Source organism: Mesorhizobium sp. M1227, from assembly GCF_040318315.1.
Classification (GTDB): Bacteria; Pseudomonadota; Alphaproteobacteria; order Rhizobiales; family Rhizobiaceae; genus Mesorhizobium.
This window is the reverse complement of record NZ_JAMYLZ010000012.1, coordinates 56,699-113,835: the sequence shown is the minus strand read 5'-3', so window position 1 is coordinate 113,835 and position 57,137 is coordinate 56,699. Positions and strand designations below refer to the sequence as shown.

Below are 57,137 nucleotides of genomic sequence, written 5' to 3'. Positions count from 1 at the left end.
GGCCCGTAGCGCCCCAGCCCGGCCGAAATCATCTTGCCGGATTCCGGATGCTTGCCGACGTCGCGCGGCAGCGACAACAAGGCGAGCGCCTTTTCGTGATCGATCGAATCGACCGTCCAGCCCTTGGGCAGGCTGGAGCGCTTGGCATCCTTGCCGTCGCCGCGCTGGATATAGGGGCCGAACCGGCCATTGCGCAGCGTGATCTCCTCGGCGGTATAGGGGTCCTTGCCGAGCACTTTGGTGCCGTCTTCACCACCGCCGTTCTCGCCATTGGGATTGGCGGCGTCGCCGAGCTGGCGGGTGAAGGAGCATTCGGGATAGTTCGAACAGCCGACGAAGGCGCCGAACTTTCCGAGCTTCAGCGACAGGTTGCCGGTACCGCATTTCGGACAGATGCGCGGGTTCGAACCGTCTTCCCGCGCGGGAAAGACCAGCGGCGCCAGTTCCTCGTTCAATGCATCGAGGACGTCGGTGACGCGCAACTCCTTGATGTCGGCGACGGCGCCGGAAAAATCCTTCCAGAAATCGCGCAGCACGTCCTTCCATGCGAGCTTGCCGTCGGAAATCTCATCGAGCTTTTCCTCCAGCGAAGCGGTGAAGTCGTACTCGACATAACGCTCGAAGAAGCTTTCGAGGAAGGCCGACAATAGCCGGCCCTTGGCCTGCGGCACCAGCTTGCGCTTGTCGATGGTGACATAGTCACGATCCTCGAGCGTCTTCAGGATCGCCGTATAAGTCGACGGCCGGCCGATGCCCAACTCTTCCAGCTTCTTGATCAGCGAAGCTTCCGAATAACGCGGCGGCGGCTCGGTGGTGTGCTGGGTGGCGTTGATCGCCTCGCGTGTGAGCTGCTCGCCGGCACGGATCTCGGGCAGGCGGCGGCTTTCCTCGTCTTCCGAATCTTCTTCCTTCTGCTCGATGTAAGCGGCAAGGAAGCCGTCGAAGCGAACAACCGAGCCTACAGCGCGAAGCTCGGCGGTGCGCGGGCCGTTGACTGCCTCGATCTCGACCGTGGTGCGCTCTATCTCGGCCGGCTGCATCTGGCTGGCGATGGCGCGTTTCCAGATCATCTCGTAAAGCCGCGCCTGGTCAGCGTCGAGATACTGCCTGACGGAAGCCGGCGTGCGCATGAAATCGGTCGGACGGATCGCTTCGTGCGCCTCCTGGGCATTCTTGGCCTTGGCGGAATAGTAGCGCGGCTTTTCAGGCAGGTATTTAGGGCCGAATTCCTTGGCAATCGCATCGCGCGCGGCAGAGATCGCCTCCGGCGCCATCTGCACGCCGTCGGTTCGCATGTAGGTGATCAGGCCGGTGGTCTCACCGCCGATCTCCATGCCCTCATAGAGCCGCTGAGCCACCTGCATGGTGCGGTTGGCCGAAAAGCCGAGGCCCGATGAGGCTGCCTGCTGCAGCGTCGAGGTGGTGAAGGGCGGCCCGGGATTGCGCTTGGTCGGCTTGGCTTCGACCGACGCCGCCTTGAAGCTGGCGCCTTCGAGCATCGCTTTGATGTCGTCGGCCTGCGCCTTGTTGGAAATGTCGAGCTTTTGCAGCTTCTTGCGCTCGAAGGCGGTCAGCCGCGCCTCGAAATTATCCTTGCGCGGCGTACCGAGAATGGCGGCGACCTGCCAGTATTCCTCGCGGATGAAGCGCTCGATCTCGGATTCGCGGTCGCAGACCAGACGCAGCGCCACCGACTGGACGCGGCCGGCGGAGCGGGCGCCGGGCAGCTTGCGCCACAGCACGGGCGACAGCGTGAAGCCGACCAGATAGTCGAGCGCACGGCGAGCGAGATAGGCATCGACCAGCGGCGCATCGATCTGGCGCGGATTGGCCATCGCCTCCAGCACGGACGCCTTGGTGATGGCGTTGAAGACGACGCGGCTGACCGGCTTGTCCTTCAACGCGCGCTTTTGCTTCAGCACTTCCAGGACATGCCAGGAGATCGCTTCGCCCTCGCGGTCCGGATCGGTGGCGAGGATCAGCCCGTCGGCGTCCTTGACCGCCTTGGCGATATCGGCGAGACGCTTTCCAGACGCGGTGTCGACGGCCCAGGACATGGCAAAGTCCTCATCCGGACGCACCGAGCCATCCTTGGCCGGCAGATCGCGGACATGGCCGAACGAGGCCAGAACCTTGTAGTTCTTGCCGAGGTACTTGTTGATTGTCTTCGCCTTGGCCGGCGATTCGACGACGACGACGTCCATACGGTCTCATATCAGTTGTGATGCGGCAGAAGAATTCCGCTGCGCGCGACGAAATCTCGTTCAATGTGTCGCTCACATGGCCGCGCTTTTGCATCCGGTCAAGGCCAAGCAGTCAAAATGCGGCCCTGTACCGAATGCGCAACCCAACGGCGCGCCATGCGATTTCCGCAATCCTGGACAAGGGAAATGAGCAGCCTATCGCTGGACAAACCCGGCAATTGATCCTGGAGAACGGGACAAACTCTCCCGCGGATATAAGAGAAACATCGAGCACGCGCCAGCCCTGCTTGAACAGATGCTGTAAAGCGCGCAATCGCTTGCCCGGCATTTTGCTCGGAAAGTCGCAAGGAAGTACCGTGCTGAAAAGCTGGCCGCCGGGGCGGTTGGGTCGAGTTCCCAGCGACCAGCCGTGTTACCGCCCGTTACGGCCGATCAGAAGCTCAAGGCCTAGTCGGCCTTGGCGATATGCCAGACGCCGCCGACACCCTCGCCGGTCACGTCGCCGGCCTTCTTGTCCTTGATGAACGTGTAGAGCGGCTTACCTTCGTAGGCCCACATCCTGGTGCCGTCGGTGCGGTCGACGATCGTCCACTCGCTCTCGGCCTTGGCGTTGGCGTCAGCCTTCAGCGGCGGCCAATTGGCGGCGCATTTGCCGTAGCAGTTCGACTTGCCCGCCTCGTCCTTGTCGTAGGTGTAGAGCGTCATGCCGCTGGCGTCGGTGTAGATCTTGGTGCCGCCGACCTCCGCTTCCTTCCACGCCTCGGCAGCGAAGGATGCGGCAGTGCCGAGCAAAAGCGCGGCCATGCCAATTGCGATCGTTTTCATGGACTTCTCCCTGGATCATTCGAAAAGCGCGCGGAACAACGCAGTTTCGTTTGATCAACGCTGCCTGGCCGCCCTTTCTTCCCGGGCGGGCGTTGACTTGCTACCCAATGTGATGCGGCCACGCGATGGTGATTGGCGGACGGCTGTTGTCGCGGCTATATGGCTGCGCAGTCATCGGGAGACGGAAATGGCATTGGACGTCGGCTATGTCAGTGCGATCGGGGCGGGAGCAATTTCCTTCCTGTCCCCCTGCGTGCTGCCGCTGGTGCCGCCTTACCTGTGCTATATGGCCGGCGTGTCGGTCGACGATTTCCGCGGCGAGGCCGGCATTACGGCAAAGGCCGGTGCGCGAGGCGCGCTGGTTAATTCCTCCATCGCCTTCGTGCTCGGCTTCTCGACCGTCTTCGTCGCGCTCGGCGCCGGCGCCTCGACCATCGGCCATTTGCTGCGAGTCTGGCAGGAGCCGCTGGCAATGGCGGCAGGCGTGCTGATCATCCTGATGGGGCTGAATTTCCTCGGCGTACTGCGCATCCCTTTGCTTTCACGCGAGGCGCGCTTCCAGTCACAAGGCAAGCCGGCCAGCCTGATCGCCGCTTACGTCATGGGCCTGGCCTTCGCCTTTGGCTGGACGCCCTGTATCGGCCCGGTGCTGGGGCCGATCCTGACGCTTGCCGGCGGCCGCGAGACGGTGGGCGAGGGCGCGCTGCTGCTCGCCGCCTATTCGCTCGGCCTCGGTATTCCCTTCCTCGTTGCGGCGCTGTTTTCAGGCGCCTTCATGCGCTTTCTCGGGAAATTCCGCGTCCATCTCGGCCGCGTCGAAAAGGCCATCGGCGCGTTGCTGGTGGTCGCCGGCGTGTTTTTCCTGACCGGCGGCGTGCAGGCGGTATCCTATTGGTTGCTCGAGAATTTTCCGGTGCTGGGGCAATTGGGATAGGTTTGCCGCCCGACATGGGTCTGTTCAGCCTTCGAAATAGCCCGGCTGGTCGATATCAGCGATCAGCCCGGGTCCGCTCGGCTGCCACCCCAGCAGCGCCTGGGTCCGTTCGCTCGAGGTCGGGACATCCATCGCCGCGAACATAGCGAACCAGCCAAAATGATCGGCGGCTTCTTCCGCGGACTTGGCGACGACCGGCACGTTCAGGCGCCGGCCGATCACGCCGGCGACGTCCTTGAACGGAACGCCTTCTTCGGCGATCGCGTGATATCGCCCGCCACCGGCTCCATGCTCGAGCGCAAGCCGGTAGACGCGGGCGGCATCGAACCGATGCACGGCAGGCCAGCGATTGAGCCCTTCGCCGATATAGGCCGACACGCCCTTCTCGCGAGCGAGGTCGATGAGAATAGGAACGAAGGCATGGTCGCCTTGGCCATGGACCGACGGAGGAAGGCGCACAACCGACGCGCGCACGCCGCGTGCCGCCAGCGCGGCGGCTGTCGCTTCGGAGGCGCGGGGATACGAAGCGGAAGATGGGACAGGCGCATCTTCCTCGGTCGCGATACGGCCCCGCGCCTGGAGCGCGGTCCCGGAGGTAACGAGCAGGGGCCGCTCGGAGCCTTCGAGTGCACCGCCCAAGGCCTCGATGGCGCGCCGGTCCATCTCGCAGTTTTGCGCGAACTTCGAGAAGTCGTGGTTGAAGCCGGTATGGATCACTCCATCAGCTGCCGCTGCGCCCCTGCTGAGGCTTTCGAGGTCTTCGAGGTCACCTCGATGCACCTCGGCTCCGGTGGCTGCAAGCGACTTGGCCGACGCCGCCGAGCGGGCGAGGCCGAGCACCTGATGGCCGGCGCCGATGAGTTCTTGAACGACGGCAGAACCGACGAATCCGGTCGCTCCGGTAACGAAAACACGCATCACGACTTCTCCTGTCCGTTTCTGGCCACGACCATTTTCGCGGCTCAGTTGTGTCGTGATAGGCGCTTGAGAAAATACGATCTATGCGGTAAAGTCCGTATTATCTTCGCAATCGTCCGGAATGACCTGTGGATCCCCTTTCAGATGTGCTGTCGCTGCTGAAGCCGCGAAACTATATGTCGGCCGGTTTCGATGCTGGTGGTGAATGGTCGATCCAGTTCCCCGACCAGCAGCAAAGCATCAAGACCGGAGCGGTAGTCTCCGGCCGGTGCTGGCTGTCTGTGGAGGGCGTTGCTGACGCAGTGCGCCTTGAGACGGGAGACAGCTTCTTGCTGCCGAGTGGACGGCCTTTCCGCCTTGCAAGCGACATGAGCTTGACGCCTGTTGAAGCCGTCAAGATTTTTCCGCCTGCGCGAGCCGGCGGGGTCGTGACCCACAATGGCGGTGGTGATTTCTTTCTGGTCAGCAGCCGCTTCGCGCTTGGCGGCAATCATGCCGGCATGCTGTTGCGGATGCTGCCAGCCATTGTGCATATCCGCAAAGAGTCGGACCAGTCGGCGCTGCGCTGGTCTGTGGAGCGGATGATGCAGGAGCTGCGCGAGCCGCAGCCGGGCGGCTTTCTGATGATCCAGCACCTCGCCCACATGATGCTGGTTCAGGCGCTGCGGCTGCATCTTTCGGAAGGATTGAAAGGTGGCATCGGCTGGCTCTTTGCCCTCGCGGACAAACAGATCGGCGCGGCGATCAGCGCCATGCATGACGATCCGGCGCATGGCTGGACGCTACAGGAACTGGCGGAACGGGCCGGCATGTCGCGATCGACCTTTGCGCTCAGATTCAAGGAGACGGTTGGCGCGTCGCCGATGGACTATTTGACGCGCTGGCGAATGCTGCTGGCTGGCGACCGGCTGACGAATTCCAGCGATCCCGTCGCCGTCATAGCGCTTTCGCTCGGCTACGAATCCGAAAGCGCCTTCAGCACAGCCTTCAAGCGGGTCATGAACTGTTCGCCACGGCAATACGGCCGTGGCCGAGCCCCCAGCTTCGCATCACGCAACGAGGCGGAAGCCGCCTGAGCCGATCGGCTTGAGCGTGTCGCGGGTTGGAGGTTCCACCGTCTCACCGGAATTTAACCGCATTGGTGCAGCATGGCGCCGGTGCTACTAACGCTTCGATTCCAGACCCCTTTCAACGGTTGCTGTCCCCATGAGCCAGAGATCCTGCCTGTCCATCATCCTCGCCGCCGGTGAAGGCACGCGCATGAAGAGTGCAGTGCCGAAAGTGCTGCACACAATCGCGGGCCTGCCGATGGTTGCCCATGTCGTCAAGGCGGCCGAAGCCGCCGGCAGCGGCGAATTGGCGCTGGTGATCGGCCATGGCGCCGATGAGATGCGCAAGGCTGCACTCAAGTTTGCGCCGAGGGCCGAGGCTTTCGTTCAGGAAAAACGTCTCGGCACCGCGCACGCCGTGCTTGCCGCACGTGCAGCAATATCAAAAGGTTATGACGATATCTTGGTGATGTTTGGCGACACGCCGTTGATCGATCCGGAAGCGCTCGCGGCGGCGAGGCTGAAGCTGGCGGAAGGTGCGGCCGTCGTCGTGGTCGGCTTCCGTACGGAAAATCCTTCGGGCTACGGCCGGCTTATCGAAAAGGCCGGCAAGCTCGTGGCCATCCGCGAGGAGAAGGACTGCTCGGACGAGGAGAAAAAGATCACCTTCTGCAATGGCGGGCTGATGGCGGTCGCCGGCAGGCACGCGCTGAAGCTGCTCGATCAAGTCGGCAGCAAGAACGCCAAGGGCGAGTATTATCTCACCGACATCGTCGAGATCGCCGCTGCCCAGGGACTTGATGTCGTCGCCACCGAAGCCAGTTTCGAGAACGCGCTCGGCATCAACAACCGTGCCGAGCTTGCCCAGGCGGAAGGTATCTGGCAGCAGCGCCGGCGGCGCGAGGCGATGCTTTCTGGCGTTACGCTGATCGCGCCCGAAACTGTGTTCTTCTCGCACGACACCGAGATCGGCGCCGATACGGTCGTCGAACCCAATGTCTGGTTCGGGCCGGGCGTGAAAATCGCGACGGGGGCCAAGATCCATGCCTTCAGCCATATCGAAGGCGCCACCATCGCGTCGAATTGCGATGTCGGGCCGTTCGCGCGGCTGCGGCCCGGGGCCGATCTGAGAACCAAGGCCAAGGTCGGCAATTTCTGCGAGGTCAAGCAGGCGATCGTCGAGGAGGGCGCGAAGGTCAACCATCTGACCTATATCGGCGATGCCCGCATCGGTGCCGGCGCCAATATCGGCGCCGGCACCATCACCTGCAATTATGACGGCTATTCGAAATTCTTCACCGATATCGGCGAGGGCGCCTTCATAGGCTCGAACTCCTCGCTGGTGGCGCCGGTGTCCATCGGCAAGGGCGGCTACATCGCCTCGGGCAGCGTCATTACCGAAAGCGTACCCGACGATGCGCTGGCTTTCGGCCGCGCCCGCCAGCGGACTCTACCCGGCAAGGGCAAGGAGTTGCGAGAGCGTTTTTCTCAGGCCGCGGCGGCCCGCAAAAAAGGGTAGACTAGCGGAACTCGGCGACAAGCTGGATTTCGCCAACGATTGCATCGTTGAAGGCCGACAGGTCTTCGGCCGGAATCCAGTATTCCAGATGCGCCCGGCTGCCGGCATGCTGGACGCTGTAACGGTCCAGAAAGCTGCGACGCACCTCGAAACGCGTCACGAAACCTGATCCGCTCGCGGGCACGTTCCATCGGGCGATGTGGGTGGCATAGGCCTCGCTGGTAACCGGATAGAAGATCGGCTGATCGGCAAGTCGAGGAGGAAAGGCGCGCATCCCTGCCCTCTGGATCAACTCCAGTTCGCGGGGACCAACCGGACGCCAAAGCGTCACCGTGTCAATTCGTTCGTTCATAGCCGCATCATGTCTTTGACTGATTTCTGGAGCCGTTGAGCCGAGATAGGATACATAAGCGGAGAAACTGAGCAATTGCGGTAACCGGATTGCAAGTGCGCCCTGTCATGGTGCATCTGTGCAGGATAGTCCGGCTGATACCGGACGAAATGGAATGTGATTTTTCGCGACAGCCCGGCAGTCTCTAAATAGCGCCGGGTTTGAGGTCGGAATCGGGGGCAAGCGCCATGTGCGGTATCGTTGGAATTGTCGGTGACTCGCCGGTCGCGCCGCTTATCGTCGATGCGCTGAAAAGGCTCGAATATCGCGGCTATGACTCGGCCGGCGTCGCCACGATCGAGCACGGCAGGCTTGACCGCCGCCGCGCCGAGGGCAAGCTGGTCAATCTCGAGCGCCTGCTGAAGGACGAACCGCTCGACGGCATGATCGGCATCGGCCACACGCGCTGGGCCACGCATGGCGTTCCGAACGAGAGTAATGCGCATCCGCATTTTTCCGACGGCGTCGCCATCGTCCATAACGGCATCATCGAGAATTTCGCCGAATTGCGCGACGAGCTGATGCGCGACGGCTACAGCTTCACCTCGCAGACCGATACCGAAGTCGTCGCGCATCTGGTGGCGCGCGAACTGGCCAGGGGGCTGAAGCCGGTTGAGGCGGCGCACAAGGCGCTGAAGCGGCTGGAAGGCGCCTTTGCGCTCGCCATCATGTTCAAGGGCGACGAGGATCTGATCGTCGGCGCGCGCAATGGCCCGCCGCTCGCGGTCGGTCATGGCGACGGCCAGATGTTCCTTGGCTCCGACGCCATTGCGCTTGCCCCTTTCACCAATTCGATCACCTATCTGGAAGACGGCGACTGGGCGGTGGTGCGCCGCAACGAGGTCGATATCTTCGACATGGGCGGCAACAAGGTCGACCGCAAACGCCAACAGTCGCTCAGCACGAGCTTCATGGTCGACAAAGGCAACCGCCGCCATTTCATGGAAAAGGAAATCCATGAGCAGCCGGAAGTGATCTCGCACACGCTGGCGCATTATGTTGATTTCATCAGCGGCGTCTCGAAGCCGCTCGACCTGCCGTTCGATTTCGCCAAGATCGACCGGCTGGCGATCTCGGCCTGCGGCACCGCCTATCTCGCCGGGCTGATCAGCAAATACTGGTTCGAGCGCTATGCGCGGCTGCCGGTCGACATCGATGTCGCTTCGGAGTTCCGCTATCGCGAGATGCCGCTGTCGAAGAACGATGCCGCTTTCTTCATCTCGCAATCGGGTGAGACCGCCGACACGCTGGCGTCGCTGCGCTACTGCCGCAAGGCCGGCATGAAGATCGGCGCGGTCGTCAATGTGCGCGAATCGACCATGGCGCGCGAATCCGACGTCATCCTGCCGACATTGGCCGGCCCGGAGATCGGCGTCGCCTCGACCAAGGCGTTCACCTGCCAGCTTTCCGTGCTGGCCTCGCTGGCGGTGCGGGCCGGCGTGGCGCGCGGAACGATTTCGCAGGAGCAGGAGAAAACGCTGATACGCGAGCTGTCGGAAGCGCCGCGTTATGCCAACCAGGTGCTAAAGCTCGACGGGCAGATCGAAAAGATCGCGCGCGACCTCTCGCACTACAAGAACGTGCTTTATCTCGGCCGCGACACCAATTTTCCGCTGGCCCTGGAAGGCGCGCTGAAGCTCAAGGAAATTTCCTATATCCACGCCGAAGGCTATGCCGCCGGCGAGTTGAAACACGGCCCGATCGCGCTGATCGACGAGAACATGCCCGTCATCGTCATCGCCCCGCATGACCGTATCTTCGAAAAGACCGTCTCGAACATGCAGGAGGTGGCGGCGCGCGGCGGCAAGATCATCCTGATCACCGACAGCAAGGGCGCCGCGCACGCCACGGTGAAGACGATGGAGACGATCGTTTTGCCGGACGTGCCGGAAATCATCTCGCCGATCATCTACGCACTGCCGATCCAGATGCTCGCCTATTTCACCGCCGTGTTCATGGGCACGGATGTCGACCAGCCGCGCAATCTGGCGAAATCGGTAACGGTGGAATGATCGGTTTCCAAACGGCTGCCGATAGGGTCCAGCGACAATTTAGTATCAGTTATTGATACGTATTTCTTGCACCCTGTCTTGTATCAATGTATGATACAAGACAGGGCAGAAGTTGATCGTTTCGTTCAAAGGCAAAGCGGTGGAAGCGGTTGCCGAGGGGAAGACTCCGAAAGGTTTTCCACCGGATCTGGTTGCCCGTGGCGAACGTCGTCTTCGAGCGATCGAAAACGCCGCACAATTGGTCGACCTTCGATCGCCACCCGGAAATCGCCTTGAAGCCCTGAAAGGGAGCAGAGCTGGGCAGCATTCAATTCGTATCAACGACCAATGGCGTATCTGCTTCAAATGGACCAACGCTGGCGCCGAAGAGGTGAAGATCGTCGACTACCATTGAGCGGGCACTTGCCCTAAACCCTTGAGGTCTCTGAACCATGCTCAAGTTCGTACGTCCAATTCACCCCGGAGAGTTCCTGCGCGAGGAATATCTCGTCCCGCTCGGTATGAGTGCCGGTGCGCTGGCGAAGAAACTCAATCTTCCTCGTACCCGTATCGAACGCATTGCCAAGGAAGAGATCGGCCTGACTCCTGATACCGCGCTTCGCCTCGCCAGGTTCTTCAACACCACGCCGGAACTCTGGATGAATTTTCAGCAGGCTTATGAACTTGAAACCGAGGCGAAGAAACTCGCACCGGAGCTCGAGAAGATCGAACCGCTGGAAGCCGCGGCATAGTTGATCTTTTAAAAACTTCGCCATTCCAAAGCGCCTTGGGGTTCAGTAGTGTCGCGCTGCAAACACACGCTGCGGTGAACCATGTCGGATGCTCTCAAGACCTCAGGCATGACCCGGCTGAGAAACTATTTCCTGACCGGCTTCGTCGTTTGCGCGCCGCTGGCGATTACCGCCTACATTGCCTGGTCGCTGATCGGTTGGGTCGATTCCTGGGTGAAACCCTACATTCCGGTACGCTACAATCCGGACACCTACCTGCCGTTTCCAGTGCCGGGTTTTGGGCTGATCGTTGCCTTGATCCTCATCACCTTCATCGGCTTTATGACCGCCAATATCGTTGGCCGCGCCATCGTCAACTTCGGCGAGCGCCTGCTTGGCCGCATGCCGCTGGTGCGCGGCATCTACCGTTCGCTGAAGCAGATTTTCGAGACAGTGCTGTCGAACAAGGGCGACATGTTCCGGCAGGTCGGGTTGGTCGAATATCCGCGCAAAGGGGTCTGGTCGCTTGTCTTCGTCGCCAGCGAGAAGGAAACCGAGATCAACCAGAAGCTCGACCGGGAAGGCGATCCGCTGATTGCCGTGTTCATGCCGTGTACGCCCAACCCGACGACCGGCTTTCTGATGTATGTGCCGAAATCCGACATTGTGCTGCTCGACATGACAATCGAGGACGGAGCCAAGCTGATCGTGTCGGCCGGCCTGGTGGCGCCAGCTGTCAAAATGGTGACGGTGAACGGCGAGCATATCCACGGCGCGCTTGCCAATCCTCCGCTCGACACGATGCCTCAGCCGGCACGCAGGAGCCGCACGGCCTCGTCGCGGCCGAACAGATAGAGCAACAGGCGCAGCGCCGTGCCGCGTTCGGACTGCAGTTCCGGATCGCGCGACAGGATCAGCCGCGCATCGTCGCGAGCGGCCTCGAGCAGGTCGGCATGCACCTCGATGCGCGCCACCTGGAAGCCCGGCGTGCCAGACTGGCGAGTGCCGAGCAACTCGCCTTCGCCGCGCAGCTTCAGATCCTCTTCGGCGATACGGAAGCCGTCCTCGGTCTCGCGCATCACCGACAAACGGCGTTTTGCCGTCTCGCCGAGCGGGTCCTTGTAGAGCAGCACACAGGATGAAGGCTTGTCGCCACGCCCGACCCGGCCACGCAATTGGTGCAACTGGGCGAGGCCAAAACGCTCGGCATGCTCGATGACCATGATCGTCGCATCAGGCACATCGACGCCGACCTCGATGACGGTGGTGGCGATCAGGATACGGGTGTCGCCCTGCTTGAAGGCGCGCATCGCCTCGTCTTTGTCGGTGCCTTTCATGCGGCCGTGCACCAGGCCGATGCGGTCGCCGAACAGCGGCTTCAGCGAGGCAAAACGGTCCTCGGCCGACATCAGCTTGATCTCCTCGGATTCCTCGATCAGCGGACAGATCCAGTAGATTTTCTGGCCATCGGCGACGGCGTCGAGCATGCGTCCGATCAGTTCGTCGAGCCGTTCAAGCGGCAAGGTGACGGTGCGGATCGGCTGGCGGCCGGCCGGCTTTTCCGTCAGCTTCGACACATCCATGTCGCCGAATGCAGTCAGCACCAGCGTCCGCGGTATCGGCGTTGCTGTCATCACCAGCATGTCGGGCGCATCGCCCTTGGCGGTAATGGCAAGGCGCTGATGGACGCCGAAACGGTGCTGCTCGTCGACGACGGCGAACACGAGGTCACGGAACGTCACCGTTTCCTGGAACAGCGCATGGGTGCCGACGACGATGTCGATGTCACCATTGGCCAGCCCGGTCAGCGTGTCGGCACGCTCGCGGCCCTTTTCGCGACCTGTGAGGACGGCGACACGCAGGCCGGCCCGTTCCGCCAACGGCGCAATTGTTGCCAGATGCTGGCGCGCCAGGATTTCGGTCGGCGCCATCAATGCCGCCTGGCCGCCGGCCTCGACGGCACGCGCCATGGCAAGCAGCGCGACCACCGTCTTGCCGGAGCCGACATCGCCCTGCAAAAGGCGCAGCATGCGTTCGGGGTCACCGAGATCGGCGTTGATTTCGGCAAGCGCCATTTCCTGCGACATGGTCAGCGAATAGGGGAGTGCCACGCGCAGTTGTTCGACTATGCGGCCGTCGCCGACCAATGGCCGGCCAGATAATCGGCGGACCTTGGCCCGCACCAGCGCCAGCGATACCTGGCCGGCCAAGAACTCGTCATAGGCAAGGCGCCGCCACGCTGCGCCGTCGACGGAGACGTCGATCGGGTCGGCAGGATTGTGGATGCGGTTGAGCGCATCGCTGAAAGCAGGAAAGGCATGGCGGCGCCGGAACTCACCGTCCTGCCATTCGGGCAGCACCGGCAGGCGGGCCAGCGCCTGGCCGATGGCCCGGCGCAGTACCTTGCCCGAGAGCCCGGCGGTCAGCGGATAGACCGGCTCGACCAGCGGCAGGTTTTCCGCGTCGTCGGCAAGTGCGATATGGTCGGGGTGAACCATGGTCGGGCGGCCGTTGAACCATTCCATGCGGCCGGAGACGACGACATGCTCGCCTACGGGCATTGCTTTTTCGAGATAGGCGGCATGGGCATGGAAGAAGGTCAGCGCGATCTCGCCGGTGTCGTCATGGGCGTAGACCCGGTACGGGACCGACCTGTTGCCGCGTGGCGGCGGCTGGTGGCGGTCGATGCGGACGTCGAGCGTAACGATGGCGCCTTCCGCCGAGCCGGCGATGCCAGGCCGGTTGCGGCGGTCGATGACAGTATGCGGCAGCACGAACAAGAGATCCCCGGCGCGCGCGGCCCGGTCGCCGAGGTCGGCTGCTACGACTTTTTCGATCAGGGCGCCAACTTTTGGCCCGACCCCGGCAAGCGAGGTGATCGGGACAAACAGCGGATCGAGGAGGGAGGGACGCATGATGTCAGCTTATGTTGCGGCGACTGTAGCGCAAGGCTGACACCGCCTTCTATCCACGCTATATGCGCCGCCTGGGCAAGGATGTTGCAAGATGACCGGAACGAAACGATCAAGCGAGGGGCTCGATGCCCGCCGCCGCAAGCTTCTGTTTCGTTCGTGGCACCGCGGCATGCGCGAGATGGACCTTATACTCGGCAGCTTCGCCGATGCCGAGATCGGCGCCTTGACCGGCGACGAAATCGACCAATATGAGAGGCTCCTCGACATTCCCGACACCGAATTCCTGCCTCTCGTCACTGGCGAACGCCCGGTTCCGGCGGATATCGACTGTACCGTCCTGCAAAAAATCCTGGCTTCGCGCCGGGAGATGACCTTCTGAACAACGTGTAGCCATGAGCCTTATCCCTACGATCGGTCTGCCGAAAGGCCGCGCCGGCCAGTTCATCGTCGATGGCGTCGCCGACGGCTACGAAGCCTTTGCGCTGGTGCAGGCTGCGCACGAGATCGCCCCTGACAAGCCGGTGCTGTTCGTGGCGCGCGACGGCCAGCGTCTGCCGGCGATCGTCGAGGCGCTTGCCTTTGCCGCGCCGGGCCTGCCGGTGCTGGAACTGCCGGCCTGGGACTGCCTGCCTTACGACCGCGTCTCGCCCGGCGCCGACGCCGCCGCAAGGCGGCTCGATGCGCTGGCAGCGATGATCGCGCTGGCGAAGAAGCCGCACCGCGCCGTCATTCTCACCACCGCGAACGCCTTGCTTCAACGCATTCCGCCGGCGGAACTCGTCGAGGCGCAGACCTTTCATGCCAAGCCCGGCAACCAGATCGACATGAACGCGCTGGTGTCACGGCTGGAGACTTCCGGCTTCGAGCGGGTGCCGACGGTGCGCGGCATCGGCGAATTTGCCGTGCGCGGTGGCATTCTCGATCTCTTCGCGCCCGGCTGGACGGAGGCACTGCGCCTCGATTTCTTCGGCGATACGCTGGAATCGATCCGCGTCTTCGACACCGCAACCCAGCGCACCATCGGCCAACGCAAGTCGATGGCGCTGCAGGCGATGAGCGAGGTGGCGCTGACGCCGGAAACCATCAGCCGCTTCCGCCGCGCCTACATCGAAGCCTTTGGCGCGCCCTCGCGCGACGATGGGCTCTATGCGGCGGTCAGCGAGGGCAGGCGGTTTGCCGGCATGGAGCACTGGCTGCCGTTCTTCTATGAGCGGCTGGAAACCGTGTTCGATTACCTGCCGGATGCGCCCGTGGTGTTTGATCATCTGGCGCATGAGGCACTGGCCGAGCGCCACACTCTGATCCTCGATCATTACGAGGCGCGAAAAAAACAGGCCGACGGCGCCTTGAAGGATGCCGTGCCCTACAAGCCGGTGTCGCCGGATCAGCTTTATCTGTCGCCCGAGAACCTGATTGCCTCGCTTGGTCCGCGCGAAGCGATCGACTTCACCTCCTTCGACGCGCCCGATGCCGGTGCGAAAAAGGTGTTCCATGCCGGCTCGCGCCATGGCCGCAGCTTCGTCGAGGAACGCGCCGACCCTAACGCCAACGTCTTCGACGTCGTCGTCAAACACATTTCCGACGAGCGCGCTGCACGCCGCCGTGTCGTCGTCGCCGGCTGGACTGAAGGTTCGCTCGACCGGCTCGGCCAGATCCTGGTCGAGCATCACCTTGGCAATCTGGAGCCGGTGGCGACGCTTGCCGAAGCCGAAAGGCTTGAGCCAGGGCAGGCGGCCCTGGCCGTGCTGCCGCTCGAATCCGGCTTCGAGACCGAGAAACTGGTCGTCGTCGCCGAGCAGGACATTCTCGGCGACCGGCTGATCCGGCGCTCGAAGCGCAAGAAGCGCGCGTCCGACTTCATCGCCGAGGCTTCGGCATTGTCTTCAGGCGATATCGTCGTGCATGCCGACCATGGCATTGGCCGCTTCATCGGGCTGCGCACCATCGAGGCGGTCGGTGCGCCGCACGATTGCCTTGAAATCCACTATGCCGGCGACGATCGGCTGTTCTTGCCGGTGGAAAACATCGAGCTGCTGTCGCGCTATGGCTCGGATTCGGCCGAGGCGACGCTCGACAAGCTTGGCGGCGGCGCCTGGCAATCGCGCAAGGCGCGGCTGAAGAAACGTCTGCTCGACATGGCCGGGCAGCTGATCCGCATCGCCGCCGAGCGACAAATGCGGGCCGCACCGGCGCTGGTGCCGGCGGAAGGCCTCTATGGCGAGTTTGCGGCGCGTTTCCCCTATGAAGAAACCGACGACCAGCAAACGGCAATCGATTCGGTCATGGGTGATCTGGGCGCTGGAAAGCCGATGGATCGGCTGATCTGCGGCGATGTCGGCTTCGGCAAGACCGAAGTCGCGCTTCGTGCCGCCTTCATCGCGGCGATGGAAGGCTTTCAGGTCGCGGTGGTGGTGCCGACGACATTGTTGTCGCGCCAGCATTTCAAGACCTTCTCGCAGCGCTTCTCCGGCCTGCCGATCCGCGTCGCCCAGGCCTCGCGGCTGGTCGGCGCCAAGGAACTGGCCGAGACCAAGAAGGGCGTCGCCGAAGGCCAAGTCGACATTGTCATCGGCACGCACGCACTGCTCGGCTCCTCGATCTCGTTCAAGAATCTCGGCCTGCTGATCATCGACGAGGAGCAGCATTTCGGCGTCAAGCACAAGGAGCGGCTGAAGGATCTCAAGACCGACGTCCACGTTCTGACGCTGTCGGCGACGCCGATCCCGCGAACGCTTCAGCTTGCCTTGACCGGGGTGCGTGAGCTGTCGCTGATCGCCACGCCGCCGGTCGATCGCATGGCCGTGCGTACCTTCATCTCCCCTTTCGATCCGCTGGTCATCCGCGAGACGCTGCTGCGCGAGCGCTACCGTGGCGGCCATTCCTTCTACGTCGTACCGCGTATCAGCGATCTCACGGAAATCCATGATTTCCTGCGCGAATCCGTGCCTGAGCTGAAAGTGGCGGTGGCCCACGGCCAGATGCCGCCCGGCGAGCTCGACGATATCATGAATGCCTTTTATGACGGCCAGTACGATGTGCTTTTGTCGACCACCATCGTCGAATCCGGCCTCGATATACCGACCGCCAATACGCTGATCGTACACCGCGCCGACATGTTCGGCCTGTCTCAGCTCTATCAGTTGCGTGGCCGCGTCGGCCGTTCGAAGGTGCGCGCCTATGCGCTGTTCACTCTGCCCGCCAACCGCAAGCTAACCGATACAGCCGAGCGTCGGCTGAAAGTGCTGCAATCGCTCGATACGCTAGGCGCCGGTTTCCAGCTGGCCAGCCACGACCTCGACATCCGCGGCGCCGGCAATCTGCTTGGCGAAGAGCAGTCGGGCCACATCAAGGAGGTCGGCTTCGAGCTCTACCAGCAGATGCTGGAGGAGGCGGTGGCCGAAGTGAAGGATTCCGGCGAGGTGCAGGACGGCGGCTGGTCGCCGCAGATCGCCGTCGGCACGGCGGTGATGATCCCGGAAAGCTACGTCCCGGATCTGCAGCTCAGGCTGGCGCTCTATCGCCGTCTTGGCGATCTCGAAAATACGGAAGAGATCGATGCTTTCGGCGCCGAGCTGATCGACCGGTTCGGACCGTTGCCGGAAGAGGTAAAGCATCTGTTGAAGATCGTCTTCATCAAGGCGCTTTGCCGCAAGGCCAACGTGGAGAAGCTCGACGCCGGGCCGAAAGGTGTCGTCGTCCATTTCCGCAAGCGGGAATTCCCCAATCCGGTCGGGCTGGTCAAGCTCATCGGCGAACAGGGCTCGCTGGCCAAGATCCGACCCGACCAGAGCGTCGTCTTCAGCCGTGACTGGGCGACGCCCGAGAAGCGGCTGGCTGGCTCAGCGGTTGTCATGACGCAGCTGGCGCGGCTGGTGGAGAAGGCGGCGTAGCAGCGCGTGGCTGGTGCTCTGGGCACAGCCGCATCGGCACTTTCGCAGTGCCGTGCTCATTCGCCACGCGACCACTTCCGGTCTAGAATAGGAAATCGGCTTCGTGTATGGAGCCGCGACCCCATATGGGGCGGATTGGCGGGCGATGGCGTCCGTGTGAAAGAGCGTTAGGTGCTTCGATGACGAAATGGTCGCCGAATTCGTGGAGAGCCAAGCCGATCCAGCAGGTTCCTGCCTATCCGGATCTTGCCGCGCTGAGGAACACGGAAGCCCAGCTTGCCACGTTTCCGCCGTTGGTTTTTGCAGGTGAGGCACGCAAGCTGAAGAAGCAGCTTGCAGCCGTCGCTGCCGGTGACGCATTCCTTCTGCAGGGCGGCGATTGCGCCGAGAGCTTCGCCGAGCATGGCGCCGACAATATCCGCGACTTCTTCCGCGTCTTCCTGCAGATGTCGGTGGTGCTGACCTTCGCCGGCGCCCAGCCGGTGGTGAAGGTCGGCCGTGTCGCCGGCCAGTTCGCCAAGCCGCGCTCGTCCGACAATGAGACCAAGGGCGGTGTAACGCTGCCGAGCTATCGCGGCGACATCATCAATGGCATCGAGTTCGACGCCAAGTCGCGCATTCCCGATCCTGCAAGACAGGAGATGGCGTACCGCCAATCGGCGGCGACGCTCAACCTTTTGCGTGCCTTCGCCCAGGGCGGCTACGCCAGCCTGGAGAACGTGCATCAATGGATGCTCGGCTTCGTGTCCGACAGCCCGCAGGGCGAGAAATACGAATCGCTCGCCAACCGCATCACCGAGACGATGGACTTCATGAAGGCCGTCGGCATCACCTCGGAGACCAATTACGCGCTGCGCGAGACGGATTTCTACACCAGCCACGAAGCGTTGCTGCTCGGCTACGAGGAGGCGCTGACCCGCGTCGATTCGACCTCCGGCGACTGGTACGCCACCTCTGGCCACATGATCTGGATCGGTGATCGCACGCGCCAACCCGACCATGCGCATGTCGAATATTGCCGCGGCATCAAGAACCCGCTCGGGCTGAAATGCGGTCCGTCGCTGACGCCGGATGGCCTGTTGCAGCTCATCGACCTGCTCAATCCGGAGAACGAGCCCGGCCGGCTGACGCTGATCGCCCGCTTCGGCTCCGACAAGGTTGCCGACCATCTGCCCAAACTGCTGCGCGCGGTGCAGAAGGAAGGCCGCAGCGTGGTGTGGTCGTCCGACCCGATGCACGGCAATACGATCGAGGCCGCCGGCTACAAGACACGGCCATTCGACCGCATCCTGAAGGAGGTGCAGACCTTCTTCGAGGTGCACCGCGCCGAAGGCACGCATCCGGGCGGCATCCATGTCGAGATGACCGGCAAGAACGTCACGGAATGCACCGGTGGCGCCCGCGCCATCACCGCCGAAGAGCTGCAGGACCGCTACCACACCCATTGCGATCCGCGCCTCAACGCTGACCAGGCGATCGAGTTGGCGTTCCTGGTCTCCGATCTGCTCAAGAAGAGCCATCCGGTCCAGCACAAGCAGGCCGTTAACGGCTGATATGATCTGAACTTTGATGTCATTGAAGAAGCGCCGGGCGAAAACCGGCGCTTTTTGTATTCAATCCCGCCGGTGTCGCATTTGCTCGTGCCTAACGCGCGCAAAACTGGAATCCTGCCAGGCGATGGCAATTGCATCGGGAGGCCGACATGGCTGACAGTCACACCGGATCATGCTTGTGCGGGGCAGTGCGGTTCAAGACACGAGGACCGCTACGCGGTGTCATCTACTGCCATTGCTCGCAGTGCCGGAAGCAGAGCGGGCATTTTTATGCGGCGACCAACGTTGCCGACCGCGACATTACAATCACCGGCGCGGAGAGCATCACCTGGTACGAGGCCTCTTCGTTCGCCAGGCGCGGCTTCTGCAAGACATGCGGCTCTCTATTGTTCTGGAAGCCGAGCGATGACGGCTATGTTTCGGTGATGGCAGGGCTGTTCGACGCGCCAACCAGGCTCCAAGGCGAATGTCATATCTTCGTCGGCGACAAGGGCGATTATTACGCCATCGATGACGGGCTGCCGCAGTTCGAGAAGTCGACGCCGTCGATCAAGGTGGCAGACGGCTGATTCTTTGCAGAGGCCGCCTTATTCCCTTGGTCCAGCCATTGCGCTATCCCCTGCCGGTGATTCCGAAGGGTTTTGGCATGCAGCGACTGATCGACGCTTTTTACAATTCGGTGCGGGCGTTTCGCAAACTGGCCGCCGGCGAGGAGGCCTTCCAGCTGGAGCTGACGCTGCTCGTGCTTGCCTTGCCGCTCGGCTGGTTCCTTTCGGAATCGTGGCGCGGCTATGCGTTGCTGATCGGCGCGGTGCTGCTCATGATCATGATCGAGGTGCTGAACACCGGCATCGAGGCGGCATGCGACGCGTTCAGCCGCGAATTCAACGTCGATATCCAACTGGCCAAGGATTGCGGTTCGCTGGCGGTGCTGATTTCGGTGGTGATCGCTGCCGGCGTATGGGGCGTCGCCGTCATCGAGCGGATCCTCGGGGTACCGATCTGACGTTTCAGACACTACATGCCGGTCAACTGAGGGGCCCGACATGGCCGATACCACCGGATTTTTGTTGCTTGAACGTGAGGCCCTGCCGGACGATCTGCGCTGGCTGGTCGAAAAATATCCGCGCGAGGACTGGCAGGCGCATGCCAATATCCACGGCATAGCCAATATGTGGCTGCAGCGGCACGACATGTTCCGCGAGCTTGGCGGCATGCTCACCAATGGTATCGGCGATTATCGAGAAAGTAGGCTGAACGCGCCGGAATTCGCGCGCTGGTTCGCGCCGCGCCTCAACCATTTCCTCGGCAATCTCGACGGCCATCACAATGTCGAGGACCATCATTATTTCCCGGTCTTCGCCAGGGCCGAGACCCGTCTGAAGCGCGGCTTCGAGATTCTCGATGCCGATCACCACACAATCCATGAGGGACTGGAGCGCAATGCCGAGGCGGCAAATGCCTTCATCCGCACGCTTCAGGAGAGCGAAGACAAACAGCGTTTCGCCGCCGATGCCTATGCCGACGAGAACGGCCGGCTGATCGCCATGTTGACCCGGCATCTTGCCGACGAGGAAGACCTGATCATTCCGCTGATCCTCGAGAAGGGTGATCGCGCGCTCGGCATTGATTGACGATCAGCTTCCCTTGTGGAGTTCCTTCTTGGCGACGATATGGGCCGCGAGCCAGCCGAGGATGGCCACAACGAGGCCGATTGCCAGAGCGATCAGTAATCGCTCGTGACGAGCCAGCGCTTGGCCGACGATGTGCTCCGCGCCCAGCCCGAAGACATAACCGACAGTGCAGAACAGTGCCGCCCAGACCACCGATGAGATGGCGTTGAGGATGACGAAGCGCGCCGCCGCAATGCCCGACAGCCCGGCGGCGATGCCGCCGACCAGGCGGAGGCCATAGATGTAGCAGTTCGACAGCACGAAAATGTTGGGATGAGAGGTGACAAGGCGGTAGGCGTGGCTGAAGCCCGGCCGGGCTCGGAGCTTGATCACGAATTTATGGTCGGCGAAGCTCCGTCCCAAGATGAAGAAGAACGTGTCGCCACCGAAGGCGCCGAGCGCGGCTGCGAGAAACGCCTGCCACGGGATGAAGACATGCTGATGCGCAAAAAAACCGCCAAGAATTGCGGCGCTTTCGCCCTCTGCGACGCAGCCCAGAAAAACCGCGATCAATCCATATTGCTCAATGAGACGATGGATGACTTCCGTCATGAAGACGTTCGCTGCTTCGACAGAATGTCGTCGATGCGCTTCACCTGCTCGGCCAGCCGGGCGATCTCGTCTCGCATGCCGATGATCTGGCTGTGGCGCAGTTCGTCGAGCTTTTCGTGTAACGCCATGATCTCGATCTCGGCCTTGAGATTAACCTCATAGTCGTGGGCGGCGTCGATTCGATCGCGCTCCGTCTGGCGGTTTTGCGCCATCATGATCACTGGCGCCTGCAGGGCGGCAACCATGGAAAGCACGAGATTGAGGAAGATGAAGGGATAGGGATCGAAGGCGGCGCGCGACAAGAGCCAGACATTGCCTGCCGTCCACAGGATCAGGAAGCCAATGAATGCCAGGATGAAGGACCAAGAGCCGCCGATCCGGGCGATGGTGTCGGCCAGGCGATCTCCAAACGTCTGGTGAAAGGCGACGGCCTTATTGGTGTCCTTGGAGATCGTGGTGCGCTCGAGCGTAGATTGCAGTACCCGGCTTTCGAGCGCGCTGAGGCCGTCCGGCTTTCGCTTCAGCCAGCGGCTTGCCAGGTCCTCGATCGTTTTGTTCATCGTCGCCTCCGTCGTCCGCGATGAGGTAGAAGCTGCCGGTTCCTACGGGAAGTGGTAGATTGACGCGATGGGGTCAGGAAACAATGGTGGATTTTCAGAAAATTCGCGCCCGTGCAGCGAAGCGCAAAGGCGGTGAGGCAGCGCTGACGTCGCTGCTGGGTCCTATGCCCGACAATGCCGCGGTGGCAAAGATTGCGGACGACCGGATCCTGTCGACTATGGCCGAGCGGGTTTTTGCCGCCGGCTTTGTCTGGCGCGTCATCGAGCAGAAATGGCCGGGTTTCGAGGAAGCATTTCTTGGCTTCGAGCCGAAGCGGCTGCTGTTCCAGCCTGACGATTTCTGGCACGATCTCACAGCCGACAAGCGCATCGTCCGCAATCCGCAGAAGATCAAATCCGTACGCGACAACGCAGCCTTCGTCGAGCGCGTGTCGAAGGAGCATGGCAGCTTCGGCAAGTTCCTGGCCAATTGGCCGGCGGATGACCAGGTCGGATTGATGGCCTATCTCGGCAAGCATGGCAGCCGGCTCGGCGGCAATACCGGCCAGTATTTTCTGCGCTGGCTGGAGTGGGACGCCTTCATCGTCTCGGCCGACATGGCGGCAGCGCTGCGCGACGCCGGGCTCGACCTCGCGCAGAGCCCGACATCGAAGAAGGACCTGGGCAAGATCCAAGTGCAGATAAACGCCTGGGCGGCGGAAACCGGACTGCCGCGCCGGCACATTTCGCGCATTCTGGCAATGTCGATCGGCGAGAACCATCCGCCGGAAGCCTTGCGCGAATATATGGGCGAATAGGATCGACTGTTTGGTCCAAACGAACGCCATTGCTCGACGAATTTTGCCGCGCTAAACCCACGGGCATGACAGACAAGACCGCTCCAGACATATTGCGCATCGCCGTCGCCCAGCTCAATCCGACGGTCGGCGACGTCGCCGGCAATCTTGCCAAGGCACGCGAGGCGAGGGCGGATGCCGCCCGCCAAGGCGCCGACCTCGTGCTGTTTACCGAGCTTTTCCTTGCCGGCTATCCGCCTGAGGATCTGGTGCTGAAGCCTGCCTTCCTGAAGGCCTGCGAGCGGGCGGCGCAGGATTTCGCCGGCGATACCGCCGACGGCGGCCCGGGTTTCGTCATCGGCACGCCGTTGAAGCGCAAGACCGGCACGCACAATTCGATCATCTTTGCCGACGGCGGCAAGATCCTTGCCGAACGCTACAAGCTCGATCTGCCGAATTACGGTGAGTTCGACGAGAAGCGCGTCTTCCAGGCCGGCCCCGAGATCCAGGGGCCGGTCAATTTCCGCGGCGTACGCGTGGGAGTGCCGATCTGCGAAGATATCTGGGGCGAGGTTGCCGTCTGCGAGACGCTGGCCGAAAGCGGCGCGGAAATCCTGCTGGTCCCGAACGGCTCGCCCTATTACCGCGGCAAGGTCGACGTCCGCCACCAGATCGTTATCCGCCAGGTCATCGAATGCGGACTGCCGATTATCTATGCCAACCAGCTTGGCGGTCAGGACGAGCTGGTTTTCGATGGCGCATCGTTTGCCATAGGTTCTGACAAGACGCTGGCCTTCCAGATGAGCCAGTTCGAGGAGACGGTCAACGTCACCACCTGGAAGCGAAAGAATGACATCTGGGTCTGCTCTGACGGACCGATGTCGAAAATCCCGGAGAAGGAGGAGGCCGACTACCGCGCCTGCATGTTGGGCCTGCGCGATTACGTCAACAAGAACGGCTTCAAGAATGTCGTGCTCGGCCTCTCAGGCGGCATCGATTCGGCGATCTGCGCGGCACTTGCCGTCGACGCGCTCGGCGAGGAACGGCTGCGCGCCGTGATGATGCCTTACCGCTACACTTCGAAGGACTCGCTCAAGGATGCCGAGGACTGCGCCCGCGCACTCGGCTGCCGCTACGATATCGTGCCGATCTTCGAGCCGGTCGAAGGTTTCCTGCACGCGCTGACGCAGCTTTTCGAGGGCACCAAGGAAGGTATTACCGAGGAGAACCTGCAGAGCCGTGCACGTGGCACTATCCTGATGGCGATTTCCAACAAGTTCGGCTCGATGGTGGTCACCACCGGCAACAAAAGCGAGATGTCGGTCGGCTACGCGACGCTCTACGGCGACATGAATGGCGGCTTCAATCCGATCAAGGATCTTTACAAGATGCAGGTCTATGCATTGTCGCGTTGGCGCAACGCGCATGTGCCGCCGGGTGCGCTCGGTCCGTCCGGCGAGGTGATCCCGACCAACATCATCGACAAGGCGCCCTCGGCGGAACTGCGAGAGAACCAGACCGACCAGGATTCGCTGCCGCCCTATCCAGTGCTCGATGACATATTGGAGTGTCTGGTCGAGAACGAGATGGGCGTCGACGAGATCGTTGCGCGCGGCCATGACCGGGCGACGGTGGCGCGTGTCGAGCACCTGCTTTACGTCGCAGAATACAAGCGCCGGCAGGCGGCGCCCGGCGTGAAGATCACCAGGAAGAACTTTGGCCGCGATCGCCGTTATCCCATCACCAACCGGTTCAGGGATCGCGGGTAGGCCATTGGCCTGCGTAACGGTTTAGCCATGGCCGACCTTGAAATCAGCTTTGACCCGTCGCGGATCGACTTCCGGGCGACGTCCGACATTTTGAAGGAGAGCTATTGGGGCAGCGGCCGCAGCGATGAACTGCACCGCCGTGCTTTTGCCAACTCACTGTGCGTCGGCGCCTATGTCGGCGGCAATCAGGTCGGCTTCGGCCGGGCGATCACCGACCGTACGGTATTTGCCTATCTCGCCGACATAATTGTCTGGCCCGGGTATCGCGGACAAGGCATCGGAACCCGGCTTGTCCAGGCGCTTATCGACCACTCGGACGTCAAGACGGTCACGCATTGGAGCCTGTCGACCAACGACGCCCATGCGGTTTACGAGAAGCTCGGCTTCAGGCCTTCCACCGATGGCCGCTATATGCGCCTCGACCGCATCCCGGCAACCTGAACAGAGGCAGCGCACAACCCGCGATTGTTGCAAAATCGTCTCACTGCTTGGACCAGATGCGCTTTTGGCTATCTACTGACTTGGCGCGGCGTTGAGGCGTCTCTATAAACACCTCTCCGCGATTCCCCTTCAGGAGGAACCGAATGCCAGGATTTGACATCGTTATGCGAGGCTGCGAAGCCTAGGTCTTGGTCAGTGCGCCGCGAGATAGCCTCGCGGCAAGGCTGAACCGAGGCAGGTATTTCGCCGCTGCCGGTCGCCGCCCCTCTACAGGGCCGCCAAATACGCCAAACCTCCGCATCTCCGGGCGCCAAACGGCGCCGACGCGGTTTTTCAATTTCTACTTTCGTGGGATCGGGCTCGTTTGCGCCCGAATGACATCATGACTCGTTTTCGAATAGATTTGCGCGCGGGCGCCTTTCGCAGCGTTCTTGGCTTCACGCTCAGCCATTGGCGGTGTCAGCCGTGGCGGCTTGCCGGCATTATGGGCACATTCCTGCTGTCGACCTTGGCCGACGTGCTGACGCCGCTCTATTCCGGCCGGCTGGTGGATGCCGTCGCCAGCAGTGCTGCGGCCGACGATGTTGCGTGGAACGCGGCGACAGCGGCCTTTTCGATGCTGGTGGCCCTGGCGCTCACCGGTGTCGTGCTGCGCAATCTCGCCTTCATGGCCATTGTCGAGCTGACGTTGAAGATGATGGCGGATATCGCCGCCGACGCCTTCCACCGCGTCCAGCGCTTCTCCACCGACTGGCACGCCAACAGCTTCGCCGGATCGACGGTGCGCAAGATAACGCGCGGCATGTGGGCGCTCGACCTGCTCAACGACACGATCCTGATCGCGCTGCTGCCATCGGTCGTCATGCTCGTCGGCTCGACGCTGCTGCTTGGCTGGTTCTGGCCGCTGATGGGTGCTGTCGTCGCCACCGGTTCGGTTCTGTTCATCGCGGTGACGACGATGCTGTCGCTTGGCTATGTGGCGCCCGCGGCAAGGCTTGCCAATGCGTGGGATACACGGCTCGGCGGCTCGCTGGCCGACGCGGTAAGCTGCAACGCCGTGGTCAAGGGTTTTGGCGCCGAGGAACGCGAGGAGACGCGGCTTGCCGAGGTCGTCGCCAAATGGCGCGGTCGCACGCGCCGCACCTGGATGCGCGGCACCGTCAACGGCACCACGCAAGGGACGATGCTGCTGCTTTTGAGGGCAGCGGTCATCGGGTTCTCCCTGCTGTTGTGGTCGTGGGGGCAGGCGAGCGCCGGCGATGTCGCCTTCGTGCTGACCTCATTCTTCGTGCTGCAAGGCTATCTGCGCGACATCGGCACACATATCCGCAATCTGCAGCGCTCGATCAACGACATGGAGGAACTGGTCGACTTCCAGTCCGAACCACTCGGCATCGAGGATCGGCCCGGAGCCAAACCGATCCGGATCACCGATGGCCGTATCACCTTCGACAATGTCACGTTCCACTATGGCAGCCACCGCCTGCCGCTCTATCGCGACTTTTCGGTGGACATCGCGCCGGGCGAACGGGTTGGGCTGGTTGGCCATTCGGGCTCCGGCAAGACGACATTCGTCAAGCTGATCCAGCGCCTCTACGACGTGACTGCGGGCAATATCCTGATCGACGGCCAGGATATTGCGAATGTGGCGCAGGCGTCGCTGCGCGCACAGATCGCAATCGTCCAGCAGGAGCCGATCCTGTTTCACCGGTCGCTGGCCGAAAACATCGCCTATGCTCGGCCGGCCGCCACGCAGGCCGAGATCGAGCACGCGGCGCGATTGGCCAGCGCGCATGACTTCATTGCCAATTTGCCGAAAGGCTATGGCACGCTGGTCGGCGAGCGTGGCGTAAAGCTATCGGGTGGTGAGCGTCAGCGCGTTGCAATCGCACGCGCCTTTCTTGCCGATGCGCGCATTCTCATCCTGGATGAGGCAACGTCGAGCCTCGATTCGGAATCGGAGGTGCTGATCCAGCAGGCGATGGAGCGGTTGATGGTCGGCCGCACGACGCTGGTCATTGCCCACCGGCTGTCGACGGTGCGGGCGCTGGACAGGCTTTTGGTGTTCGATCGCGGCCGCATCGTCGAAGAGGGCTCGCATGACCAACTGATCCGGCTGCAAGGCGGCATCTACCGCCGGCTGTTCGAACGCCAGGCGCTTGAACTGACCAAAGGCCTGGTGATCTGACGGTTGCGGTGCCGCGCGTCTTGATAGACGTGCGGCGCTGCAGTCTTTTCTTCGCCTTTGTCATGTTCTATGTCTGCCGCCGAGCGCGGGGGCGCGTCTTGTCAACAGCAAAACCATCCGGTACGCCCCGCTCATGACAGTTACCGTCCGTTTCGCCCCGTCACCGACCGGCCGCATCCATATCGGCAATGCGCGCACCGCTTTGTTCAATTGGCTGTTCGCCATCAAGAACAAAGGCCGCTTCATCCAGCGCTTCGACGACACCGACGTCGCCCGTTCGACGCAGGAGTTTTCCGACGCTATCCTATATGACCTGCATTGGCTGGGCATCTTCCCCGATGCCACGGAGTACCAGTCGCGGCGGGTCGAAATCTACGATGCCGCACTGGAGAGGCTGAAGGAGGCGCGCCTCGTCTATGCTTGCTATGAGACGCCTGAAGAGCTCGACCTGAGGCGCAAGGTGCGCCGCACGCGTGGCCTGCCGCCAGTCTATGGCCGCGAGGCGCTGACGCTGGCACCCGAGCAGGTGGCGGAATATGAGGCCGATGGCCGGCGGCCGCACTGGCGCTTTCTGCTGCCCAACTTCAGCAGCGATCCGCTACAGCCGGAGCGCACCGAAATCGACTGGAACGACCTGGTGCGCGGCGAAGAGACCGTCGACCTCGCCTCGCTTTCAGACCCGGTTCTGCGGCGTGAGGACGGCACCTACCTCTACACATTGCCTTCGGTTGTCGACGACATCGACATGGGCGTCAGCCATGTCATTCGCGGCGACGACCACGTCACCAATACCGGCGTCCAGATAGCCCTGTTCCGAGCACTTGGCGCGGAGCCGCCGGTGTTCGGCCACCACAATCTCCTGACAACGGCATCAGGCGAGGGACTTTCGAAGCGCACCGGCGCGCTGTCCATCCAGAGCCTGCGTGAGAGCGGCATCGAGCCGATGGCGATCGCTTCGCTGGCGGTGCTCGTCGGCACCTCGGAAAACGTCGTGGCGGTGCCAACGATGGCCGAGCTAGTCGAGCGCTTCGATCCGGCTGCAACATCGAAATCCGCCGCCAAATTCGACCCGGACGAGCTCTTCGTGCTCAACCGCACGCTGCTGCATCACATGCCGTTTTCCGAGGCGCGCGACCGGCTGATCGTGCTCGGCATCTCCGGCGAACAGGCCGAGTCTTTCTGGCTGGCCGTGCGCGGCAATCTCGACAGGCTGGCCGATGCGGCGATCTGGTGGCGTACGCTTCGAGACGGTCCAGAGGAGCCGGCGGAGTTTTCCGACGAGGACCGCGACTTTCTTCGCCAGGCATTCGAGTTGCTGCCGGAAGAGCCTTGGAACGGCACCGTCTGGAAGGACTGGACGGGCAAGATCCGAGCGGCGAGCGGCCGTAAGGGCAAGGCGCTGTTCATGCCGCTCAGGCTGGCGCTTACGGGACAGCCTTCGGGTCCGGAGCTTGCAGATCTGTTGCCGCTGCTGGGTCGGGAAGGAACGTTGGCCCGACGACCCTGACCTTGCGCTGCTCCGGCGGCGGCAGCGATGTCGGCGAGGGCACAGGTTTGACAGCAAGCCGTTTGATCGCCTCACGGTCGAGGCCGCCTTCTGCATTGGCCAAGGTCTCCGGGTCGGCGGCCGGATCAGGCCTAGCAACCGGCAGCGGAACGAACGGGGTGGTCGCCACGTTCGCCTCAGATTGTCCCGGGGTTGGCGGGTTGCCGGCAATGATCTCGAAATTTTGCCCCGCATTGCAGCCGCAGGTCGGCGGCCGCGGCATGTCGGATTGCTTGTAGAGGTAGGCCGTCGGCAGTTCGATATAAGGCCTGCCCGTCACCGAAGACGTCATCGACGCCGAATCGCTGTTCACGCCGCGCGTGTAGAAAACCTGCATCTCGGTGCCGGGGCAGCTCGATTCGCAATTCTTCTGATCGCGCTCGAAATCGCCCAGCGAGGCAGCATTCGACATCGGGAAGAAATAGCCGTCGCAGGTCCGCACACACATGGTGCGGAATTCGCCTTGGGGCTGGCCCATGTCGGCGCTGTTGAGCACGGTGCGGATGTTGCCCGGCTGGCTCAGTTCTTCAGCCTGGTCGGCCTCTTCGGGCTGACTGCCCAAAAGCTGGTCGAGCAGGTTTCGCTTGCCGTTTTCACGGTTGGCTTCGCGGACCGGCGGGGGCGTCGGCGCCGCCGCATCATCGCGGCAGCCATTGGCGTCAAGCAACGTCAATATGCGCGCACGATCACGTCGCGAACCACCGCCGGCAAGGTCGCCGCGCTTGGCCTGCAGGGCGTCGAGATTGGCTGCCATGCGATCGATGGTGGCGTCGAGTGCTGCGCATGCGTTGGCGTTGCGGCGAGACAGCGAAAAGCCGCAGCCGGCGCTGCTGGCCTGCCTGACGGCCTTTGAAATCTGCTGGCGCTGCCGGACGATTGCGTCGTCATATTTCCTGAGCAATGCCGGTTTGCCGCCGCCACCACGAGAAGCGGCGGCAAGATCGGCTTCAAGCTGGCGGCAGAGGCGGGAAGCGGCCTGTGCCTGAGTGGCGGCAATGCCGCACAGCACCACGGCGCCGAGCAGCGCAGCGGCCCGCGTCAGCTTCCAACTTGCGCCCGTCATCCCTCCGGAACTCCGACTGCCTGTCGTTCAGAAAGCTACCGCGCTTGCGGTTAACCGTTTGTTTAGCATACCGCCGATTCCGCCTTCAGCCCAAATCGGCGATGGCTTGCGCCTTGTGCGCGGCTTCGATCACGACCGGTGCTGTCATATCGACTACGCCACACGACATATTCGGACAGAGCCAGATCCGCGACATCCTGGCGTTGCACGAAAAAAGGCGTATTCGCCCAGAAGAATGCCCGGATCCAGCAATGCCCGGAGGCTTGGCATGACCGCGATTACCCGTCGAGCCGCACTGCAATTTGGTCTTTTGTGCCTGGCGATGCCGGTTGCCTTGGCGCAGGAAAAGCCCATCACGCCGGATTGGGGTACCAAATTGGTCGAAGCTGCCCGTGAGCAGATCGGCGTCACCACACTCTACGATCCGACCTATACACGCCTGGCCTATCCGGGCGGGGACGTTGAGCCCGAGCGGGGTGTGTGCACGGATGTCGTGATCCGTGCCTATCGCCGCGCCTTCGATCTCGACCTGCAAAAATTGGTGCATGAGGATATGCGGGCCAATTTTGCCGCCTATCCGAAGGCTTGGGGCTTGAAAGCGCCGGACCGCAACATCGACCACCGCCGTGTGCCCAATCTTGCGGTCTATTTCGAGCGGCGCGGTGCCGCCTTGCCCGTCAGCCAAGACCCCGCCGATTATCGGCCTGGGGATCTCGTCGCCCAGATGCTGCCCGGCAATCTGCCGCATATTGCCATCGTGTCGTCCAATCGCTCCACATTGGTACCGACAAGAAGACTGGTCATTCACAATATCGGCGGCGGCGCCAGGGAAGAGGACACTTTGTTTGCCTTCAGGCAGACAGGGCATTTCCGGTTCAAGCCAATCTGAGAAGGCCCATGGCTAGCCCAGCTCGACGATGGCTTGCGCCTTATGCGCGGCTTCGACCACTGCCAGTGCCGTCATGTTGACGACACCGCGCGACGTCACCGACGGCGTCAATATGTGCGCCGGGCTGTCGGTGCCGAGCAGGATCGGGCCGACATGCAGCGCGTCCATCATCGTGCGCAGCGCGGTCAGCGTGATGTTCGCCGAATCGAGATTGGGGAACACCAGCAGATTGGCTTCGCCCTTCAGCCGCGAATGCGGATAGACGCGCTGGCGCAGCTGCTCCGACAGTGCCGAGTCGGCATGCATCTCGCCGTCGCATTGCAGGTCGGGCGCGATGCGCGCCAGGATCGCCGCCGCCTGCCGCATCTTCATGGCGCTTGGCGAATCGCGGGAGCCGAAATCCGAATGCGAAAGCAGGGCTGCCTTGGGCTCGATGCCGAAACGCTGAATTTCCTCGGCCGCCAAAACGGTCATTTCCGCAATTTCTTCGGCGGTCGGGTCGACGGAGACATGGGTATCGGTGAGGAAAATGATGCCGTGCTGCGAAATCAGCATGGAAAGCGTCGACAGGTCGCGATCCCTAATGCCGGCGCGCGGTCCGATGATCAGCGTGACGTTGCGCAAATGGCGCTCGAAACGGCCTTCGAGGCCGCAGACCATGGCGTCGGCGTCGCCGCGCTTCAGGGCAAGGGCGGCGATCACCGTATTGTCGGTGCGCACCATAGTGCGCGCGGCTTCCGTCGTCACCCCACGCCGGCCGGCAAGCTCGATCAAAAGGTCGACATAGTGGCGGTAACGCGGATCGTCTTCCGGGTTGATCAGGCCGAAATCGACGCCCGGCTTGATGCGCAGCCCGTAGCGCTTCAGCCGCACCTCGATGACATGCGGGCGGCCGATCAGGATCGGTTCGGCAATGCCTTCCTCGAGCACGACCTGGGCGGCGCGAAGCACGCGCTCGTCCTCGCCGTCGGCATAAATGACGCGCTTGGAGCTCGACGTCTTGGCCATCGAGAATACCGGCTTCATGACCAGGCCGGAGCGGAAGACGAAGCGGTTCAGCTTGTCGATATAGGCGGCGAAATCGGTGATCGGCCGGGTCGCGACGCCGGTCTCGCAGGCTGCCTTAGCGACGGCAGGGGCAATGCGCAGGATCAGCCGCGGATCGAAAGGCGAGGGGATCAGGAACTCCGGACCAAAGATCGGCGTCTCGCCGGAATAGGCACGCGCGGCAACGTCGGACGGCTCTTCGCGGGCAAGCGCTGCAATCGCTCGCACGGCAGCCATTTTCATCTCTTCGTTGATGGCGCTTGCGCCGCAATCCAGCGCGCCACGGAAGATGTAAGGAAAACAGAGTACGTTGTTGACTTGGTTGGGGAAATCGGAGCGGCCCGTGCAGATCATCGCGTCGGGCCGCGCTGCCCGCGCCGCTTCCGGCATGATCTCGGGATTGGGATTGGCCAGCGCCAGGATCAGCGGCTTGGGCGCCATGTGGTGGAGCAATTCCGGCTTCAGCACGCCGGCGGCAGACAGGCCGAGAAACACGTCGGCGCCGGGCAGAACGTCGGCCAGCGTGCGCGCCTCGGTGTCCTTCACATAGGGGTCTTTCCAGCGGTCCATCTCCTCGACGCGGCCCTTATGGGCGACGCCGAACCGGTCGGTGACCCAGATGTTTTCGACCCGCGCGCCGAGCGAGACCAGAAGGTTGAGGCAGGCGAGCGCCGCAGCACCTGCGCCCGACGTGACGATCTTGATGTCCGCGATGGACTTGCCGGCGAATTCCAGCCCGTTGAGCACGGCGGCGGCGACGATGATGGCGGTGCCATGCTGGTCGTCATGGAAGACCGGTATGCCCATGCGCGCTTTCAACTGCTCCTCGACCTCGAAGCATTCGGGCGCCTTGATGTCTTCCAGGTTGATGCCGCCGAAGGTTGGTTCCAGCGCCGAGATCGTCTCGACCATGCGCTCGATGCCCGGTGCGTCGATCTCGATGTCGAAGACATCGATGCCGGCGAACTTCTTGAACAGCACCGCTTTGCCCTCCATCACCGGCTTGGAGGCGAGCGGACCGATATTGCCGAGGCCCAGCACCGCCGAACCGTTGGTGACAACGCCGACCAGATTGGCGCGGGCTGTATAGTCGGCGGCGGTTGCCGGGTCGTCGCGGATTTCAAGGCAGGGGGCGGCGACCCCCGGCGAATAGGCAAGCGCAAGGTCGCGCTGATTGCCCAGTGGCTTCGTCGCCTGGATTTCCAGCTTTCCGGGACGGGGGTGCTTATGGAAATAGAGCGCTGCTTCGTCGAGGTCGGATCGGGCCGCCTTCTTGCTTTCGCCTGTCATGACGGCCGCCTCCTCAGTTCAGTCCGTTTGATGTTTTGAGTCTCTTAGCATGCAGCCGAGGCTTTTCGAGAGGTGATATGTCGCAAGCGCGAGCTTGCGGCTTGCACCCCCGCCCTCCTGTGCGGTCTGCCATTGAGATGTTGGGGCGATAGGCGGGGTGCTGCGGCGAGGTACGCCGCCCAGTTCGAATGTCTGGTGGCGCTCGTCGCTCAGAGGCCTCGCGGCGAAACAAGTCGACATTGCAGTTCTCCAAAATCCGTGAGATTCTTCGAAAAGTCGCACGAAATAGCGTGCGAACAACAAAGCGCCCCGACGTTTTCGGCGGACATCCAAACGCATCACAGATCGTGCCCCTGATTGTCGGTCGGACTGCTTAACCTGCCAAGGGAGGACGACAATGACTGTACGGCCAGACCCGACTTTCCACGCGACTGCCAAGCTCGCAATGCAGGCGCCAGTCGAAAATTTTGCCTACACTTTGATGTTGAGTCCCGACTTCTCTCAGCCAGATGGACTAGCCATAGTTGACGTAAACCCGAAGTCGAAGGACTACGGCAAGGTCGTCCATAGCGTGATAATGCCGAACAAGGGCGACGAGTTTCACCATTTCGGCTGGAACGCGTGCTCGTCGGCCCTTTCGCCGCTGAATGGTCACCCGTTTCTCGAGCGCCGCTTTCTGATCATTCCCGGTATTCGATCTTCGCGCATTTACGTCATAGACACCAAGGGCGGACCGACCAAGGCCAAGATCCACAAGGTCATCGAGCCAGAAGAGGTGTTTGCCAAGACGGGCTATTCCAGGCCTCATACGATTCACTGCGGTCCGGAAGGTATTTATGTCTCGACGCTTGGGGGCGGTGGCCCTGACGGCACCGACGGACCTCCCGGCATCTTTGTCATGGATTGCCAGACGTTCGACGTCATCGGGCGCTACGAGATCGATCGCGGGCCGCAGGACAAGCAATATGATTTCTGGTGGAACCTGCCACGCGACTACATGGTGTCGAGCGAGTGGGCCCTTCCGCCCCAGTTCGAGCAGGGCATCGTGCCTGAAGACCTCCTGTCGAACAAATATGGACACCGGGTGCATTTCTGGAATTTGCGCGAACGTAGGAACGTGCAGACCATCGATCTGGGCGCCAACCACCAGATGGCGCTGGAAGTCCGCCCCGCCCATGACCCGGTCAAGGAATACGGTTTCCTTGGAGTGGTCGTCGACACGACAAACCTCGAGGGATCGATCTGGACCTGGTGGCGCGAGGGCGGCAAATTCCATTGCGAAAAGACGGCGACCATCCCGCCCGAGGCAGCCGCCAAGGATGACCTGCCGCCGTTGCTTCAGGGCTTCGAGGCGGTGCCGCCGCTAGTAACCGACATCGACCTGTCGCTCGATGACCGATTCCTCTACGTATCCTGCTGGGGCACCGGCGAGATGCGCCAATACGATGTGACCGATCCGATGAAGCCTAAGCTTGCAGGGTCCATCCATATTGGCGGCATCACGCGCAAGACCAAGCATCCCGGCGGCGGCGACTACAGGGGCGGACCGCAGATGGTCGAGATCAGCCGCGACGGCAAACGCGTTTACTGGACCAACTCCCTGTATTCGACTTGGGACGACCAGTTCTATCGCGATGGTATTCCGGCAGCCATGGTCAAGGCCAATGTCGGCGAGAACGGTGGGATCACCCTGGACAAGGACTTTTATGTCGAGTTCCCCGAGGGGTATCGCTCCCACCAGATTCGTCTGGAAGGCGGCGATTGCTCGACGGATTCGTTCTGCTATCCGTCGGTGTAACCGACTGCCCGGGTCAATAAAGCGATGAGCGAGTGGACGACGGCCGGTCTCTGGCTGGCCGTCGTCGCCAGCGGTATTTATCACGGTATCAATCCTGGCATGGGCTGGCCGTTGGCCGTTTCGACCGGACTTTTGGATAGACGTGCCGGCGAATTGTTCCGGGCGCTCGGCCTTTTGGCAATGGGCCACTTTGTGGCGATGATCGGTATCCTGCTGCCCTTCGGCGCGATGCTGACGCTCATCGTCTGGGAACGACAGATTCGCATCGCGGCGGGATTGATTGTGATCGCAGCCGGGATCTATCTCCTGATCAACCGGCGCCACCCGCGTGTTCTTGCCCGTATCCCGCCGGCACAACTGGCCTTGTGGTCCTTCGCGGCCGCCACCGCGCATGGCGCCGGGCTGATGCTGGTGCCGATTTATCTCGGCCTGTGCCAGGCAGGCGATCTCGATGTTGGACACCAGGCGGCTATAACGCTCATGGCAGGTAATCTGATCACCGCCACCGCCGTCTCCGTAGTCCATACGGCCGCGATGATTGTAAGCGGCGGTGTTATCGCCATTGCCGTCTATCGATGGCTCGGACCCAAGTTCATCTCACAAAGCTGGTTCAATCTCGACACTGTGTGGGCCGTGAGCCTGATCCTGGTGGGGGGAATTGGGATCGCGAGTATCGGATTCGCTCGGTAGGTTGCATGCATTGGCAAAGGAATTCTCCCTTCTCCGGATGTCAGGAAAGATCAGATCGCATCATGCGGCGCTCGCAACCCAACAACCGCAAAGGGTCGTTCTTCCGCCGTCCAGCGGGTATCAAGCCTTGGATTCTGCCACTAAAACGCGCTGACATAGAGGCCGCCGTCCACCGGTATGTTCTGCCCGGTCAGGTAGCCGGCATGGACCGAGCACAGGAAGGCGCAGATCTGGCCGAATTCCTCCGGCATGCCGAGTCGCTTGGCCGGAACGTTGGCCGCCGCCTTGGCTTTGCGTGCGGCGGCGGCGGCCGGATCTTCGGGCGTGCCGGCCTCGTGCGGGCCGCGCAGCCGGTCGGTGTCGAGTTTTCCCGGCAGCATGTTGTTGATCGTCACATTGCGGTCGATCACCGTGCGCGCGACGCCGGCGAGGAACGAAGTGAGGCCGGCGCGGGCGCCGGACGACAGGTCGAGGCCGGGGATAGGCACATAGACCGACAGCGAGGTGATGTTGACGATGCGGCCGAAGCCGCGCGCCGCCATGCCGTCGATCACGGCCTGAACCAGTTCGACAGGGGTCACCATGTTCTGGGTGACGCCCTCGAGGATCTTTTCGCGGTCGAGCGCGCGGAAATCGCGAAACGGCGGACCGCCATTGTTGTTGACGAGGATGTCGGGATCGGGGCAGGCGGCAAGCAGCGCCTTCTGGACATCGGGCTTGGATACGTCGCCGACGATTTCGGTCACCTTGACGCCGAATTTCTCGCGCAGTTCAGCGGCGGTTTTGGCCAGCACGTCGGCGTTGCGGCCATTGATCACCAGATCGCAACCTGCCTCTGCCAGTGCCATGGCGCAGCCGCGTCCCAAGCCTTTGCTCGAAGCGCAGACGATGGCCTTCTTGCCGCGAATGCCGAGATCCATGGTGATTTTCTCCTCTGATTGCCGCGGCAACCTATCCGGATGGCTGGACCAATCGCAACCGTCATACGGTTGTTGCATGAATCGGGGCATAGGCTCAGGCGAAAGCAACGGTGACAAATGATGTCCGGCGCAGAGCCTCGCACTTTCCGCAGCATGTTCATCTCCGACGTCCATCTCGGATCGAAGGCGGCGAAGGCCGAATTCCTGATCGATTTCCTGCGCCATCACGATGCCGATATCATCTATCTCGTCGGCGACATCGTCGACGGCTGGCGCCTGAGACGAAGCTGGCATTGGCCGCAAAGCCATAACGACGTGATCCAGAAATTGCTGCGCAAGGCGCGCAAGGGCGCCAGCATCACCTACATCGCCGGCAACCATGACGAGTTCGCGCGACAGTTCCAGGGCGTTCATTTCGGCGGCATTGTCGTCGCCGACCGCGCCATCCACGAGACCGCCGACGGCAAACGCCTTCTTGTCATCCATGGCGACCAGTTCGACACCGTCGTCCATAATGCGCGCTGGCTGGCCTATCTCGGCGACTATGCCTACGACGCGGCGATGCTGCTCAACCGCATCATCACACGTCTGCGCCAGGTGCTCGGCCTGCCTTACTGGTCGTTCTCGTCCTGGGCCAAGGTCAAGGTCAAGAAGGCGGTGAATTTCATCGGCTCGTTCCAGACCGTGCTGACCGAGGAGGCGCGCCGCTCGCATGTCGACGGCGTGATCTGCGGGCACATCCACCATGCCGCGATCGAAAGCTATGAGGACGTGCAATACATCAACACGGGCGACTGGGTGGAGAGCTGCACGGCGGTGGTCGAGCATTTTGACGGCAGGATGGAGATCCTGCACTGGGCGCATGTCCTGCCGGAGACTCCGGTCGGCAGCGAGGTGCTCGTGCCGATCGACATCAAGGGCAGGGCAGTCCAGGCGGCTTGACCAAATCCGGCCGCATCTCGCTTCAATCGGGTAGTCCAGCGGTTTCGTCGACTTTTTCGCCGTGTTAAGCAGCGGCAGGTGTGGCGGGCCGACCCGGCTGAATGCCGTGCCGACGGATCGCCTGTCAATGTCCTCGCTGCCGCCGCTTTCGCCCGAACAGCTCGTCAAGCCACGCCATTTCGAACTGCGCATGAGCTTGATCTTCTTTACGCTCTTCGTTCCGCTCGGGACGCATGTGCCGTATTTCCCGCTGTGGCTGCAGGCGAAGGGGTTCCATGCCGAACAGATAGCCGTGATCCTCGCCGCGCCGATGTTCCTGCGCGTGGCGACGACGCCTTTTCTTACTGCGCTGGCAGACAAAGCGAGCGACCGCGCCAATGTCTATGTTGCGCTGGTCGCCGCATCGCTGATCCTGTCCGCCGGCTACCTCCTGCCGCCGACCTACGCAACGGTACTTGCCGTGTCGCTGGCCCTGACGGTCGTCTGGACGCCGCATTCGCCGATTGCCGATTCGCTCGCCCTTTCAGGTGTTCGCCGCTTCGGCTCGAATTACGCAAGCATGCGCAAATGGGGCTCGATCTCCTATCTCTGTGCCAATCTCGCCGGCGGTTTCATCCTGTCGGCGAGCGGTGCCCAGGCTGTCCCGGTGATCATCTTCGCGGCGCTGTGTGCCGCGCTAGCCGCCGGACTGATTGCGCCGCGCCTTGGCCGTCCACGCCGCGCCTCGCCGCTTTCGGCCGCCGATATCCAGCAATCGGCACCGAAACTCCTCAACCGGTACTTCCTCTATTTTTCGACAGGCGTCGGCGTCATCACCGCCAGCCACGCATTTCTCTACGGTTTCGTGTCGATCTACTGGAAGTCGATCGGCATCAGCGATTCGGTTGTCGGGCTTCTGTGGGGGTGGGGCGTCGTCGCCGAGATATGCATGTTCGTCGTTTTCACCCGCGCTTTCGCCTCCTTCTCGGTCGTCTCGATCATGCTGATTGCCGGGATCGGCGCGATCGTGCGCTGGTTCGCCTTTCCGCTGATCTGGCCGCTTGGGCTTGGCGTTGGCGGGTTTTTCGCGATCCAGACGCTGCACGCGGTTTCGGTGGCGCTGGTGCTGATCGGCCTGCAAAAGATGATCGGTGAGACGGTCGCGGAAGAACGCACCGGGGCGGCGCAAGGCATCGCCTACTTCTCCAATGGCTTCTTCATGGCGGCGGCGACGCTGATTTCCGGTCCTCTTTACGACCGCTTCGGCGCGAATGGCTTCTTTGCGATGATCCCGATCGCCCTGACGGGCCTGGCTCTGATCGGGCTTGCCGCGCGTTCAGCCCCACAGCGCCCGCTCGGGCGGTGACACCAGCGAACCTAGGTAGACGAGACCGGGAACGCGGTCGCGGGCCAGCAGCAGCGGACCGTCGAGATCGACGAAATCGGCATCCTGCGCCAACAGCACGGCCGGCGCCATCGCAAGCGATGTGCCGACCATACAGCCGACCATGACACCAAGAGCCAGTTCGCGGGCGCGGTCGCGAAGCACGAGTGCAGCGGTCAGGCCACCCGATTTGTCGAGCTTGATGTTGACGGCGTCGTAAAGGCCGACAAGTGCTTCAAGGTCCTTCGCCTCGTGCACGCTTTCGTCGGCACAGATCGGTACCGGATGCGCGATGTGGCGAAGAATACTGTCATGTCCCGCCGGCAGCGGCTGTTCGATCAAGGCGATACCGTGCTCGGCGGCAAAGGCGAGGTTTGCGACGATATTGTCGTCATTCCAGCCCTCATTGGCGTCGAGAATGATTCGGCTGTCGGGTGCTGCCGCCGTCACTGCGCGGATGCGCGCGATGTCGTTGTCGCGGCCGATCTTGACCTTGAGTAGCGGGCGCTGGGCGTTATCGCGGGCCTGCGCCGCCATCGCCTCCGGCTCGGCGAGCGACAATGTATACGCCGTCTCAAGCGGTCGTAACGGAACGGTTCGTATCGTATGCGCCACCGGTGTTCCGCTGATCTTCGCTTCCAGGTCCCAGAGCGCGCAATCGATGGCGTTGCGTGCCGCGCCGGCAGGCATGGCATCGAGCAGGGCGATGCGGCTGATACCGCGCGCGATCTCGCTGCGCATCGCCTCGATCGCGTCGCGCACACCCTCCATGGTCTCGCCATAGCGCTTGTAAGGGACGCATTCGCCGCGTCCTGTACGGCCGTTTTCGGTGATGGCGCAGGAAATCACCTCCGCTTCGGTCTTCGAGCCGCGCGAAATGGTAAAGGTCCCGGCTATCGGAAAGCGCTCGGCCTCGACCGAAATGACACGCGCCATATTTTTCTGCTCCGGCTGTGCAACAAGGAGGATGTCGGCAAATCGACAGGTCGGCCCCGTCAGGCTAAACAGGACGCCATGTTGACCATCCGCAAACGCGACGCAAGCGGCCCTGCCAAGGAGCCCGACCACCAGCCGCGCATCGCGATCGGCGAGGAGGGCGACGTTCTCGGCTGCGCTTTCTCGGGAACCTGGACGACACGTACCGTGGCGCTGGTCGATGCCGAGATGCGCAAGATCGAGAAGCGCGGCGGCTTCAAGACGCTGGCGCTCGACCTTTCACAAATCGAGAAGATGGACACTGCCGGGGCGTGGCTGATCGACCGCCTGGTCAGCAGCTTCGAAAAAAAGGGCGTCGAGATCACGATGCAGGGGCAAAGCGAGATTGCCTCGATCCTGCTCGGCGCCGTCGGTGATGCGGTCCGACGCGAGCCCGAATCAGGTCCGGCAAAGCCGCCCAACTTCATCATTCGCGGGCTCGAGGCGGTTGGCCGGCGCGTTTATGAGATGCGCGACGATTTCCTGGCCGCAATGAATATCCTCGGCGCCACGATACGCGGCTCGCAGATGAAGCTTGGCCGTGGCCATGCCGTCAACATGGCGGCGATCTTCAACCAGATCGATCGCATGGGTGTCGGCGCCATACCGGTAGTCGTGCTGATGTCGGCCATCGTCGGTGCGATCGTCGCCCAGCAAGGCGCTTATCAGCTCAGCTATTTCGGCGCCGACATCTTCGTCGTCGACCTGGTCGGGGTGCTGATCCTGCGCGAGCTCGGCGTGCTGATGACGGCGATCATGATCGCCGGCCGCTCCGGCAGTGCGATCACCGCCGAGATCGGCTCGATGAAGATGCGCGAGGAGGTCGATGCGCTGAAGGTGATCGGTCTTAATCCAATCGGCGTGCTGGTGTTTCCGCGGCTGGTCGCGCTGGTCATCGCGCTGCCTTGCCTGACGATCGTCGCCAACTTTGCCGCGTTGGGCGGCGGCATTTTGGCTGCATGGCTCTACTCCGATATTGCACCGGCAGCGTTCATCGACCGGCTGCGTGTCGCAATCGACCTCAGCACCATCTTTGCCGGCCTGATCAAGGCGCCGTTCATGGCCATGATCATCGGCATAATCGCCTCGGTCGAGGGCATGAAGGTTGGCGGCAGCGCCGAATCGCTTGGCCAGCATGTGACCGCCTCAGTGGTGAAGTCGATCTTCGTGGTCATTATCCTCGACGGGCTTTTCGCCATGTTCTATGCAGCGATCGAGTTCTGAGATGGCGCTGCCGGGCACAAACACGACCAAGGTGGCGGCGAAAGCCAAAGAAGACGAGATCGTGCTGTCGGCGCACGACGTCACGGTGTCGTTCGCCGATCAGGTCGTTCTCGACAAATTATCGCTCGATATCTGGCGCGGGGAGATTCTCGGCTTCGTCGGTGCCTCCGGTGCCGGCAAATCTGTTCTCTTGCGCACCATCCTTGGCTTGACGCGCAAGCAATCGGGAACAATCAAACTGTTCGGGGTCGACGTCGAGAGGGCAACCGAAAGGGAGCGCCTTCGCATCGACATGCGGCTTGGCGTGCTGTTCCAGCATGGTGCGCTGTTTTCGGCGCTGACCGTCCTCGAAAACGTCCAGGTGCCGATGCGCGAATATCTCGATTTGCCGAAGAAGCTGATGGACGAACTTGCCATGCTCAAGGTCGAGTTGGTGGGATTGCCGCCGGATGCGGCGCAGAAATTCCCCTCCGAGCTCTCCGGCGGCATGATTAAGCGTGCTGCGCTGGCGCGCGCTCTGGCGCTCGATCCGGATATCGTCTTCCTCGACGAACCGACTTCCGGGCTCGATCCGATCAGCGCGGCTGAGTTCGACGAATTGGTCGTCAAACTGCGCGATACGATGGATTTGACCGTGTATATGGTCACGCACGATCTCGACACGCTGTTTACCGCGTGCGACCGCGTGGCGGTGCTCGGCAACAAGAAAGTGCTGGTCGAGGGCACGATCGACGACATGCTCAGGAGCGAGGAACCCTGGGTAAAATCCTATTTCCGCGGAAAACGCGCCCGGCAACTTGATCTTGCGGCGCGCGCATAGCCATAAGTGAGCAATGGAAACCAGGGCCAACTACGTCATTGTCGGCATTTTCACGCTGGCCGCGATCCTCGCGGCTTTCGCTTTCGTCTATTGGACGGCGGCAATCGGCGAAAAGGGTGAGACGATGGTGCTGCGCGTGCGCATTCCAGGCTCCGCTTCGGGGCTCGGCCGTGGCAGTTTCGTGCTGTTCAATGGCGTCAAAGTCGGCGACGTGCGCCGTGTCTATATCGACGTCGACAATCCGACCGCTGCTATCGCCGACACCGAAATAGACCGGAATACGCCTATCACCAAGTCGACGCAGGCCGATATCGGGCTTGCCGGCCTCACCGGCCAGGCCAACATCGAGCTCAAGGGCGCCGACCCCAAAGAGCCAAAACTTCTCGACGAGGCGGAAAAGGAAGGCCGTGTCGCCGAGATCGTTGCCAACCCGTCGGCGGTCACCAATCTGCTACAGACAGCGCAGAACATCTTCACCCGCGCCGACAAGGTCCTTTCGGAGCTCGAAGGCTTCACCAAGGATGTTCGCGGGCCGCTGACGCAGACCGTCAACAATGTCCAGACCTTCTCCGATGCACTGGCCAGGAATGCGGACGGCGTCGACAAGTTCCTGGCCAGCGTCAGCTCGCTGGCGGACGAACTGAAGGGTGTTTCGGGCAAACTCGACGGCACCCTGAAGGCGGCGGAAGGGCTACTCAACGCCGTCGACAAGGACCAGATCAAGAGCATCGTCGCCAATGTCGACACGGTCACTTCCAACCTCAAGGAAACCAGCAAGCAGTTCGACACGGTCATCAAGAACGTGGACACCGCGGTCGGCTCGATCAACGACTTCGCCCAGAAGACGCAAGGCACACTGGCCAAGGTCGACGGCGTTCTCGACGGCATCGATCCGGCTGAGGTTCGCACCGCGCTGGCCAATATCCAGAAGGCCAGCGAAAACGCCAACGAGGCTGCCGCCGACATCGCCAAGGTGACCAACAAGTTCGCCAACCGGGCCGACGACATCGACGAAACCATCAAAGACGCGCACCAACTCGCAGGACGCCTCAACGATGCCTCGGTGCGAGTCGACGGTATCCTTGCCAAGGTCGACAAACTGCTCGGCTCCGGTCAGGCCGACGGCGTCATGGCCGATGCCAGGGCGACGCTCAAATCGTTCAAGCAGGTCGCCGACACGCTGAACGCCCGCCTCGGCACCATCACCGACAATCTGGCGCGGTTCTCGGGACAGGGGCTGCAAAACGTCGAATCGCTGGTCCAGGACAGCCGTCGTTCGATCAACCGCATCGAAGAGGCGGTGACCGACCTCAGCCGCAATCCACAGCGGATCCTGTCCGGCGGCGAGGGTGAGGTCCGGCAGTTCGACGGCAGGGTGCGCCGTTGACTTCGGCCTGCGCCCACCGCAAGAACATAGCTGGCAGATGCGCATTGTTTCCACGATCCGGGGGGGATCGCGTTTGAAGTCGATCAGTTCAGGCAGCGTCAGATCGAGTGGGTTCAAGGCCGGAGTGGCACTGCTGGCGCTTTCGCTCGCCGGCTGCGCGGCGCTGGGCGGCAAGCCGGCGCCGCTGGATACGTTCGAGCTTTCGGCGCCGTCGCTGGAAGCGCGTGCCCACAGCCGTCGCCAGATCCTCATCGCCCAGCCATCGGCGCTCAAGGCGCTGGACAGCCAGAACATCGTCATTAAGCCATCGCCGCGATCGATCCAGTATCTCAAGGGCGCGCAATGGGCCGACCGGCTGCCGATGATCGTACAGGCGCGGCTGGCAGAGACGTTCCAGCGCTCGGGCAGCTTCACCGGCGTTGGCAAGCCAGGCGAGGGGCTGGCGATCGACTATCAGGTGATCGTCGAGATCCGCTCGTTCGAGGTGCGTGTCGACGGCGGCGAACATGCCGAGGTCGAGCTGTTCGTGCGCCTGTTGAACGATCGCAACGGTGAAGTGCGGGCGTCGAAGACGTTTAGCGCCATCGCGCCCGTTTCGGGCAATGGCAACCAGGCCTATGTCGGCGCGCTCGATGCCGCGTTCGGCGATGCGGCAGGGCAAATCGTCCGCTGGACGGACACCGTGATCTGACACAGCCGGAACTGCCGGCACGGCACTCTACAGCGCCAATGGAATTCAGTACGGCATAAAAAAGGCGGGAAATCCCGCCTTTTCGTTTGTTCTCTGTCGCCCGCTTAGTGCAGGCGGCCGCTGGCGTGGGCCAGCATGGTGTAGACCTTGCCGGTATCCGACGTCAGGTAGGTCTGTGCCATGATGTTGTCGCGGTCGTTGCGCGACACGTCCTTGAGCAGCTTTTCGAAATCGTCACAGTAACGATCGACAGCAGCGCGGAACTCCGCCTCCGACTGATATTTGCGGCGGATCTCGTCGAACGTCTGCTGGCCCTTCAGCGTGTAAAGTCGGCGCGTGAAGACGTCGCGCTCGCCGCGCCGGTAGCGGTTCCACAGCTCGATCGAGGCATCGTGATCGATGGCGCGTGCGATATCGACCGAGAGCGAGTTCAGCGATTCCACGACATGAAGCGGCGACCGCGCAGCGGGAGCCGGGCGCGGCGCTTCGGCAGGCGCTGCCGGCTTGGCGTCGTCTTCGCGTGATGCACCGGTCAGGAGGTCACGCACCCAACCGCCCTGCGGCGTGCGGCCGTTGGGGTCGCGCTGGCGCGGCGCTTGGTCTGCGGGACGTTCGAGGTCGAGCGTGCCGCGCAGCGCCGTCTCGCCCGAAGGCGCCTGCGGTGCACGGCGCTGTTCGGGAGCCGGAGCCGGGCGACGTGGCGGTTCGGCGGGGCGTGCGGCAGGCGCTTGCGGCGCCGGACGCAGGTTGCGCTGTTCCGAACTGTCGGCGCTGCGGCCAGATTTCGCAACGATTTCAGAAAGTTCCTTCAGCGCGTTGATCTGCTCTGAAACGGCACGGCGGATAGCCGTGGTTGATTCCTTTGCCTCTTCCGGCATCTCGATGACGCCTTTCTTAAGCTCGGCCCGGGTGAGGTCGAGCTCGCTCTTGATCGAGCCGGCGGTACGCCGCATCTCCTCGGTCGCATCGGCAAAGCGCTTGGTTGCCGAATCGACCACTTCGGAAATCGCGGTACGGATCTTGTCGGCGGATTCCAGCGTCTTGCCTTCGGCATTCTGCAGCGTCTGGCCGACCAGATTCTCGAACGAGCGCATGACCCTTTCGAGATCTTCCGATTTCTTGACAAGACCGACGGCAAGGTCCTCCAGCGACGATTGCCTTTCGAGCGTGTGCTCAAGATTGCTCTGGGCCGAGCTCAACAGGTCCGAGGCACTGGAAAGCAACCGGCTGTGCTCGTCGAACTTGGTGGCGATTGAAGCAACCTCGCGCAAGGTCGACGACGACAGCTCGGTGAGCCGCGTCGTGTTCGAATCGACCAGACGCGCCGAACTGGCGAAGGTCTGCGCGGTCTTTTCCGTGGTCGCCGCGAAGCTTTGCGTGCTCCCGGTCAGGCGTTCGTCGACCTGGCCGAGATTGGTCGCCGCCTGCTCGATCAACTGACCGAGCTGCGAGCTGGAGGTGGTCATGCGGCCGATGAGGTCGGCAACGCTGTCGGCAAGCGTCGAGCGCGCGCCTTCGACGGCCGACAGGGTTTCGGCCGTACGGCTGGCGAGGGCGTCGACGAGGGCGGCGTTTTGAGTGCGCAGCTTCTCGGTCGCACGTTCGGTGACCTCTTCCATGCTCTTTTGCAGCTCGGAGCCGCCCTGGGCGAAGCGCTCGACCAGAGGCCGTGCCGTCTCGTCCAGGATTTTCGATATTTCGGCCGAACGTGCCGCAAGCATCGTATTGAGCTCGCGAGTATTGGCACCGATGGTCTTTGCAGCGTCATTGGTGCTCTGGCCGATATGCTGGCCGACCGCGGTGAAGGTTTCGGCGATCGAGTTGGCGCGCGAGACCAGTTGCGCCTCGGCACCCGAGACTTGTTCGTTGAGCTTTTGGCCCATTGTCTCGGCGGAGTAGGCGAGGCGGTTCTCGACGGTGGCGACCTGCTCCTCGACGCGGGCCGCAGTGGCGGCAGCACTCGATGCCAGGCGTTCGTCGGCACCGGCAAGCAGCTGCTCGATTTCACGGGCATGGACGGCGAGTTCCTGGCCAGTCTGCCTGGCGCGTTCGGCAACCCGCTGCTCGGTGCTGGTGAAGGCACCGACAATGGTGTCGGCATGTTCGCCGATTGCGGTGCTGCTGTCAGCGATACGGGCCACCAGGCGATGATCGGCCTCCTCGAAGATGCGGCCGATCTCGGACGCACGGGCCGAAAGTGCTTCAGAGCCTTCGGCAATGCGCGAAATAAGTTGCTGGTCGGCGGCATCGAAAATGCGACCGAGATCCGACGCACGTGCCGCGAGAGCTTCGGCGGATTCGCCGATGCGCACGCCCAGCCGCTCGTCGGCTGTTTCGAAATTGCGCAGGATGTCGCCGGCACGCGCAGCCAGCGACTGGGCCGTTTCGATGGCGCGAGAGACCAGCCTGTGGTCCGCCGCGTCGAAGGTACCGGCAATCTCACTTGCCCGGGCTGCCAGCTGATCGGCCGTTTCCTGGGCACGCGCGAACAAGGTGTTCGACGTGTCGTCGACGCGGGCAATCAGTGCGCTCGACGTATCCTCGGCGCGGGCGGCGAGGCGACGATCCGCCTCCTCGAAGGTGCGGGCGATGTCCTCCGCCCTGGCGAGCAGGGCGGCCGAGGTCTGCTCGGCGCGCTCGGCGATCTTGCGGTCGGCATCGCTGAATGCCGCGCCCGCCTGCTCATGCAGCGCGCTGGTAACTTCCATGACCTTCTCGCGCAGCGCGCCGGCGACGAAGACCGCGCTTCTTTCAAGCACACTGCGCACGTTGTCGACACCCGTCGACAGCGCCCGCTCCATTGTCCTGGCGCGCTCTTCAATGATGCCTGTCTGCCGGCTGAACGCCTGCTCGATCTTTTCTACGTCCGCAGCGATCGCATCGGAGATGTCGGTGCTCCTGGCGGCGATCTGGTCGATATGGCCGGACAGCGAACGGTCGACATCCTTGCGCGTTTCGGCGAGCCTGGAGAGATCGTCCTGCAATGCGCGGGTCAGCACGTCGCGGCCCTCGCTCAGCTTGCCGACATGACCGGCGACGATCTCGTCGACTTCGCTGCGGCTCATTGCAAGCCTCTCCAGATCGGCTTCCAACGCGCGCCTGAGTATGTCGCGGCCTTCCGCCAGTTTCTCAACCTGGCCGGCAACCAGCCCATCGATGCTCGAGCGGCTTTCGGCCAGCTTGGCGAGATCGTCCTCGAGCGCCTTCGACAGGGTCGAGCGGTCCTGGACGAGCTTCTCTGCGTGGGTTGCGACAAGGCTGTTGACGTTGCCGAGATCGGCTTCCAGCGCACGCGAAAACTGCGCGCGATTATCGGTCAATAGCTGCGACTGATCGGCGATGGCGCCCCTGATCGTGCTGAGATCGGCCTCCAAGGCGCGCTTGAGGATGTCGCGGCCTTCGGCCAGCTTCTCGACCTGGCCGGAAACCAGTCCGTCGATGCTCGAGCGGCTTTCGGCCAGCTTGGCAAGATCGTCTTCCAGCGCGCGCTTGAGGATGTCGCGACCCTCGGCCAGCTTCTCGACCTGGCCTGCGACCAGCCCGTCGATGCTCGACCGGCTCTCTGCCAACCTGGCAAGATCGTCCTCGAGCGCTTTCGACAGGGCCGAACGGTCTTCGGCAAGCTTGTTCATATGTTCGGAGACGACGCCCCGCACGGTCTCGAGATCGGTCTCCAGTGCCCGCGACAGCTGACCACGGTCTTCCGCCAGCTTTTCGGACTGGCTGGCGATGACGCCCTTGACGGTGCTCAGATCGGCTTCGAGCGCACGCTTGAGGATGTCGCGGCCCTCTGCCAGCTTTTCGACCTGGCCGGCAACCATCACATCGATGCTCGAGCGGCTTTCGGCCAACTTGGCGAGATCGTCTTCGAGCGCCTTCGAAAGGGTCGAACGGTCTTCGGCGAGCTTGTTCATGTGATCGGAGACAACGCCCCGCACGGCCTGCAGGTCGCTCTCCAGTGCCCGCGACAACTGGCCACGGTCTTCCGCCAGCTTTTCGGACTGGCCGGCGATGACGCCCTTGATAGCGTTCAGGTCCGATTCCAGCGCGCGCTTGAGGATGTCGCGGCCTTCGGCCAGCTTCTCGACCTGGCCGGCAACCAGCCCGTCGATGCTCGACCGACTTTCGGCCAGCTTGGCAAGATCGTCTTCAAGCGTCTTCGAAAGCAGGCTGCGATCATCGGCGAGCCTGCCCGAATGATCGGCGATCAGGCTCCTGATGTCGGACAGGTCGTTATCGAGTGACTGGGAAAGCCCGCTGCGGTCTTGCGCCAATTTCGCCGAATGGGCCTCGATGAGGCCATTGATGCCGGCAATGTCGGCTTCCAGCGCACTAGCGAGTATGGCGCGGCCCTCGGCGATCTTTTCGACCTGACCGGCGACGAGGCCGTCGATGCTGGCGCGACTCTCTGCCAGTTTGCCGAGGTCGGCCTCGAGCGCGCGCGAAAGGATGCTGCGGCCTTCGGCGAGCTTGCCGACATGCCCGGCAACCATTTCATCAATTATCGTACGGGCTTGCACGAGTTTTCCAGAGTCTTCGTTCAAGGCCTGGGCAAGCCTGTTGCGACCCTCTTCAAGGCTTTCGAGATGGCTGCCCAGCGAAGCGTCGATCGCTGCGCGCGATTCATTGACCTTGCGCAGATCCTCTTCAAGGGCGCGCGAGATCAGGCCGCGGCCTTCGGCTAGCTTCTGCACCTGGTTAGCCACCGCTGCGTCGATTTCGGCGCGACCTTCGGCGAACTTCGCCAGATCGGCCTGCATTGCCGCCGCCATCCGGTCGCGGCTTTCGGAAAGCTTGCGGCTGTGGTTCTCGACGGCTTCCTCGATGCCGGCGCGAGCATCGGCAAGCCGCTCGATGTCCGTATCGAACGAACGCGATACGACATGGCGCGCCGCTTCCATGCGCCCGGCGAAATCGCCGGCGCGGGCTTCAAGCATGGTCGAGGTCGATGAAATGATATCGGCCATGTCGGCGCCGATCTGGGTCTTGCCCTGATCGATCATCGCCGACAGCGTCTCCTTGCTATCCTGGAAGGTGTGGGCGATTTCGCGCGCGCGCTCGACCAGCGTCTCGTTGATCTGGCGTGCGCGAGCCTCCAGCGCGGCGTTGAGCTTCTGCGTGCCGGTGTCGAGCGCCTCGGCGCGGGTCTGGAACTCGCTGATCAGCGCCTGGCCACGTTCAGCAAGCGTCCGCTCGATGCCGTTGAGACTGGCTTCGAATTCCGAATTGAGTGTGCGAGCGGCACCGCCGAGCAGCGACACCATGCCGCTCGTGCGGTCGTCGAGCAGGTCGGTCAGTGACCGCGTCAGGCCGTCGGTGGTGTCCGTCAGCTTGGCGATCCGGGTGTCGAGCAGGCTGGCGAAGGCCTCGCCCGACGTCGACAGCCGATCGGTGATCGATTCGAGCCGGCCTTCCACCGAATCGAAGATCGACATCGAGCTTCCGTTGATCCTGTCGATCAGCGTGTCGCCGGATTCGTTGATCGTCATCGACAGCTTGGTCGAGGCGTTGAGAATGCTGTCGCGAATGATATCGCTGGCGGCGTTGATCTCGTCTTTCAGTGTCTCGTGGGCGCCGGTGATCGAGGCGCGCACGCGCTCGGCATGGGTGACGACCGCTTCGCGCTCGCTGCCCAGCCCGTCGACCAGCGAGCGGATGCGGGACTCGTTCTCTGAATAGGAGCGCTCGATCTGGTTCACCTCGCTGTGGACCAGCGTTTCGAGCTCGACGGCACGCGCAAGCGTGCGTTCGATGCCTTCGCCCATGGCTGCCACCTCGCGGCGAACCGCTTGGCCGATCATCATGACGCGATCCTGGGCAAGATTTTCCGGCTCGGCCAGACGGAAGGCCACCTCGGTCATCGACTGCGCGGCAAGGCGCATCTCCTGAGCGCGGCGAATCATCACTGCGAATGCCCAGAACAGGATGACGGGCACTATTGCCGCGACCGCCAGGCCGATCAGCTCCGGACGGGCGAAAAACTGATCGAAGGTGCGGATGTTCCAGATGCCAGGTCCGAACAACAGGTTCGCAAGGCCGCCAGCGCCGGCGATCCAGGCCAGCGAAACGAGAGCCACGACCCAGTAGATCGTGTTCGAGGCGCGCCGATTGAGGGTGTGCAGGAGCGTCTTATAGTCTTTTTGACGATCGTCGTTGGCCGGCGAGAAAGCTGCCGGCTGGGAGCCATTGCGCGTTGCGACAGGACGCAACTCAGCCGGCTTGGCCTTTGGCGCGGGATTTGCGATCTGGCTTTGATTGGCGGCAGGTGCCGCGTTCTGGGTCTGGTCCGGGGCAGGCGCTTCGTTCTGGCTGCGACCTTCGCGCGCCAGTTCGTCGGCGGCTTGCGATATTTGTGCTTCGAGATCTTCCATGGATGCAGCCATGTCGAAGTCGCCGCCGGCATCGCCGCTCAGATCGATATCAAGTGCCTTTTCAAGTTCCCTGGCTACGTCGCTGTCGAGCGTTCTTGTCGTCGTTGGTTTCTTCGCCATGCCTTCGCTACCCTGTACAAGCTGCCGCGGGACTTATGGTTGTGCTTATTGATTCTGCCTAGCGTGTCCCGCGCAGGAGGCTGAAAATGGACCTGTCGTATCGTAATGACACAGCCGGGTAAAGAAAACATGCATTCCGCCCGATACGTAAAACTTTAAATATAAGGTTAACACAGCCGTGATTCCGGCGCCGTTATCGCGACATTTTTCCGGGCCAATCATTAACCCGTTGTCCACCGGATACGCCTAGTTTTTGCGGCGGTCGAAGAACGGAGTCTCAAAGTGATACGTGGCGAAAACGGCATTGCCTTCTCGATGCCCGGCGGCGACGTGTCGGGGACAGCCGGGGCGCGGCCGATCGACCTGGCGCATCTTGCGCGCCAGACGATGGGCGATCGGAGCCTCGAGCAGGAGGTGCTGGCTCTGTTCGTGCAGCAGGCGCTGTCGGTGCGCGACAAGATCGTCGATGCGGATGTCAGGCAGCGGCTGCTATTGGCACACGGGCTCAAAGGCTCGGCGCGCGGGGTCGGCGCCTTCGCCATTGCCGATTGCGCCAGCGCGATCGAATGCCGGCCCGAAGACGCCAGCACGCTGAAGCGGCTTGGCTCGCTGATCGAAGAAGTGCGCGACTTCGTCGCCGCCATCAGCCGATAGCGCTTATTCCCAAAACGCCACACAGCGGCGCTTTGGCGCCGCAGTTGACTTGTCCGGCAGAGTGATTATGTCGGCTCAGACTCCCTTCAGGTGACAAATGACCAAACTGACCTTCATCGCCCATGACGGCACGCATTTTGACGTGGATGCCGAAAACGGCTCGACCGTCATGGAAAATGCGATCCGCAATGCGGTGCCGGGAATAGAAGCGGAATGCGGCGGCGCCTGCGCCTGCGCGACCTGCCATGTTTATGTCGACGAAGCCTGGACGGCGGAGGTCGGCGAGCCGGAAGCCATGGAAGAGGACATGCTGGATTTCGCCTACGAGGTCCAGCCGAACTCGCGGCTGTCATGCCAGATCAAGGTGCGCGACGCCCTCGACGGGCTGGTCGTGCGCGTGCCGGCCCGCCAGGGCTGAAACCGATTTTTGCCGCTGCCGCTTGGCAGCGGGCGAATGGTCATGCAGTGTCGCGCGTTTTCCCATAAAGGCGCATGCTTCATGACGGCTATCAACAAGACAGACGTACTCATTGTCGGGGCAGGGCCCGTCGGCCTGTTTGCGGTGTTCGAGCTCGGCCTCTTCGACATGAAGTGCCATCTGATCGACATACTCGACCGGCCCGGCGGGCAGTGTGCCGAACTCTACCCGGAAAAGCCGATCTACGACATTCCGGGCTGGCCCTCGATCTCGGCACAAGGTCTGGTCGACAAGCTGCTTGAGCAGATCGCGCCGTTCAAGCCCGAATTCACCTATAACCGCATGGTTTCGGGCCTGGAAAGGCTGGACGACGGCAGCTTCCGCGTCACCACCGACGAAAACGAGGTGTTCGAAGCCAAAATTGTGGTGATCGCCGCCGGCGGCGGCTCTTTCCAGCCGAAGCGGCCGCCGATCCCAGGCATCGAACCTTATGAAGGCAAGAGCGTGTTCTACTCGGTGCGCCGGATGGAGGACTTTCGCGGCCATGACCTCGTCATCGTCGGCGGCGGCGATTCGGCGCTCGACTGGACGCTGAACCTGCAGCCGGTGGCCAAGAGCGTGACACTGGTGCACCGGCGGCCCGAATTCCGTGCAGCACCCGACAGCGTCAACAAGATGTATGCCATGCAGGAGATGAAGCAACTGGAATTCCAGGTCGGACAGGTGACTGGCCTGGCCGGCGCCGACGGCCGGCTCGCCTCCGCCACCATCAAGGGGCCGGAGGGCGATATCGAAGTGCCGTGTACGCGGATGCTGCCGTTCTTCGGCCTGACGATGAAGCTCGGCCCAGTCGCCGAATGGGGCCTCAACCTCCACGAGAACCTGATCCCGGTCGACACCGAAAAATTCCAGACGTCGGTGCCCGGCATCTTCGCCGTCGGCGACATCAACTGGTACCCCGGCAAGCTGAAGCTGATCCTGTCGGGCTTCCACGAGGTCGCCTTGATGGCGCAAGCGGCCAAGCGCATCGTCAGCCCCGGCGAGCGCATCGTTTTTCAGTATACGACCTCGTCAACCAGTCTGCAGAAGAAGCTCGGCGTGGTCGACTGAACCTCGCCATATTTTTGTCGGGCCGGTCTACTCCGCCAGGGCTGGAGCCACAGCTTCGGCATGGCCGCGAAGCGTTTTCTCCGGCATCAGCCAGAGCGTGATGAGCGACAACAGCAAGATCGCGGCCGCGGCAAGAAAGATCATCACGAACGGCATGGCCGAGGCGATATGGCTGGCCGGCTGCGTGCCTTCGCTGGCCAGCGGCAGGCCGTAACCAAGGGCGACGGCACCAAGCATGGCGACGCCGAGCGCACTGCCCAGCGAGCGGAGGAAGGTGAGAACGCCGGTCGCCACGCCAAGGTGCATGCGATCGACGGCGTTCTGGACCGAGACGGTGGCAACCGGAAAGGTCGTGCCTGTGCCCAGGCCTACGCAGGTCGTCAACACCTCGACGAGTAACAGTGAGGCATGCCCGGCGACCAGGCTGAGCACGCCGAGGCACAGGATCGAGAAAACAGTTCCGATCATGGCAATGCGCTTATAGTGGAAAAAGCGCGGGATCATTCGCGCGCTGAATGTCGCACCGGCCACCGTGCCGAGCATCAGCCCAAGCAACGCGGTGCCCGATTGACTGACCGACAGGCCGACGACCGATTGCAGGTAGACCGGCAGATAGACCGACAAGCCGACATTGGCGGCCTGCAGCAGGAACATCGACAATGTGCCGGCGAGAACGATCGGATTGCCGAGCACTTCGAGCGAGATCAGCGGTTCGGCCGCGCGCATGAGCCGCAGCGCGAACGCGCTCCAGAACACCGCCGAGCAGGCGAGCAGTCCAAGGATTTCAGGCGACAGCCACGGATACTCGCTGCCGCCCCAGTTCAAGGCAAGCAGCAGCAGCGAGGTGGCCGCGACCAGAAGCAGCGCGCCGAGGCCGTCGATGCGGTGATGTTTTGCGGCGATCGGCAGCTTCTTGAGCGGGTTGTTGATGATCGCCATGGCCAGCAGGCCGAGCGGAATGTTGATCCAGAAGATCAGCGACCATTGCAGATGTTCGGCGAAGGTGCCGCCGAGCAGCGGCCCGGCGATGCTGGCGACGGCCCATGTGCCCGAGATCCAGGCGGCGTAGCGGGCCCGCTCGCGCGGCGGCACGAGGTCGCCGATCACGGTCTGCGTCAGGGCGAACAGACCGCCGCCGCCGGCGCCCTGGATCGCCCGGCCGACAACCAGGACCAGCATGTTGGGGGCCGTGGCGCTGACCAGCGAGCCGGCGAGAAAGATCAGGATTGCAGCATAGACGGTCGGCCGGCGACCATAAATATCGGAGATCTTGCCGTAGAGCGGCGCCACGGCGGTCGCGGTCAGAAGATAGCCGGTCACGATCCATGGCAGATATTCGGCATGCCCGAGCAGACGTGCCATCGTCGGCATCGCCGGCGCGACGATGGTCTGGTCGAGCGCCGCCAGCAGCATCGACAAAAGCACGCCGCCGATGATGGCGTTTTTCTCGGTTTCGGTCAGCGGCGCGCTGGTTTCCACCATCGTTTGCTTGTCGACAGCCTGGTCCATATCCGTTCATCCATTATGCCTGCGTGCCCGTCCGCGACGGGCTGGGAAGCATCTAGTACGCCGATTGGCGTTGCCGGAGGCTGATCCCTGCGAACCTGGCATATGTCGTTCGCTATAGGCCGATTTCGACAGCGGCTCGAAAGTTTTCCGAAGCTGGCACTATGTTTCGGCAAAATTGGCTTTGCCCGACGACGCGGAGTTCAGCCGGGAGAGAGCCGGCCGTTCTCAATGCGCTCGATGCGATAGTGCAAAAGCCGCAGGATGCGGCTTTGGAAATTGGCGCTTTCGACACGATCGAAGCGCATCTGGTCCTGGTCGTGTTTGGCAAGCATGGCCGCAGTGATTTTTGCGGCCTTGGTCTTTGCCAGTTCGCAGGTCTTTTCCGGGTAGCTCGCCTTCAAGGCGTCTTCTAGTTCGCGGCCGTGGTTCTTCGCAATCTCGACGTGGCGTTCCTCATGGCGCTTGATGTCGGCGGACAACGTATCCCAGAACAGCCTGACGCCGGCATCGGCTTTGCGCGGGCGGCGCCACTCAGGAAGGATGACCTTGACCTTGACGGTGACGACAGCGTCGGCAATCCAGCACGAGCCCGGCTTTTGCGCATAGCTGACGCGGGTGGTGAACGCCATCTGGGTAGCTCCCGGATGCCGCGACCCGGTGCTTTTCACCTGAGGCCCGAGTTTCGACAGCTGGGTCTCGATGTCGTCGAGCGTCCTGCCGCCGATCGGGAAATAACTATATGTCTTGACGAGCGTTGCAGCGCCGGCCGGGAATGCGGTCAGGGCGAGCACCAGGGCGCAAAGGAGGGATCGTTTCATCGTGTTGCCTCTTTGCCCACCTTGCTTTACCGCCGTCCTCGGCGCAACGGAATTGATCCCCCGCCACGCCGCGGGATCGAACATGGTTGATGGGCAATGATGACAGGGCGATGGCAGTTGGCGCACGGACGCCATCTCGACCTTGGCGGCAAGGCCGTGGTCGTCGGCATCCTCAACATCACGCCGGACAGTTTTTCCGACGGCGGCCTGTTCGATGCGCCGGAAAAAGCAGTGGCCCAGGCGCGCCGCATGGTCGAGGAGGGGGCCTCTGTCATCGACATCGGCGGAGAATCGACACGTCCCGGGGCGTCTGCGGTCTCCGCAAAGGAGGAACAAACCCGCATACTGCCCGTCATCGAGGCGCTGGTGAAGGCCGGCGGAACGCTGATCTCGGTCGATACCTATCGCGAGGATACGGCCCGGCTTGCCGTCCAAGCCGGCGCGCATATCGTCAATGACGTCTGGGGCCTGCAGCGCGAACCGGGCATTGCCCGCGTCGCGGCCGAAACCGGCGCTGGCCTTGTCGTCATGCACACGGGACGGGACCGGCAGAAACTGCCCGACGTGATTGCCGATCAGCTCTTCTTCCTCAGGAAGTCGCTGGAAATCGCGCGGCGGAGCGGTGTTGCCGACGATCATATCGTGCTCGATCCGGGCTTCGGCTTTGCCAAGGAGACGGCAGCGGAAAATCTTGACCTGATGGCACGGTTTTCCGAACTTCATGCGCTGGGTTTTCCACTGATGGCCGGCACATCGCGAAAGCGCTTTATCGGCACCGTCACCGGCCGCGACGCAGCCGCAAGAGGCGCCGGGACCGCGGCCACCAGCGTCATCCTGAGGCTCAAAGGCGCGCATCTCTTTCGCGTCCACGATGTCGCAATCAACGTGGATGCGCTGGCCATCGCCGATGCTATGCTGGCACGTGAGATCGGGGAAAGCTGAGCCATGTATGTCATCCGCATGAAGAACTGCGCCTTCTTTGCCCGGCACGGTGTGCTGGACGAAGAAGAGACGCTCGGCCAGCGCTTTTATGTCGATGCGGCACTCATGGTGGATCCCGGGCGGGCGCTGGTCGAGGATTCCATCGAGGACACCGTCAATTACGGCATCGCCTTTGCGGTCATCGAGAAGATCATTACCGGCGAACGGCGCTTTCTGATCGAAGCGCTGGCGCTCGAAGTGGCGAGGGCGCTGACGGCGCGGTTTCCGCAGATCAAAAAGGCCGAGATCACCGTGCGCAAGCCGAACGCCCCGGTGCCGGGTGTGCTCGATCATGTCGAGGTGACCGTTGTCTGGCCAGAATAGTAACAACAACACCGTCTATCTCAGCCTTGGCGGCAATCTCGGTGATCCGGCGAAGTCAATGGCTGCGGCACTGGGCATTCTGGATGCCAACGAGAGAACGCGCGTCGTTGCCGTTTCGTCGCTCTACCGCACGCCGCCCTGGGGCAAGCTCGATCAGCCGGATTTCCTCAACGCGGCGGCCGAAATCTCGACCGCGCTCGCGCCACGGGCTTTGCTCGACCTTTGCCTCGACGCCGAGCGAAAACTGAAGCGGGTGCGCGAGGAGCGCTGGGGTCCACGCCTGATCGATATCGACATTCTGGTGTTCGGCGACCGCATCATCCACGAGACCGGACTGGAGGTGCCGCATCCGCGCATGCTGGAGCGCGCCTTCGTGCTGGCGCCGCTGGCAGAAATTGCGCCGGAGCTTGTGGTCGACGGCAAGAGCGTATCGGAGCGGCTGGCCGCCGTCGACACATCGGGCATTGAACGGCTGGCGTCAGGCCGGGATTGGTGGAAAACCTGATGCTGTCGCCATCGGTGCCTGAAATCAGCCGGAGAACCCACCTCCGTCGAGGAACATTTGTTCGTCCGGTGTCGTCTCGCGGCCAAGCATCCTGTTTCGATGCGGAAAGCGGCCGAAGCGCTGGATGATGTCGCGATGCTCGATCGCATATTTCAGATAGATCGGGGCTTTGGCGGCGGTAAGCTCTACCGATTTGAGCTGATCGGCGAGGTCCTCCGAATGCTCATAGGGCAGATAGAGAAAAACGCGGAGCTCTTCGTCGAGTGCCAGGTCATGGCCGGCAGCGATCGCTTTCCCGGCGAAATGCCGCGCCAGCGGGTCCGTGGCGTACATGTGGCCGGTGGCGCGAAAGCAGTTTCGCGGAAACTGGTCGAGCAGGATCATCAGTGCCAGCGACCCTTCGGCGTGTTCGGACCAGCCGTCGCATTCGCGGCGGGCGGCGGCAAAGTGCAGATCGAGAAACCGGGTGCGGAAGTCGGCATCAAAGGCGTCGTTCTTCTCGAACCACGCGTCCTCCCCGGCGTCGCGCCAGAATCTGGTGATGGAGACAGCGCGGTCGTCCAGTTCGTTCATCATTCGCGTCTTTCCAACATTTAATCGGCCGGTTCGGATTTCTGCAGCACGCCGGCGGTCTCCTCGTTGAGCGCCTGGCCCACGCGCCGTGGCGTGCTGAGCGGCGTCGGGATGGGGGTGCCGATATTGCCTTTGAGGAAGCGCCGCCCGGCGCGGATGCCTTCTGCCTGTTGAAGTTCGAAACGGGCAGCATCGCGGCGGCGGACGTCCTCGACTACCTCGGCGACCTC

49 protein-coding genes (2 of these 49 running past the window's edge) are annotated in these 57,137 nt (G+C 62.5%); 33 read left to right on the top strand and 16 right to left on the bottom strand.

All coding sequences use genetic code 11. The features are described from left to right. Together topA and NKH28_RS16965 are read right to left on the bottom strand one after the other, a co-directional pair. Positions 1–2,204: the 5' portion of a type I DNA topoisomerase gene (gene topA, locus NKH28_RS16970; protein WP_352925321.1), read on the bottom strand. Its footprint begins 412 nt before the window's first position; 2,204 of the gene's 2,616 nt are visible here — the first part of the coding sequence; the start codon lies at positions 2,202–2,204; its stop codon lies beyond the left edge, outside the window. Between the two features lie 447 nt (positions 2,205–2,651). After that, positions 2,652–3,029 carry a COG4315 family predicted lipoprotein gene (locus tag NKH28_RS16965; protein ID WP_352979745.1) on the bottom strand — a complete coding sequence of 126 codons (378 nt, stop codon included), beginning with the start codon at positions 3,027–3,029 and terminating at the stop codon, positions 2,652–2,654. A gap of 187 nt (positions 3,030–3,216) precedes the next feature. On the opposite strand from NKH28_RS16965, the gene NKH28_RS16960 reads away from it, so the two are divergent. Further along, positions 3,217–3,963, top strand: a complete 747-nt coding sequence (locus NKH28_RS16960; RefSeq protein ID WP_031212847.1) for a cytochrome c biogenesis CcdA family protein — start codon at positions 3,217–3,219, stop codon at positions 3,961–3,963. Positions 3,964–3,987: 24 nt separating this feature from the next. Here the strand turns inward: NKH28_RS16960 and NKH28_RS16955 are convergent, their stop codons facing one another. Then, on the bottom strand, positions 3,988–4,881 hold the full coding sequence (locus tag NKH28_RS16955) for an SDR family oxidoreductase (protein ID WP_352816400.1): 894 nt from the start codon (positions 4,879–4,881) through the stop codon (positions 3,988–3,990). A gap of 128 nt (positions 4,882–5,009) precedes the next feature. On the opposite strand from NKH28_RS16955, the gene NKH28_RS16950 reads away from it, so the two are divergent. Then, positions 5,010–5,957, top strand: coding sequence for an AraC family transcriptional regulator (locus NKH28_RS16950; protein WP_352766707.1), 948 nt, complete (start codon positions 5,010–5,012; stop codon positions 5,955–5,957). 130 nt (positions 5,958–6,087) lie between these two features. Beyond that, a complete protein-coding gene (glmU, locus tag NKH28_RS16945) occupies positions 6,088–7,449 on the top strand; it encodes a bifunctional UDP-N-acetylglucosamine diphosphorylase/glucosamine-1-phosphate N-acetyltransferase GlmU (RefSeq protein WP_352831601.1) in 1,362 nt (453 codons plus the stop codon). Position 7,450: 1 nt separating this feature from the next. On the opposite strand, the gene NKH28_RS16940 is transcribed toward glmU, so the two are convergent. Continuing rightward, positions 7,451–7,801, bottom strand: a complete 351-nt coding sequence (locus NKH28_RS16940; RefSeq protein WP_352979742.1) for an ADP-ribosylation/crystallin J1 — start codon at positions 7,799–7,801, stop codon at positions 7,451–7,453. 227 nt (positions 7,802–8,028) lie between these two features. Between NKH28_RS16940 and glmS the strand changes: the two genes are divergently transcribed. The 4 genes from glmS (at position 8,029) to NKH28_RS16920 (ending at position 11,417) form a co-directional block, all read left to right on the top strand. Beyond that, positions 8,029–9,852 (top strand): glutamine--fructose-6-phosphate transaminase (isomerizing), encoded by a 1,824-nt coding sequence (gene glmS, locus NKH28_RS16935; protein WP_352971194.1) that lies wholly within the window; start codon positions 8,029–8,031, stop codon positions 9,850–9,852. A 112-nt stretch (positions 9,853–9,964) separates the two neighbouring features. After that, positions 9,965–10,246, top strand: coding sequence for a type II toxin-antitoxin system RelE/ParE family toxin (locus tag NKH28_RS16930; RefSeq protein ID WP_352471757.1), 282 nt, complete (start codon positions 9,965–9,967; stop codon positions 10,244–10,246). A gap of 37 nt (positions 10,247–10,283) precedes the next feature. Next, positions 10,284–10,583, top strand: a complete 300-nt coding sequence (locus NKH28_RS16925) for a HigA family addiction module antitoxin (protein ID WP_352979739.1) — start codon at positions 10,284–10,286, stop codon at positions 10,581–10,583. A gap of 81 nt (positions 10,584–10,664) precedes the next feature. Further along, positions 10,665–11,417: a DUF502 domain-containing protein gene (locus tag NKH28_RS16920; protein WP_352471756.1), complete on the top strand. Its 753-nt coding sequence runs from the start codon at positions 10,665–10,667 to the stop codon at positions 11,415–11,417. On the opposite strand, the gene recG is transcribed toward NKH28_RS16920, so the two are convergent. Then, positions 11,369–13,477 (bottom strand): ATP-dependent DNA helicase RecG, encoded by a 2,109-nt coding sequence (recG, locus tag NKH28_RS16915; RefSeq protein WP_352816410.1) that lies wholly within the window; start codon positions 13,475–13,477, stop codon positions 11,369–11,371. The two genes, NKH28_RS16920 and recG, sit on opposite strands and share 49 nt — an antisense overlap. Before the next feature lie 91 nt (positions 13,478–13,568). Between recG and NKH28_RS16910 the strand changes: the two genes are divergently transcribed. The 6 genes from NKH28_RS16910 (at position 13,569) to NKH28_RS16885 (ending at position 20,554) form a co-directional block, all read left to right on the top strand. Beyond that, positions 13,569–13,856, top strand: a complete 288-nt coding sequence (locus NKH28_RS16910; protein ID WP_352471754.1) for an FAD assembly factor SdhE — start codon at positions 13,569–13,571, stop codon at positions 13,854–13,856. Positions 13,857–13,869: 13 nt separating this feature from the next. Continuing rightward, the gene (mfd, locus tag NKH28_RS16905; RefSeq protein ID WP_352502470.1) at positions 13,870–17,367 is read left to right on the top strand and encodes a transcription-repair coupling factor; all 3,498 of its coding nucleotides are present in this window, start codon (positions 13,870–13,872) and stop codon (positions 17,365–17,367) included. Between the two features lie 179 nt (positions 17,368–17,546). After that, positions 17,547–18,920, top strand: coding sequence for a class II 3-deoxy-7-phosphoheptulonate synthase (locus NKH28_RS16900; RefSeq protein ID WP_352613802.1), 1,374 nt, complete (start codon positions 17,547–17,549; stop codon positions 18,918–18,920). Between the two features lie 149 nt (positions 18,921–19,069). Beyond that, entirely contained in the window at positions 19,070–19,489 is a 420-nt protein-coding gene (locus tag NKH28_RS16895; RefSeq protein ID WP_352471751.1) for a GFA family protein, read from the top strand. Positions 19,490–19,566: 77 nt separating this feature from the next. Next, a complete protein-coding gene (locus tag NKH28_RS16890) occupies positions 19,567–19,926 on the top strand; it encodes a diacylglycerol kinase (RefSeq protein WP_352471749.1) in 360 nt (119 codons plus the stop codon). A 40-nt stretch (positions 19,927–19,966) separates the two neighbouring features. Further along, positions 19,967–20,554 (top strand): hemerythrin domain-containing protein, encoded by a 588-nt coding sequence (locus NKH28_RS16885; RefSeq protein ID WP_352613801.1) that lies wholly within the window; start codon positions 19,967–19,969, stop codon positions 20,552–20,554. Between the two features lie 3 nt (positions 20,555–20,557). Here NKH28_RS16885 and NKH28_RS16880 read toward each other — a convergent pair whose 3' ends face one another. Both NKH28_RS16880 and NKH28_RS16875 read right to left on the bottom strand, forming a co-directional pair. Continuing rightward, positions 20,558–21,145, bottom strand: a complete 588-nt coding sequence (locus tag NKH28_RS16880) for a DedA family protein (protein WP_352979737.1) — start codon at positions 21,143–21,145, stop codon at positions 20,558–20,560. Further along, positions 21,142–21,705, bottom strand: a complete 564-nt coding sequence (locus tag NKH28_RS16875; protein ID WP_023680015.1) for a DUF1003 domain-containing protein — start codon at positions 21,703–21,705, stop codon at positions 21,142–21,144. Before NKH28_RS16875 ends, NKH28_RS16880 begins: the two co-directional genes overlap by 4 nt. A gap of 83 nt (positions 21,706–21,788) precedes the next feature. Here NKH28_RS16875 and NKH28_RS16870 point away from each other — a divergent pair, with 83 nt between their 5' ends. From NKH28_RS16870 to gltX, 5 genes are all read left to right on the top strand, one after another. Then, a complete protein-coding gene (locus NKH28_RS16870; RefSeq protein ID WP_352540625.1) occupies positions 21,789–22,502 on the top strand; it encodes a DNA-3-methyladenine glycosylase I in 714 nt (237 codons plus the stop codon). A gap of 65 nt (positions 22,503–22,567) precedes the next feature. Continuing rightward, complete coding sequence (locus NKH28_RS16865) at positions 22,568–24,250, top strand: NAD+ synthase (RefSeq protein WP_352979735.1); 1,683 nt, start codon at positions 22,568–22,570, stop codon at positions 24,248–24,250. A gap of 27 nt (positions 24,251–24,277) precedes the next feature. After that, complete coding sequence (locus tag NKH28_RS16860; RefSeq protein ID WP_352682922.1) at positions 24,278–24,691, top strand: GNAT family N-acetyltransferase; 414 nt, start codon at positions 24,278–24,280, stop codon at positions 24,689–24,691. Between the two features lie 382 nt (positions 24,692–25,073). After that, positions 25,074–26,879, top strand: coding sequence for an ABC transporter ATP-binding protein (locus tag NKH28_RS16855; RefSeq protein ID WP_352613797.1), 1,806 nt, complete (start codon positions 25,074–25,076; stop codon positions 26,877–26,879). A 133-nt stretch (positions 26,880–27,012) separates the two neighbouring features. Next, positions 27,013–28,386: a glutamate--tRNA ligase gene (gltX, locus tag NKH28_RS16850; RefSeq protein WP_352682920.1), complete on the top strand. Its 1,374-nt coding sequence runs from the start codon at positions 27,013–27,015 to the stop codon at positions 28,384–28,386. On the opposite strand, the gene NKH28_RS16845 is transcribed toward gltX, so the two are convergent. After that, complete coding sequence (locus tag NKH28_RS16845; protein WP_352682918.1) at positions 28,304–29,488, bottom strand: DUF2865 domain-containing protein; 1,185 nt, start codon at positions 29,486–29,488, stop codon at positions 28,304–28,306. The two genes, gltX and NKH28_RS16845, sit on opposite strands and share 83 nt — an antisense overlap. A gap of 268 nt (positions 29,489–29,756) precedes the next feature. Here NKH28_RS16845 and NKH28_RS16840 point away from each other — a divergent pair, with 268 nt between their 5' ends. After that, a complete protein-coding gene (locus NKH28_RS16840) occupies positions 29,757–30,377 on the top strand; it encodes a DUF1287 domain-containing protein (protein WP_352979732.1) in 621 nt (206 codons plus the stop codon). A gap of 12 nt (positions 30,378–30,389) precedes the next feature. Here NKH28_RS16840 and NKH28_RS16835 read toward each other — a convergent pair whose 3' ends face one another. Further along, a complete protein-coding gene (locus tag NKH28_RS16835) occupies positions 30,390–32,714 on the bottom strand; it encodes an NADP-dependent malic enzyme (RefSeq protein WP_352766693.1) in 2,325 nt (774 codons plus the stop codon). A 397-nt stretch (positions 32,715–33,111) separates the two neighbouring features. Between NKH28_RS16835 and NKH28_RS16830 the strand changes: the two genes are divergently transcribed. Both NKH28_RS16830 and NKH28_RS16825 read left to right on the top strand, forming a co-directional pair. After that, entirely contained in the window at positions 33,112–34,512 is a 1,401-nt protein-coding gene (locus NKH28_RS16830; protein ID WP_352750196.1) for a selenium-binding protein SBP56-related protein, read from the top strand. 24 nt (positions 34,513–34,536) lie between these two features. Beyond that, on the top strand, positions 34,537–35,202 hold the full coding sequence (locus tag NKH28_RS16825) for a hypothetical protein (protein WP_352448725.1): 666 nt from the start codon (positions 34,537–34,539) through the stop codon (positions 35,200–35,202). A gap of 140 nt (positions 35,203–35,342) precedes the next feature. Here the strand turns inward: NKH28_RS16825 and NKH28_RS16820 are convergent, their stop codons facing one another. Beyond that, positions 35,343–36,122 (bottom strand): SDR family oxidoreductase, encoded by a 780-nt coding sequence (locus NKH28_RS16820; protein WP_352979730.1) that lies wholly within the window; start codon positions 36,120–36,122, stop codon positions 35,343–35,345. Positions 36,123–36,275: 153 nt separating this feature from the next. Here NKH28_RS16820 and NKH28_RS16815 point away from each other — a divergent pair, with 153 nt between their 5' ends. Continuing rightward, entirely contained in the window at positions 36,276–37,064 is a 789-nt protein-coding gene (locus NKH28_RS16815; RefSeq protein WP_352979728.1) for a UDP-2,3-diacylglucosamine diphosphatase, read from the top strand. A 127-nt stretch (positions 37,065–37,191) separates the two neighbouring features. Beyond that, a complete protein-coding gene (locus NKH28_RS16810; protein ID WP_352540619.1) occupies positions 37,192–38,409 on the top strand; it encodes an MFS transporter in 1,218 nt (405 codons plus the stop codon). On the opposite strand, the gene dgcA is transcribed toward NKH28_RS16810, so the two are convergent. Then, on the bottom strand, positions 38,380–39,363 hold the full coding sequence (dgcA, locus tag NKH28_RS16805; protein WP_352979726.1) for an N-acetyl-D-Glu racemase DgcA: 984 nt from the start codon (positions 39,361–39,363) through the stop codon (positions 38,380–38,382). The two genes, NKH28_RS16810 and dgcA, sit on opposite strands and share 30 nt — an antisense overlap. Positions 39,364–39,441: 78 nt before the next feature. On the opposite strand from dgcA, the gene NKH28_RS16800 reads away from it, so the two are divergent. Genes NKH28_RS16800 through NKH28_RS16785 form a run of 4 tightly spaced genes read left to right on the top strand, consistent with a single transcriptional unit; the run spans position 39,442 to position 43,524 of the window. Beyond that, on the top strand, positions 39,442–40,626 hold the full coding sequence (locus tag NKH28_RS16800) for an ABC transporter permease (protein WP_352833125.1): 1,185 nt from the start codon (positions 39,442–39,444) through the stop codon (positions 40,624–40,626). 1 nt (position 40,627) lies between these two features. Continuing rightward, positions 40,628–41,446, top strand: coding sequence for an ABC transporter ATP-binding protein (locus tag NKH28_RS16795; protein WP_352593549.1), 819 nt, complete (start codon positions 40,628–40,630; stop codon positions 41,444–41,446). Positions 41,447–41,459: 13 nt separating this feature from the next. Further along, positions 41,460–42,833 (top strand): MlaD family protein, encoded by a 1,374-nt coding sequence (locus NKH28_RS16790; RefSeq protein WP_352979724.1) that lies wholly within the window; start codon positions 41,460–41,462, stop codon positions 42,831–42,833. Between the two features lie 37 nt (positions 42,834–42,870). Then, positions 42,871–43,524 (top strand): ABC-type transport auxiliary lipoprotein family protein, encoded by a 654-nt coding sequence (locus tag NKH28_RS16785; protein WP_352742602.1) that lies wholly within the window; start codon positions 42,871–42,873, stop codon positions 43,522–43,524. A gap of 104 nt (positions 43,525–43,628) precedes the next feature. Here the strand turns inward: NKH28_RS16785 and NKH28_RS16780 are convergent, their stop codons facing one another. Next, positions 43,629–50,015 (bottom strand): apolipoprotein A-IV repeat region-like domain-containing protein, encoded by a 6,387-nt coding sequence (locus NKH28_RS16780; RefSeq protein ID WP_352979722.1) that lies wholly within the window; start codon positions 50,013–50,015, stop codon positions 43,629–43,631. Between the two features lie 285 nt (positions 50,016–50,300). Here NKH28_RS16780 and NKH28_RS16775 point away from each other — a divergent pair, with 285 nt between their 5' ends. From NKH28_RS16775 to NKH28_RS16765, 3 genes are all read left to right on the top strand, one after another. Further along, positions 50,301–50,669, top strand: a complete 369-nt coding sequence (locus tag NKH28_RS16775) for an Hpt domain-containing protein (RefSeq protein ID WP_292660938.1) — start codon at positions 50,301–50,303, stop codon at positions 50,667–50,669. 97 nt (positions 50,670–50,766) lie between these two features. Further along, positions 50,767–51,087 carry a 2Fe-2S iron-sulfur cluster-binding protein gene (locus NKH28_RS16770; RefSeq protein WP_023674833.1) on the top strand — a complete coding sequence of 107 codons (321 nt, stop codon included), beginning with the start codon at positions 50,767–50,769 and terminating at the stop codon, positions 51,085–51,087. A gap of 81 nt (positions 51,088–51,168) precedes the next feature. After that, the gene (locus tag NKH28_RS16765) at positions 51,169–52,197 is read left to right on the top strand and encodes an NAD(P)/FAD-dependent oxidoreductase (RefSeq protein ID WP_352766685.1); all 1,029 of its coding nucleotides are present in this window, start codon (positions 51,169–51,171) and stop codon (positions 52,195–52,197) included. A gap of 27 nt (positions 52,198–52,224) precedes the next feature. Here the strand turns inward: NKH28_RS16765 and NKH28_RS16760 are convergent, their stop codons facing one another. Then, on the bottom strand, positions 52,225–53,706 hold the full coding sequence (locus tag NKH28_RS16760) for an MDR family MFS transporter (protein ID WP_352979720.1): 1,482 nt from the start codon (positions 53,704–53,706) through the stop codon (positions 52,225–52,227). A 200-nt stretch (positions 53,707–53,906) separates the two neighbouring features. Further along, the gene (locus tag NKH28_RS16755) at positions 53,907–54,524 is read right to left on the bottom strand and encodes a DUF922 domain-containing Zn-dependent protease (RefSeq protein ID WP_352766681.1); all 618 of its coding nucleotides are present in this window, start codon (positions 54,522–54,524) and stop codon (positions 53,907–53,909) included. A 96-nt stretch (positions 54,525–54,620) separates the two neighbouring features. Between NKH28_RS16755 and folP the strand changes: the two genes are divergently transcribed. Genes folP through folK form a run of 3 tightly spaced genes read left to right on the top strand, consistent with a single transcriptional unit; the run spans position 54,621 to position 56,334 of the window. Next, the gene (gene folP, locus NKH28_RS16750; protein WP_352540612.1) at positions 54,621–55,466 is read left to right on the top strand and encodes a dihydropteroate synthase; all 846 of its coding nucleotides are present in this window, start codon (positions 54,621–54,623) and stop codon (positions 55,464–55,466) included. Positions 55,467–55,469: 3 nt separating this feature from the next. After that, positions 55,470–55,829 carry a dihydroneopterin aldolase gene (gene folB / locus NKH28_RS16745; protein ID WP_352471721.1) on the top strand — a complete coding sequence of 120 codons (360 nt, stop codon included), beginning with the start codon at positions 55,470–55,472 and terminating at the stop codon, positions 55,827–55,829. Next, on the top strand, positions 55,813–56,334 hold the full coding sequence (folK, locus tag NKH28_RS16740) for a 2-amino-4-hydroxy-6-hydroxymethyldihydropteridine diphosphokinase (protein WP_352921233.1): 522 nt from the start codon (positions 55,813–55,815) through the stop codon (positions 56,332–56,334). Before folB ends, folK begins: the two co-directional genes overlap by 17 nt. A gap of 24 nt (positions 56,335–56,358) precedes the next feature. Here folK and NKH28_RS16735 read toward each other — a convergent pair whose 3' ends face one another. Together NKH28_RS16735 and NKH28_RS16730 are read right to left on the bottom strand one after the other, a co-directional pair. Beyond that, the gene (locus NKH28_RS16735; protein WP_352471797.1) at positions 56,359–56,907 is read right to left on the bottom strand and encodes a DUF924 family protein; all 549 of its coding nucleotides are present in this window, start codon (positions 56,905–56,907) and stop codon (positions 56,359–56,361) included. A gap of 20 nt (positions 56,908–56,927) precedes the next feature. Beyond that, positions 56,928–57,137, bottom strand: partial view of a monovalent cation:proton antiporter-2 (CPA2) family protein gene (locus tag NKH28_RS16730; RefSeq protein ID WP_352682898.1) — the end only. Its footprint extends 1,626 nt past the window's final position; only the last 210 of its 1,836 coding nucleotides appear in the window; its start codon lies beyond the right edge, outside the window; its stop codon occupies positions 56,928–56,930.

Coding starts and splice junctions, on each gene's coding strand:
- NKH28_RS16965 (WP_352979745.1), bottom strand. CDS start 3,029: ATGAAAACGATCGCAATTGGCATGGCCGCGCTTTTGCTCGGCACTGCC.
- NKH28_RS16960 (WP_031212847.1), top strand. CDS start 3,217: ATGGCATTGGACGTCGGCTATGTCAGTGCGATCGGGGCGGGAGCAATT.
- NKH28_RS16955 (WP_352816400.1), bottom strand. CDS start 4,881: ATGCGTGTTTTCGTTACCGGAGCGACCGGATTCGTCGGTTCTGCCGTC.
- glmU (WP_352831601.1), top strand. CDS start 6,088: ATGAGCCAGAGATCCTGCCTGTCCATCATCCTCGCCGCCGGTGAAGGC.
- NKH28_RS16940 (WP_352979742.1), bottom strand. CDS start 7,801: ATGAACGAACGAATTGACACGGTGACGCTTTGGCGTCCGGTTGGTCCC.
- glmS (WP_352971194.1), top strand. CDS start 8,029: ATGTGCGGTATCGTTGGAATTGTCGGTGACTCGCCGGTCGCGCCGCTT.
- NKH28_RS16925 (WP_352979739.1), top strand. CDS start 10,284: ATGCTCAAGTTCGTACGTCCAATTCACCCCGGAGAGTTCCTGCGCGAG.
- NKH28_RS16920 (WP_352471756.1), top strand. CDS start 10,665: ATGTCGGATGCTCTCAAGACCTCAGGCATGACCCGGCTGAGAAACTAT.
- recG (WP_352816410.1), bottom strand. CDS start 13,477: ATGCGTCCCTCCCTCCTCGATCCGCTGTTTGTCCCGATCACCTCGCTT.
- NKH28_RS16910 (WP_352471754.1), top strand. CDS start 13,569: ATGACCGGAACGAAACGATCAAGCGAGGGGCTCGATGCCCGCCGCCGC.
- mfd (WP_352502470.1), top strand. CDS start 13,870: ATGAGCCTTATCCCTACGATCGGTCTGCCGAAAGGCCGCGCCGGCCAG.
- NKH28_RS16900 (WP_352613802.1), top strand. CDS start 17,547: ATGACGAAATGGTCGCCGAATTCGTGGAGAGCCAAGCCGATCCAGCAG.
- NKH28_RS16895 (WP_352471751.1), top strand. CDS start 19,070: ATGGCTGACAGTCACACCGGATCATGCTTGTGCGGGGCAGTGCGGTTC.
- NKH28_RS16890 (WP_352471749.1), top strand. CDS start 19,567: ATGCAGCGACTGATCGACGCTTTTTACAATTCGGTGCGGGCGTTTCGC.
- NKH28_RS16885 (WP_352613801.1), top strand. CDS start 19,967: ATGGCCGATACCACCGGATTTTTGTTGCTTGAACGTGAGGCCCTGCCG.
- NKH28_RS16880 (WP_352979737.1), bottom strand. CDS start 21,145: ATGACGGAAGTCATCCATCGTCTCATTGAGCAATATGGATTGATCGCG.
- NKH28_RS16875 (WP_023680015.1), bottom strand. CDS start 21,705: ATGAACAAAACGATCGAGGACCTGGCAAGCCGCTGGCTGAAGCGAAAG.
- NKH28_RS16870 (WP_352540625.1), top strand. CDS start 21,789: ATGGTGGATTTTCAGAAAATTCGCGCCCGTGCAGCGAAGCGCAAAGGC.
- NKH28_RS16865 (WP_352979735.1), top strand. CDS start 22,568: ATGACAGACAAGACCGCTCCAGACATATTGCGCATCGCCGTCGCCCAG.
- NKH28_RS16860 (WP_352682922.1), top strand. CDS start 24,278: ATGGCCGACCTTGAAATCAGCTTTGACCCGTCGCGGATCGACTTCCGG.
- NKH28_RS16855 (WP_352613797.1), top strand. CDS start 25,074: ATGACTCGTTTTCGAATAGATTTGCGCGCGGGCGCCTTTCGCAGCGTT.
- gltX (WP_352682920.1), top strand. CDS start 27,013: ATGACAGTTACCGTCCGTTTCGCCCCGTCACCGACCGGCCGCATCCAT.
- NKH28_RS16845 (WP_352682918.1), bottom strand. CDS start 29,488: ATGACGGGCGCAAGTTGGAAGCTGACGCGGGCCGCTGCGCTGCTCGGC.
- NKH28_RS16840 (WP_352979732.1), top strand. CDS start 29,757: ATGACCGCGATTACCCGTCGAGCCGCACTGCAATTTGGTCTTTTGTGC.
- NKH28_RS16835 (WP_352766693.1), bottom strand. CDS start 32,714: ATGACAGGCGAAAGCAAGAAGGCGGCCCGATCCGACCTCGACGAAGCA.
- NKH28_RS16830 (WP_352750196.1), top strand. CDS start 33,112: ATGACTGTACGGCCAGACCCGACTTTCCACGCGACTGCCAAGCTCGCA.
- NKH28_RS16825 (WP_352448725.1), top strand. CDS start 34,537: ATGAGCGAGTGGACGACGGCCGGTCTCTGGCTGGCCGTCGTCGCCAGC.
- NKH28_RS16820 (WP_352979730.1), bottom strand. CDS start 36,122: ATGGATCTCGGCATTCGCGGCAAGAAGGCCATCGTCTGCGCTTCGAGC.
- NKH28_RS16815 (WP_352979728.1), top strand. CDS start 36,276: ATGTTCATCTCCGACGTCCATCTCGGATCGAAGGCGGCGAAGGCCGAA.
- NKH28_RS16810 (WP_352540619.1), top strand. CDS start 37,192: ATGTCCTCGCTGCCGCCGCTTTCGCCCGAACAGCTCGTCAAGCCACGC.
- dgcA (WP_352979726.1), bottom strand. CDS start 39,363: ATGGCGCGTGTCATTTCGGTCGAGGCCGAGCGCTTTCCGATAGCCGGG.
- NKH28_RS16800 (WP_352833125.1), top strand. CDS start 39,442: ATGTTGACCATCCGCAAACGCGACGCAAGCGGCCCTGCCAAGGAGCCC.
- NKH28_RS16795 (WP_352593549.1), top strand. CDS start 40,628: ATGGCGCTGCCGGGCACAAACACGACCAAGGTGGCGGCGAAAGCCAAA.
- NKH28_RS16790 (WP_352979724.1), top strand. CDS start 41,460: ATGGAAACCAGGGCCAACTACGTCATTGTCGGCATTTTCACGCTGGCC.
- NKH28_RS16785 (WP_352742602.1), top strand. CDS start 42,871: ATGCGCATTGTTTCCACGATCCGGGGGGGATCGCGTTTGAAGTCGATC.
- NKH28_RS16780 (WP_352979722.1), bottom strand. CDS start 50,015: ATGGCGAAGAAACCAACGACGACAAGAACGCTCGACAGCGACGTAGCC.
- NKH28_RS16770 (WP_023674833.1), top strand. CDS start 50,767: ATGACCAAACTGACCTTCATCGCCCATGACGGCACGCATTTTGACGTG.
- NKH28_RS16765 (WP_352766685.1), top strand. CDS start 51,169: ATGACGGCTATCAACAAGACAGACGTACTCATTGTCGGGGCAGGGCCC.
- NKH28_RS16760 (WP_352979720.1), bottom strand. CDS start 53,706: ATGGACCAGGCTGTCGACAAGCAAACGATGGTGGAAACCAGCGCGCCG.
- NKH28_RS16755 (WP_352766681.1), bottom strand. CDS start 54,524: ATGAAACGATCCCTCCTTTGCGCCCTGGTGCTCGCCCTGACCGCATTC.
- folP (WP_352540612.1), top strand. CDS start 54,621: ATGATGACAGGGCGATGGCAGTTGGCGCACGGACGCCATCTCGACCTT.
- folB (WP_352471721.1), top strand. CDS start 55,470: ATGTATGTCATCCGCATGAAGAACTGCGCCTTCTTTGCCCGGCACGGT.
- NKH28_RS16735 (WP_352471797.1), bottom strand. CDS start 56,907: ATGAACGAACTGGACGACCGCGCTGTCTCCATCACCAGATTCTGGCGC.